At 70.0% G+C, this 57671-nt stretch carries 45 protein-coding genes (2 of these 45 only partly in view); 23 read left to right on the top strand and 22 right to left on the bottom strand.

The features are described 5' to 3' along the window. Together KBX08_RS01180 and KBX08_RS01175 are read left to right on the top strand one after the other, a co-directional pair. Positions 1–567, top strand: the 3' portion of a protein-coding gene (locus KBX08_RS01180) for an ABC transporter permease subunit (RefSeq protein ID WP_210780634.1). It extends 222 nt beyond the left edge of the window; only the last 567 of its 789 coding nucleotides appear in the window; its start codon lies off the left edge, out of view; it ends in the stop codon at positions 565–567. 60 nt (positions 568–627) lie between these two features. After that, on the top strand, positions 628–1677 hold the full coding sequence (locus KBX08_RS01175) for a CdaR family transcriptional regulator (RefSeq protein ID WP_210780633.1): 1050 nt from the start codon (positions 628–630) through the stop codon (positions 1675–1677). 15 nt (positions 1678–1692) lie between these two features. Here KBX08_RS01175 and nhaA read toward each other — a convergent pair whose 3' ends face one another. The 5 genes from nhaA to KBX08_RS01150 all read right to left on the bottom strand — a co-directional run bounded on the left by nhaA (position 1693) and on the right by KBX08_RS01150 (position 5136). After that, the gene (nhaA, locus tag KBX08_RS01170; protein ID WP_210780632.1) at positions 1693–3012 is read right to left on the bottom strand and encodes a Na+/H+ antiporter NhaA; all 1320 of its coding nucleotides are present in this window, start codon (positions 3010–3012) and stop codon (positions 1693–1695) included. 132 nt (positions 3013–3144) lie between these two features. Next, positions 3145–3444, bottom strand: a complete 300-nt coding sequence (locus KBX08_RS01165) for a BON domain-containing protein (protein WP_210780631.1) — start codon at positions 3442–3444, stop codon at positions 3145–3147. A 169-nt stretch (positions 3445–3613) separates the two neighbouring features. Continuing rightward, the gene (locus tag KBX08_RS01160) at positions 3614–3889 is read right to left on the bottom strand and encodes a GlsB/YeaQ/YmgE family stress response membrane protein (protein WP_210780630.1); all 276 of its coding nucleotides are present in this window, start codon (positions 3887–3889) and stop codon (positions 3614–3616) included. Between the two features lie 66 nt (positions 3890–3955). Next, positions 3956–4567 carry an STAS domain-containing protein gene (locus KBX08_RS01155; RefSeq protein ID WP_210780629.1) on the bottom strand — a complete coding sequence of 204 codons (612 nt, stop codon included), beginning with the start codon at positions 4565–4567 and terminating at the stop codon, positions 3956–3958. 152 nt (positions 4568–4719) lie between these two features. Next, positions 4720–5136: an STAS domain-containing protein gene (locus KBX08_RS01150; RefSeq protein WP_210780628.1), complete on the bottom strand. Its 417-nt coding sequence runs from the start codon at positions 5134–5136 to the stop codon at positions 4720–4722. Positions 5137–5290: 154 nt separating this feature from the next. On the opposite strand from KBX08_RS01150, the gene KBX08_RS01145 reads away from it, so the two are divergent. Genes KBX08_RS01145 through KBX08_RS01135 form a run of 3 tightly spaced genes read left to right on the top strand, consistent with a single transcriptional unit; the run spans position 5291 to position 7892 of the window. Further along, positions 5291–5980 (top strand): response regulator transcription factor, encoded by a 690-nt coding sequence (locus KBX08_RS01145; RefSeq protein WP_210780627.1) that lies wholly within the window; start codon positions 5291–5293, stop codon positions 5978–5980. Further along, on the top strand, positions 5977–7332 hold the full coding sequence (locus tag KBX08_RS01140; RefSeq protein ID WP_210780626.1) for a cell wall metabolism sensor histidine kinase WalK: 1356 nt from the start codon (positions 5977–5979) through the stop codon (positions 7330–7332). The genes KBX08_RS01145 and KBX08_RS01140 overlap by 4 nt, the downstream gene beginning before the upstream one ends. Beyond that, positions 7329–7892 carry a GerMN domain-containing protein gene (locus tag KBX08_RS01135; protein ID WP_210780625.1) on the top strand — a complete coding sequence of 188 codons (564 nt, stop codon included), beginning with the start codon at positions 7329–7331 and terminating at the stop codon, positions 7890–7892. The genes KBX08_RS01140 and KBX08_RS01135 overlap by 4 nt, the downstream gene beginning before the upstream one ends. 240 nt (positions 7893–8132) lie before the next feature. Here the strand turns inward: KBX08_RS01135 and KBX08_RS01130 are convergent, their stop codons facing one another. The 3 genes from KBX08_RS01130 to KBX08_RS01120 form a co-directional block, all read right to left on the bottom strand. Further along, the gene (locus KBX08_RS01130; RefSeq protein ID WP_210780624.1) at positions 8133–9317 is read right to left on the bottom strand and encodes a low temperature requirement protein A; all 1185 of its coding nucleotides are present in this window, start codon (positions 9315–9317) and stop codon (positions 8133–8135) included. Positions 9318–9706: 389 nt separating this feature from the next. After that, positions 9707–15073, bottom strand: coding sequence for a hypothetical protein (locus KBX08_RS01125; RefSeq protein ID WP_210780623.1), 5367 nt, complete (start codon positions 15071–15073; stop codon positions 9707–9709). A gap of 285 nt (positions 15074–15358) precedes the next feature. Continuing rightward, positions 15359–16123, bottom strand: a complete 765-nt coding sequence (locus KBX08_RS01120; protein WP_210780622.1) for a hypothetical protein — start codon at positions 16121–16123, stop codon at positions 15359–15361. Positions 16124–16515: 392 nt separating this feature from the next. On the opposite strand from KBX08_RS01120, the gene KBX08_RS01115 reads away from it, so the two are divergent. From KBX08_RS01115 to KBX08_RS01100, 4 genes are all read left to right on the top strand, one after another. Beyond that, entirely contained in the window at positions 16516–17091 is a 576-nt protein-coding gene (locus KBX08_RS01115; protein ID WP_210780713.1) for a carboxymuconolactone decarboxylase family protein, read from the top strand. Positions 17092–17182: 91 nt separating this feature from the next. After that, the gene (locus KBX08_RS01110) at positions 17183–18346 is read left to right on the top strand and encodes a M20/M25/M40 family metallo-hydrolase (protein WP_210780621.1); all 1164 of its coding nucleotides are present in this window, start codon (positions 17183–17185) and stop codon (positions 18344–18346) included. Between the two features lie 48 nt (positions 18347–18394). Next, positions 18395–19546, top strand: coding sequence for a glutamate--cysteine ligase (locus tag KBX08_RS01105; RefSeq protein WP_210780620.1), 1152 nt, complete (start codon positions 18395–18397; stop codon positions 19544–19546). A 146-nt stretch (positions 19547–19692) separates the two neighbouring features. Continuing rightward, positions 19693–20307, top strand: a complete 615-nt coding sequence (locus KBX08_RS01100) for a nitroreductase family protein (protein WP_238684297.1) — start codon at positions 19693–19695, stop codon at positions 20305–20307. On the opposite strand, the gene KBX08_RS01095 is transcribed toward KBX08_RS01100, so the two are convergent. Next, positions 20291–21835, bottom strand: coding sequence for an NAD(P)-binding domain-containing protein (locus KBX08_RS01095; protein WP_210780619.1), 1545 nt, complete (start codon positions 21833–21835; stop codon positions 20291–20293). The genes KBX08_RS01100 and KBX08_RS01095 overlap by 17 nt on opposite strands. Before the next feature lie 215 nt (positions 21836–22050). On the opposite strand from KBX08_RS01095, the gene KBX08_RS01090 reads away from it, so the two are divergent. The 3 genes from KBX08_RS01090 to KBX08_RS01080 are packed head-to-tail and all read left to right on the top strand — an operon-like array spanning position 22051 to position 24711. After that, complete coding sequence (locus tag KBX08_RS01090; protein WP_210780618.1) at positions 22051–22821, top strand: FkbM family methyltransferase; 771 nt, start codon at positions 22051–22053, stop codon at positions 22819–22821. A 22-nt stretch (positions 22822–22843) separates the two neighbouring features. Beyond that, positions 22844–24091 carry a cytochrome P450 gene (locus KBX08_RS01085; RefSeq protein WP_210780617.1) on the top strand — a complete coding sequence of 416 codons (1248 nt, stop codon included), beginning with the start codon at positions 22844–22846 and terminating at the stop codon, positions 24089–24091. Next, a complete protein-coding gene (locus KBX08_RS01080) occupies positions 24079–24711 on the top strand; it encodes a dihydrofolate reductase family protein (RefSeq protein WP_210780616.1) in 633 nt (210 codons plus the stop codon). Before KBX08_RS01085 ends, KBX08_RS01080 begins: the two co-directional genes overlap by 13 nt. Here KBX08_RS01080 and KBX08_RS01075 read toward each other — a convergent pair. Next, a complete protein-coding gene (locus tag KBX08_RS01075; RefSeq protein WP_238688382.1) occupies positions 24695–25951 on the bottom strand; it encodes an RNA polymerase sigma factor in 1257 nt (418 codons plus the stop codon). The two genes, KBX08_RS01080 and KBX08_RS01075, sit on opposite strands and share 17 nt — an antisense overlap. 174 nt (positions 25952–26125) lie before the next feature. Between KBX08_RS01075 and KBX08_RS01070 the strand changes: the two genes are divergently transcribed. Both KBX08_RS01070 and KBX08_RS01065 read left to right on the top strand, forming a co-directional pair. After that, positions 26126–27508, top strand: a complete 1383-nt coding sequence (locus KBX08_RS01070; RefSeq protein ID WP_210780614.1) for an FAD-binding oxidoreductase — start codon at positions 26126–26128, stop codon at positions 27506–27508. Positions 27509–27700: 192 nt separating this feature from the next. Further along, positions 27701–28471: a DUF2306 domain-containing protein gene (locus KBX08_RS01065; RefSeq protein ID WP_210780613.1), complete on the top strand. Its 771-nt coding sequence runs from the start codon at positions 27701–27703 to the stop codon at positions 28469–28471. Positions 28472–28628: 157 nt separating this feature from the next. Here KBX08_RS01065 and KBX08_RS01060 read toward each other — a convergent pair whose 3' ends face one another. From KBX08_RS01060 to KBX08_RS01050, 3 genes are read right to left on the bottom strand one after another with little or no spacing between them, the layout of a single operon-like run. Beyond that, on the bottom strand, positions 28629–29873 hold the full coding sequence (locus tag KBX08_RS01060; protein ID WP_210780612.1) for an acyl-CoA dehydrogenase family protein: 1245 nt from the start codon (positions 29871–29873) through the stop codon (positions 28629–28631). Next, the gene (locus tag KBX08_RS01055; RefSeq protein ID WP_210780611.1) at positions 29870–30700 is read right to left on the bottom strand and encodes a cyclopropane-fatty-acyl-phospholipid synthase family protein; all 831 of its coding nucleotides are present in this window, start codon (positions 30698–30700) and stop codon (positions 29870–29872) included. The genes KBX08_RS01060 and KBX08_RS01055 overlap by 4 nt, the downstream gene beginning before the upstream one ends. A gap of 33 nt (positions 30701–30733) precedes the next feature. Further along, a complete protein-coding gene (locus KBX08_RS01050; protein ID WP_210780610.1) occupies positions 30734–32296 on the bottom strand; it encodes a class I SAM-dependent methyltransferase in 1563 nt (520 codons plus the stop codon). A gap of 396 nt (positions 32297–32692) precedes the next feature. Between KBX08_RS01050 and KBX08_RS01045 the strand changes: the two genes are divergently transcribed. From KBX08_RS01045 to KBX08_RS01015, 7 genes are all read left to right on the top strand, one after another. Further along, positions 32693–34066 carry an acyltransferase gene (locus tag KBX08_RS01045; RefSeq protein ID WP_210780609.1) on the top strand — a complete coding sequence of 458 codons (1374 nt, stop codon included), beginning with the start codon at positions 32693–32695 and terminating at the stop codon, positions 34064–34066. Beyond that, a complete protein-coding gene (locus KBX08_RS01040; protein ID WP_210780608.1) occupies positions 34063–35937 on the top strand; it encodes a hypothetical protein in 1875 nt (624 codons plus the stop codon). The genes KBX08_RS01045 and KBX08_RS01040 overlap by 4 nt, the downstream gene beginning before the upstream one ends. 160 nt (positions 35938–36097) lie before the next feature. Then, positions 36098–39916, top strand: a complete 3819-nt coding sequence (locus tag KBX08_RS01035; protein ID WP_238688446.1) for a type I polyketide synthase — start codon at positions 36098–36100, stop codon at positions 39914–39916. Between the two features lie 54 nt (positions 39917–39970). Then, positions 39971–40951, top strand: a complete 981-nt coding sequence (locus tag KBX08_RS01030) for a methyltransferase (protein WP_210780606.1) — start codon at positions 39971–39973, stop codon at positions 40949–40951. Positions 40952–40966: 15 nt separating this feature from the next. Next, a complete protein-coding gene (locus KBX08_RS01025) occupies positions 40967–42673 on the top strand; it encodes an AMP-binding protein (RefSeq protein ID WP_210780605.1) in 1707 nt (568 codons plus the stop codon). A 178-nt stretch (positions 42674–42851) separates the two neighbouring features. After that, complete coding sequence (locus KBX08_RS01020; RefSeq protein WP_210780604.1) at positions 42852–43967, top strand: serine hydrolase domain-containing protein; 1116 nt, start codon at positions 42852–42854, stop codon at positions 43965–43967. A gap of 140 nt (positions 43968–44107) precedes the next feature. Next, a complete protein-coding gene (locus tag KBX08_RS01015) occupies positions 44108–44464 on the top strand; it encodes a YciI family protein (protein WP_210780711.1) in 357 nt (118 codons plus the stop codon). Between the two features lie 63 nt (positions 44465–44527). Here KBX08_RS01015 and KBX08_RS01010 read toward each other — a convergent pair whose 3' ends face one another. The 4 genes from KBX08_RS01010 to KBX08_RS00995 are packed head-to-tail and all read right to left on the bottom strand — an operon-like array spanning position 44528 to position 49861. Further along, complete coding sequence (locus KBX08_RS01010) at positions 44528–45688, bottom strand: epoxide hydrolase family protein (protein WP_210780603.1); 1161 nt, start codon at positions 45686–45688, stop codon at positions 44528–44530. Between the two features lie 4 nt (positions 45689–45692). After that, positions 45693–47078, bottom strand: a complete 1386-nt coding sequence (locus KBX08_RS01005) for an NAD(P)/FAD-dependent oxidoreductase (protein ID WP_247668661.1) — start codon at positions 47076–47078, stop codon at positions 45693–45695. Between the two features lie 14 nt (positions 47079–47092). Further along, on the bottom strand, positions 47093–48469 hold the full coding sequence (locus KBX08_RS01000) for a condensation domain-containing protein (RefSeq protein ID WP_210780602.1): 1377 nt from the start codon (positions 48467–48469) through the stop codon (positions 47093–47095). A gap of 30 nt (positions 48470–48499) precedes the next feature. Next, positions 48500–49861, bottom strand: a complete 1362-nt coding sequence (locus KBX08_RS00995; RefSeq protein WP_238688388.1) for an extracellular solute-binding protein — start codon at positions 49859–49861, stop codon at positions 48500–48502. A 266-nt stretch (positions 49862–50127) separates the two neighbouring features. Here KBX08_RS00995 and KBX08_RS00990 point away from each other — a divergent pair, with 266 nt between their 5' ends. Then, positions 50128–51759 carry an MFS transporter gene (locus KBX08_RS00990; protein ID WP_210780600.1) on the top strand — a complete coding sequence of 544 codons (1632 nt, stop codon included), beginning with the start codon at positions 50128–50130 and terminating at the stop codon, positions 51757–51759. Between the two features lie 70 nt (positions 51760–51829). Here KBX08_RS00990 and KBX08_RS00985 read toward each other — a convergent pair whose 3' ends face one another. The 5 genes from KBX08_RS00985 to KBX08_RS00965 all read right to left on the bottom strand — a co-directional run bounded on the left by KBX08_RS00985 (position 51830) and on the right by KBX08_RS00965 (position 57376). Then, entirely contained in the window at positions 51830–53176 is a 1347-nt protein-coding gene (locus KBX08_RS00985; protein ID WP_210780599.1) for an FAD-binding oxidoreductase, read from the bottom strand. A 27-nt stretch (positions 53177–53203) separates the two neighbouring features. Next, positions 53204–54694, bottom strand: coding sequence for an FAD-dependent oxidoreductase (locus tag KBX08_RS00980; RefSeq protein WP_210780598.1), 1491 nt, complete (start codon positions 54692–54694; stop codon positions 53204–53206). 142 nt (positions 54695–54836) lie between these two features. Further along, positions 54837–55709, bottom strand: a complete 873-nt coding sequence (locus KBX08_RS00975) for a phytanoyl-CoA dioxygenase family protein (protein WP_210780597.1) — start codon at positions 55707–55709, stop codon at positions 54837–54839. A 7-nt stretch (positions 55710–55716) separates the two neighbouring features. Next, on the bottom strand, positions 55717–55986 hold the full coding sequence (locus tag KBX08_RS00970) for a phosphopantetheine-binding protein (RefSeq protein ID WP_210780596.1): 270 nt from the start codon (positions 55984–55986) through the stop codon (positions 55717–55719). 208 nt (positions 55987–56194) lie between these two features. After that, a complete protein-coding gene (locus KBX08_RS00965) occupies positions 56195–57376 on the bottom strand; it encodes an acyl-CoA dehydrogenase family protein (protein WP_210780595.1) in 1182 nt (393 codons plus the stop codon). Between the two features lie 236 nt (positions 57377–57612). Here KBX08_RS00965 and KBX08_RS00960 point away from each other — a divergent pair, with 236 nt between their 5' ends. Continuing rightward, positions 57613–57671, top strand: the 5' portion of a protein-coding gene (locus tag KBX08_RS00960) for an epoxide hydrolase family protein (protein WP_210780594.1). The gene runs 1096 nt beyond the window's last position; only the first 59 of its 1155 coding nucleotides appear in the window; it begins with the start codon at positions 57613–57615; its stop codon lies beyond the right edge, outside the window.

Genomic DNA, 57671 nt, shown 5'->3' with positions numbered 1-57671 from the left:
AGCCTGGTCGGCCCACTGCTGGTCCTGATGTGCGCCATCACGCTGACCGCCCGCACGATCGCTCGGCCGGAGGAGGACGGTGGCATGGAGCTGATGCTGGCCAACCCGGTCTCGCGAGCCACTTTCGCCTGGCAACGGGTGGCCGCCGCGGGCAGCGCGCTCACCGGGATCGCCGCCATCCCGGGGATACTGCTGATGATCATTGTTCCCTGGATCGGCATGGACATCCCCCTGTCCAACGTCGCCGCCGCGTCCGCCGGCCTGGTCGCCCTGGTGTGGACGTTCGCCGGCATCGCCTTCCTCGTCGGCGCCACCACCGGAAAACGCGCTGCCGTCCTCGCGACCACCGGCGGCCTTGCCGTGGCCACCTACATGGCCAACGCCATCGGCGGCATGCTCGACGGGTGGCACTGGGTGCGCTGGCTCTCACCGTTTCACTACTTCATCGGCACGGACCCGCTGCACACCGGCTGGCACCCGGCCGAGCTGCTCACCCTCGTGCTCCTCGGTGCGGCAACCACGACCGCCGGAGTCCTCGTGTTCGACCGCCGCGACATCGGTGTGTAAACCTGAGGCTGGTGGCCGGCGTTCACCGGCGGCCACCAGCACGCCGACAAGGAACAGCCCATGAGCGACGACAACTGGCTGGCAGGCGACTGCCAGGATCTGCTGTGCCTCCCGGCCAGTGCCCGACGTCAGGCAGCGGTCAACCTGGGTGCCCGCGCAGCGGATGAGGGGCTGACGCTGCGCGAGCTTGTTACCGGCCTGCTGGATGCCACCACTGCCCACTGGAGCGCCACCCCGGTCGCGCCGACGGACACCGCCGTCGCAGTGCATTCCCGCGCCGAGACGCTCCTGGACGCCGCCCGTGTCCTGCTCACCGACGCCGTGGACGGGTATAACCGGCAGAACCGCGCCGAGCTGGATCGCCACGACGACGAACGTGCCGCGTTCGTCAACGACCTGCTCACCGGCCGCGCCGACCCGGGCGGTCTGGCCGAGCGCGCACACCGATACGGCATCCGCCTGTCGGCCACCCACACCGTCCTCATCGCCCGTGCGGCCGGCCTGACTCCCCGCATTACCCACCGCGTCGACGCCGCGCTGGCCTCCAGGTTCGGCGAAGGCAACACCCTCACCACCCTTCGCGACGGCGACGTGGTCTGCATCAGCGCCGGCGGACTACGCGGCATCGCGGCCGAACTCGCCCACCTGCTCCTCACCGAACTCGGTGCGGGCAACTGGCAGATTGCCGTCGGTCGCACCCAACCCGGGATCCAGGGCCTGGCCACGTCCCTCGACGAGGCCCGCCACACCCTCGACTACGCCGTCAGGCTCGGCTTCACCACGCCCGTCCTCAATGCCGCCGACCTGCTGGTGTTCCCCGTGCTGCTGCGTGACCGCGACGCCATCATCGACCTGGTGACCACGGTCCTCGGGCCACTGACGACGGCGCGCGGCGGTGCCGAGCCGTACCTGGAGACCCTGACCGTGCTCTTCGACAACCAGGGCAACCACACCGCGACCGCTCGGCAGATGCACCTGTCCGTCCGGGCGATCACCTATCGACTCGACCGCATCCGGGATCTGACCGGCTACCACCCCGGCGAGCCGACCCAACGCTTCACCCTGCAAACAGCCGTACTCGGCGCTCGACTGCTCGGCTGGCCGCCATAGCCCAGGAGCGCCAGATCAGGACGGCGTCGTCCTGGTCGGCTGCTCCTCGTAGACGTCTGGCACCCCGTCGGCGTCGCTGTCACGCTCCTCCAAGGCGCAGACTCCCTGGTAATGCCGGTTACGAGCGCGTAGAACGACGGTTGCCAGCAGCGCTGACAGCAGGGACCCGAGCAGAACACCGATCTTGGAGTGGTCGTCGCGTTCGGTGCCGGCGCCGAACGCCAGCTCGCCGATCAGCAGCGACACGGTGAAACCGACCCCGGCCAGCAGCGCCAACCCCACCATGTCCCACCAGGCGAGCCCTTCCGCGAGCCGGGCCCGGGTGAACCGCTGCACGAGCCAGGTGGCACCGAGAACGCCGGCCGCCTTACCCACCACCAACCCCACCATCACGCCCAGGGCGACCGAGTCGGTCAGGGTTGCGCCGAGGCCGCCCGCCCCGGCTACCGAGACTCCGGCGGCGAAGAACGCGAACACCGGTACCGCGACCCCGGCGGACAGGGGCCGGATGCGGTGTTCGAAGTGCTCCGCCAGGCCAGGGCCAGGTCCCGGCTTGCGGCGTAGCACCGGCACGGTGAAGGCCAGCGCGACCCCGGCGACGGTGGCGTGCACCCCGGAGGCGTGCACCAGCGCCCACGTCGTGGCGGCCAGCGGCAGCAGCAGCCACCAGGACCTCACCCGGCGCTGAACAAGTAGAGCGAACAGCGCCATCGGGGCCAGCGCGAGCAGCAGCGGCCCGAAGTGCAGGGAGCTGGTGTAGAAGACCGCGATGATCACAATGGCCAGCAGGTCGTCGACCACCGCGAGGGTGAGCAGGAACGTGCGCATCGCCGAGGGCAGGCTGGTGTTGATCACGCCGAGCACGGCGAGGGCGAACGCGATGTCCGTGGCGGTCGGGATGGCCCATCCGGTCAACGCCCCGTTGCCGGCCCCGACGTTGAACGCCACGTAGATCAGCGCCGGCAGCGTCATTCCGCCGAGTGCGGCGGCGACGGGCAGCATCGCCCGGCGGGGCTCGCGTAGATCACCGGCGACGAACTCGCGCTTGAGTTCCAGCCCGGCGACGAAGAAGAAGATCGCTAGCAGGCCATCGGCGGCCCACTGCGCCAATGAGAGGTCCAGATGCAGCGTCTCGGGGCCAACGGTGACGTCGGCGAGTGAGCGGTACCCGTCGGACCAGGGAGAGTTCGCCCAGGCGAGAGCAAGCACGGCGGCGACCAGCAGCAGCACCCCACCGACCGTTTCGGTCCGGAGAATGTCTCCGATCCGGCGTACCTCAGGCCAACTCCTGCGGCTGAGCAGGAGTGGCGTGTGGTTCGCCGGTGGGCGGCTCATCGTGGTCCTCCGGTGGGGTCGGTGACGAAGTCGCCGACCAGTCTTCCCGGCACACCGGCTACTACGGTAGCCAAACGACGACCGTCAGCCTGTCACCGCCCCTGAGAACGGGAGCGTGTCATCCTGCCGGAGTCACCGGTGGCTACGCCGCGGGCCGCTGAGCCGCAGTGTGTTGCAGATGTCGAAGATGCCCGGCACGTCGTAGGCGAGGTCCGCCGCGACCTGCCGCGCGTTCGCGTCACTCACCACGCCGGCGAGGATGACGACTCGGTTCTGCACGGCGACGGTGATCTGCTGGCGCCGCGTGGTCCAGTCGATGCTCAACCGCTGTGCGACCAGCGCCTCCAGTCTCCGGTCCTCGTGGTCCGGCTCGGGCTGGCGCGAGGTGTCGGCGAACCAGTTCTCATCGGGCAACGGCCATGGCATGTACATGGTCAGCTCCTTCAGTGTGACGAGGCCGGGCGGGATAGCGGACGGCGAGCCAGTGACGTCCTCAGGCCGGTCAGGAACCCGATCGGATGGGACTCATGAACGTGAGCGGAAACCGGCCTGACCGCGCTTGGGGCCGGCCTTCTGGTGCTGGTGCTGCGTCGTCTCCGGTTCAGGCGGAATCGGATGGGTCGGGCCTGGCGGTGGCCACGACGAGTACGACGCCGATGCCGGCGAGGCCGGCCTGGACGACCAGTGTCATGAGGTTGAGGGTGCTGGTATCGACACCCGCGAGACGGGCGACGATGCTGCCCGCCAGCGCGGCGACTACCCCGACGGACACGGTCAGCCAGATCGGGGTCTCCTGGCGTCCTGGGACGACGAGCCTGCCGAGCAGGCCGACAGCGACGCCGACGAGGAGCGTGGTGACGAGACCAACGATGCTCATGGGCTCCCTCGGATCTCCTTCAAGTACGAGTGCTACGACAACTGAGGGCCGGTTCTCGAGATTCGATCAATAACGCGTGGCGGCGGTGGCGGTTGGCCGTTCCGACACCGACCCGTTGGACAGTTGGGCGAGGGCGTCTTCGCGGCTGTCGAAAATGGGGAAGGCTCCGTCCAGGCGCATCGTGTGCAGGACGGTGCGGATGAACCGCGACGGCGCGGCCAGACAGAGTGTGGCCCCACGATCTCGGGCTTCGCGGTGGGCGCGGACGAGGTGACCGAGGCCGGTGGAGTCGATGAGGTGTACTCGGCTCAGGTCGACCACGACGTGCCCGCCCATGTCGGCTGCGTGCCGCAGGGCGGTGCGCAGGGTGTCCCCGGTGTCGAGATCGACGTCACCGCCGGCGGCGACAACGGTCACGTCGTCGAGGTGGTCGATGCCGAGGATCCCGCCAGGACCGTGGTCGCCGCACGACGCGTTGCCGCCACCAGGGAGCGGCAGGAGGCTGCAGTGTGGGCAGCGGTGCGGGCCGGTAGCGAAGGGGGAACCGCTCCATCCCTGTTCGGACACCAGGGTCCAGACGACCTCGGCATCGGGGAGCACACACGCGGTGGCCGTGACGGTGTCGCCGCAGGTGTCGCAGATCAGGGTCATCAGGTGGTCGTCCGGGACAACGGTCATTCTGCTGGTCCTTCCTGGGGCCATGTCCACCGATGGGGTGGGACACGGCGATCGTGCAGAGCTGATGCGGAGGCCCGGCTCTCGAGCGCGACGTTTCCTGCGCTGACAGCCGTTGCGCCCGATGGTGGGCAGGGAAGCCCGCTGGGCGGTCGTCAGTGAGCGACTTTTACCGAGGCGCGACCATGAGCGACCAGCGTCGGCTGGGTGCGGGTGGGTGCCTGCATGCCCGGCGGGGTGCCGGGCAGCGACGATGGGGCGGTGTCGACGACCGGCAGGATCTGGTCCAGGCGGGCGGCGTGCAGGATGCGCCGGATGCGCGGGTTCGGATCGCGGACGGTGAGGACCGCGTCGGCACGGGCCAACCGCCGGTGCACATCGAGCAGGAGGCCGATGGCAGCGGCGTCGATGTGCCGGCACCCAGACAGGTCGACCACCACCTGTGCGGGATGCAGGGCGAGCAGGCGGTCGAACACGGCTCCGGTCGCCGGCAGGCAGGCGAGGTTGAACTCGGTGACGCGCACCTCGACCAGCGGCAGCGTGCATGGCGTAGTTGCCAGTGGCCCTGTCACAGGCACACCCCTCTCCCTCGCGGATCCGGTCGCCTGTCACCCTGCCGGGCGGGTTTGGCGGCCACCACGCGGATCTGTGACAGTTCCGTGACAAATCAGCCAACCGGCCGCCACGGTTGGCCTCCGAGCCGGTCGGCTGGGGATGATGCCGGGTATGACGGCCGTACTGGTGATCGAGGACGACGACCGCATCCGATTGGCGTTGTTGCTCGCACTGGAGGACGAGGGTTACGACGCGGTGGGCGCGGCCACGGCCGAGGAGGGGCTGCGCGCTCAGCGCCGCGACCCCGCCGACTACGTGCTGGTCGACCTGATGCTGCCCGGTCTCGACGGCTTCGAATGCATTCGGCAGCTGCGCCGTGACGACGATGTCCCGATCGTGGTGGTCAGCGCCCGCGACGACACCCACGACATTGTCGCCGCCCTGGAGGCCGGCGCCGACGACTACGTCGTCAAGCCGGTGGCGATCAAGGAACTGACCGCTCGGCTGCGCGCCCTGCGTCGCCGGGCCCGTAGCGGCGTCGCGGGGCACACGCCGGAGCCGGTGCCAGTGCTCGTGGTCGGCGAGCTGGAGATAAGCCCTGACGGGGGAGAGGTGCGCAGAGCCGGCCAACCCGTACCGGTCACCCGTACCGAGTTCCGGCTGCTCTGTGAGCTGGCCGAGCACACCGGTCGGGTGCTGTCCCGCCAGCAACTGCTCGAACGAGTATGGGGGTACGACAGCGGCGACGAACGGCTCGTCGACGTGCACGTCGGCCGTCTGCGGCAGAAGATCGAATCAGACCCGGCGAACCCCCGGTACCTGGTCACCCTGCGGGGCCTGGGCTACAAGCTGCAACGATGAGACGCCTCGGACTGCGTACCCGGGTGACAGCCGCGTTTGCCGTCGGCGCGCTCCTGCTCTCGGCGTCGATGGCCCTGATCTCCTACGAGTTGACCCGCCGGTCCCTGCTCGACGAGCGGGAACGCACCGCCCTGCGCGCGGCCTACTTCGACGCTACGGTCGTCCGCGCCGGCCTCGACACCGACACCCCCGATGTGGTGGAGGTGCTTCGTTCGCTGGACACGGGCGGGAGTCGGCGGCCGGTGCTGCATCTGGACGGCGAGTGGTATGCCCGTACCGCCGACCCCAGCACCACCGCTGCCATCCCGGTTGAGCTGCGTCGGGTCGTCGCGGCCGGCGAGCCCGCGGTGCAGCGGGTACGCGTCGACGGCCAATCCGTCCTGGTCGTCGGGGTGCCCCTGTCCTCGTCCGCGACGTACTTCGAGGTCAACTCGCTCCGGGAACTGGAACAGACGTTCCAGGTCCTGGCGCTCGCGCTGACCACCGTCGCGATCATGGTCGCCGGCTCCGGCGCGGCCCTCGGCTGGTACGCCACCCGACACGGGCTGCGGCCGCTGACGGCTGTGGCCGACGCAGCCGAGAAGATCGCCGCCGGTGACTTCACCGCCCGCCTCGACCCCGCCACCGACCCCGACCTCACCCGCCTCTCCTCCTCGTTCAACCAGATGGTCGACCAGTTGGTCCGCCGCATCGAACGGGACCGGCGCTTCGCCGCCGACGTCAGCCACGAACTGCGTTCCCCGTTGCAGACTCTCGCCGCGGCGGCCAGCGTCCTGGCCCGCCGTCGGGAACACCAGGACGAACGAACCGCCATCGCGGCCGGGCTCGTCGCCGACGAGATCGACCGTTTCCAGCGGCTCGTCAATGACCTGATCGACCTGGCCCGCAGTGACCAGCCCGCCCACCGGGGCCCCGTGGACGTCGTAGGGCTGGCCCGCGATGCCTGCCGCGCCCTCGACCTGCCCACGACGCTCGTCCATCTCGCACCCGACGTACCGGCGACGTGGCTGGTCGAGCGGCGCCGGGTCGCGCAGGTCCTGGCGAACCTGCTCGACAACGCGGTGACCTACGGAGGCGCTCCCGCAGGCGTCCGGCTGGGCCGCGACGGTAGCGCCGGCATCATCGAGGTCGAGGACGACGGACCCGGCGTGCCCGTCGAGGACCGCGAGGCGATCTTCGACCGTTTCGTCCGGGGGCGAGCAGCTCACACCCGCGGCATCGGCGACGGCACAGGGCTCGGACTCGCGCTGGTCGCGCAGCACGCCGCAGCACACGCCGGACACGTCACCGTCGGTGACCGGCCCGGCGGAGGCGCCTGCTTCCGTGTCACCCTGCCGGAGAGCTTGCCATGAACCATCGTCATCTCGCTGTGATGGCGCTTGCCGCACTGCTGACAAGCTGCAGCATCCCCACCGACGATGCCCCTCGCGTAGTGCAGGCACCACAAGGGCCATTTCAGAGTTCCGCGCCCGCCGACACCAGCGCACCAGTTGGCCCTGCCGCCGAAACACTCTGCTTTGTCCGCGACAACCGCATCATCTCTTTCGTCCGGCGCGTCGAGCGGCCACCAACGATCGAGGACCAACTGCGGCATCTGCTGGCCGGGCCCACCGCCGCCGAACGCGCTACCGACTTGACCAGCGCGCTGCCGGGAGCGGTCAACGCCGCCGGTGTCACAGTGACCGGTACCCAGGCCCGCGTTGGGGTCGACGAACCCGGCGACGACGCCGGCCGCAGCGACGAGGTCCTCGCCTTCGGGCAAATCGTTTGTACCCTCACCAGCCGTGACGACGTCACCACCGTCACGTTTGCCCGCGAGGGCCGACCTCTGAGGGTGCCGCGCGCAGACGGTTCTCTGTCCGACCAGCCCCTCACTCGCGCCGATTTCGCACCACTGATCACCCCCCGTTGACCTTCATCTCTACTGCGCCTGGATTCGCGAACACTTCTCATCAGTCCACTTCGGCAGTTGGCTACTCTCGGCCGGCGCCGTCATCCTGCTGCCTCTGCTCGCCGAGCTGCTGATGCTGCCCCTGGGCTCTGTCTTCGCAGGTTCACCACCGACGGAGTGGCGCGGCGATGGTGACGGTTGTGTGGTCTGAGGTCCCGGTCTTGTCGTAGCGGGTTGCGGCGCTGCTTCAGTCGGACGGCGTCATTCGCGCACCACGGGGCCCTCGTCCACGTGACCCGGGTCGTCACGTATTTCGCCCACCGTCACGCGTTCCCCGATCAGCGGGTGACGGTGCATGATCATCCCTTCGAGCACGCTCACTCCGGCAACCACCGCGAACAGGGTCGTCAGGGCGGCCAGGGCCGGCACCAGGGGTGCTAGCGGCATCAGAACCAGGCAGAGCACACTCGCGCCGATCCGTCGTCGCGCGATTTGTCGGTGGATTCGCCAGTGGGTGTAGGCGAAGGTGCCGAGGAAGAGCGCGGCGCCACCGAAGAGCACAGTCCCCTCGCCGGCACGAAGCGGCTCGAGGGGTTCCGTCACTACCTCGGACAGGCCAACGGCAACCGTGATGATCGCGAAACTGAATAGCAGGTGCCCGTAGACCATCACGGAGCGGCGGATATCTGCCTGCTGCTCGCTCCGGTCCACCGCGAGCCGGAAGGCCCGGACACCGTAGATGAAGTACGCCCACCAGAGTGCGCAGACCAGCGAGTAGGAGAGGCAGATGGCGGCCACCCGGGCGAGGGTCAGCGACTCGTCCACGGCCACCATTCCGACCTGGATCACCGACTCGCCGAGCACGAGGATGATCAGAAGTCCGTAACGGTGGGTGTAATGCAGTGGCCGGACCCTGACCTTATCCAGCGTCCGTCGACTGATCGTGGTACCGATCAAATCGACGAGGACCGCGATCGACCAGAGCACTATTCGCGTCGTACCGTGCAGCAGGCCACCCGCCAGTTGCAGCGGACCGGCCACCAGCCCCGACCCGTAGGGGCGAAAGACCGGGGACCGCCAGCCACCTGGGGTGCGCAAGGCCAGCGCCGCCAGCAGTACCCGCATCGCCAGGTAAACACCGACGAACAGCAGGCCCCGATCCCCAAAGGCACCGGGAACCGTCAGAGCCAGCAGCAGACTGCCGAGCCCGAGGGCGAAAACGCCAGCCCGATCCAGCGCGTTGCCGACATCGCGTTGGTCGGTATAGATCGTGGTGCCAGCCCACGCCCAATAGATGGTCACGAACAGGAGCAGGACCCGGCCGATCCCCGCCCAACTGTGGTCCTCGTGCAGCATGTGGGAGAACTGGGTGAGCGCGAACACGAAGGCCAGGTCGAAGAAGAGTTCTTCCCAGATAACCCCCTTCTCGGGAGGTGAGGTCGGCATTCGACCACGATATCGACGATCAAGCCGGGAAGATCCGGCTTCACTACAAGCGCCAGGGCCTCAACCCTGGGACCGATTCGTCAACTCACGTTAAAGGCGACGCAAACGGGCCCTAGCCCTGAGAGGTTCGGACCTGTGAGGCCATCATCTGGCAGCGTTTCCTACCGCCCGGGGTGGTGACCAGGCTGAGGGACCACCGGCGCGCGGTGATCGGGCGCGGCGGCGATCAGTGGGGTGGACGCCGCTCCTCAGTCGATGTCGATCGTGCGGACGTCGGTATATCTCTTTCGCGAACGTCTATCTCAACGGCGCTATACGCCGCACGGCGGTAGCCCGGGCCGGCCGCCGTCACGGATCGGCAAGGCCAGCGTGCGCGGACGGGCGACCGGTCATCGCTGACGGCCGATGCTGTCGATCCTGCTGCGCAGCGCACCGATGATCGCCGCGTGAACCGGGTGCATCGCCTCCTGCTCGTCCACCGACAGCAGGTTCCCGGCTGCCGCCCGACGTAATGCCGTGGCGAGTGGCGCCCCGTTCGGCTTCGTCGCCAATTCGCCCAGGATCGGTTCGCATGCCGTTCGTTCCCGCAGCTTGCCGGTGTAGGCGGCCGCCACCGCGGCGATCGCCGTCTCGTGGTCCGCGACGACCTGGTCCAGGCTGAACAGCTCGGCTACCGGGATCCGGTACGCGGCTCGCACCGCATCGGCGACCGCCGCCGCGGCCCGGCTCGGAGTGCCGATTACCTGGGTGACGAGTTCCCTGAACCGTACGCCGGGCACCTCCTCCACGACGGCGACGATGCTATCCAGGGTGGGAACGGCCCGGGTGCCGTCCGGCTGGTACAGGTGCGGTGCCACGTGCCGGACTGTCAAGGCGGCGGAGGCTTCCTGACCGTCCAGGCTGCAGACGACCGCCGAAGCGAGCAGATGCGACGCCTTGGCGGTCGGCGTCCTGGCTGGTCCGTCACCACTCGCGAAGTAGTAGTGCTCGACAGCGATCAGTGGAAGGCTGTCCATCCCTTTGTACGCGTCGGCCAGCGCCTGCCGACGCCACGGCGCCTCCGGTGCCAGCGTTGTCGCGGCCCGATCCAATGCCACGTCGAACCGCGCCCGAGTCTCCGCGTCCAGGTTGTCCGAGAGCACCGCTCGTATCTCGTCGTACATCTCTCCGATCTCGGCGATGCGTCGAAGAGGGCTCAGCAGCGTGACCCGGTCAAGCTTGTGCAGGGCGAGCTCGACCCGACCCACGCCGCGCAACTGCATGTTCGCCGCGAGATCGTCGTGAAATCCGACTGCCAACTCCCAGTCCCGCAGTGCGACTGCGGCAAGCAAGCCAAGAGTCAGCAGCTGGTCTCGCACCGTCGACGGGTTCACCGGGTCGGTGCGGCTGGGCAGGTTCGGCTCGCCCCGCAACTCACTGCGTAGCGGTGCCAGCTCCGCGAGGACCTCCTCCCAACGACACAGGTCGTTGAGGAGCTGCAACCGCCGCCCGAGATCGAATCGCTGGCTCCACGACCCGAATCCGGCCCGCCGGCGATGCGCGATGGCCTGATCGGCGTACGGCAGCGCCTCGGTGAATTGCTTCCGGACGCGCAGCAGGCCGCTGAGCTCCGCCGCCCGCAGACCCGCCCGTACGTGATCGTCAGCGTCCACCGCGGCGCGGTAGTCCACCTCGGTAAGGGCCAACCGATCCTCATCCGGGCGGGCCCGCACATTGTCCCGCCACCGAATCGTCTCCAGCACTCGGCGGACGACGGCGGCATCGGCCGGATGAAGCTCGGCGAACAGGGCAGCATCGTCGCGCTCGCCGCCGACCACCTGACGGATCGCCGTGGCTAGCCCGCCAGCGTCAGTTCCCTGCTTTATCGGCTGCAGGATCGCGGTGAGCTGCCGGTTCGCCCGCGCATCTCCCGTCGCCGCCATGGCGATCATCGGCATCAGACCCTCCCAGCGCAGCAGGTTGCCGGTCAGGTCGAAGCCCTGCTCCTCGGCGGCGCGCCGGACGTCACCGAGCAGCCCGTCGAAATGTTCCTCGGCCCGGCTACGACACTGCTCCGACGCCTCGGCCCCGCGAAAGACGCGGTCCCGTTCCGCCGGATCGGCGGCGAGCAGCGCGTGGACCACCTGTAGGAAGCGCACGCCGTCGACGCGTTCGACCCGGGCCGCCAGCGCCGCGAGGTCCGCCGGTAGCCGGCTCTGCCCGTACGTGTGCAGATCGGCGGCGACCGGGTGCAGGAACGCGGTCACCAGGGCCGACCCGGTGATCCGGGTCAACAGCGCGGCGGCCAGGTGGTGGCCGAGCTGTCCGGCCGGATCGGTGCCGAGTTTCCCGAGATGGTTGCCGAGCATCTGGTGTCCAGCGGCCAGGTCGGCGGCGAGCGGATGCCGGTAGCCCAGCCGCAGCGCGGTCTGTTCCAGGGCCACCGCCTCGGTCAGGTTGCCCTGCTTCGCGGCGAGCAGGGCCCGGGCGCCGATCGCCCGGGACAGGTTCAGCTCGGCGCCATGCTCGTCGAAGACCCGCTGGCAGTACGTCAGCACCTTCTGTGCCTCGTCGAAGCGACCAAGTTGGATCAGTGCGTGAGCGTCGTTGAACCAGAAGAACGCGACCTCCGCCTCGGCCGCACCGCGTCGTTGAACGCTGTCGAGCAGAAGCTGGTTGTGGTCGAGCGCGACCTGCCACAGCTCCAGGGTGAGAGCGGCGCTCACCGCGAGGCTGCGGGCCGCTTGCCGAACGAGCCACGCCACCTCGCCTTCCGGCGGCCCGTCGGGGGCGGTCGGCTCGGTCGACATGGTCCGCAGCTCGTCGAGGAGTTTGGTCACCTCGGTCAGTGCGTGCCCGGCCTGGCCGCTCTCGTGCATCACGTGCAGCCGCGTCACCCGGGCTCCGGCCCGTCTCCATGGGCCCGCGCGCTCAACCAACTGCTCATGTCGCTCGGCCAGCTCCAACGCTTCGGTGAGGCGTCCCTGCTGGTGCAACTGGTTGGTCAAGGCGCCGGCGGCGACCGCTGCCACCTCCTCATCAGGTGCGGACAATGCCTGCCGCAACAGCCGTTCCGCCTCGACCGGGTCCAGGGGTTGCAGCGCCATAGCGACGACCAGGTCCGCTCCGGGAATGGCGGGATCCAGGGCAGCGGCGTAGGAGAGGGCGATCCGCGCGGTCCGCGGACTGGTGTCGCGGACCAGCGCCGCGCCGAGGCATCCGGCCGCGCGCGCGAAGCTTGACTGCCGGAGCAGGTACGGCACCGCCGCGAGAAACGCGCCGACCACCACCGAGGTGCTTTCCCGGTCGCCGCGCTCTTCCTGCGTCCGGGCGACCTGCTGCCAGGCGTTGGCGAGAACGAGGTCCACCGCGCTGGCGACCTGCGCCGACGTGTCGGCCCGCACCGTTGCGGCGACGGTCGGGTGCAGCTCGTACCGGATCACGTCGGTGCCGCCCGCCAGGTCGGCACCGGGCGGCACCGACGTGCCGGCGAGGGTCCGCCGCTGCGTCAACGCGGCAGCGACGAGCACCGACAACATCGCGTCGCTCGGTGGGGCCTCGCCCGGCCGCCCGGCTGCCCCCCACAGATCGGCCCAGGCCACGCGGAGGGTGCCGGGGAGACGGTGTGCCGGCTCGATGGCCGCGAGCATCTGCAGCATCAGCAACGCCGCCGGATCGAGCCGCCACGTCGTTTCACGGGTCCAGCCCGTCAACGTCTCGCCGAGCCACTGCGCGCCGCCGGCCGGCTGGCTGGTCACCTGGAGCAGTCGGGCCAGCTCCGCCGGCTCGACCGCCGCGGCGTCGGCCAGCTCCAGCAGCCTTGGATGACCCTGCGCGGCGGCCAGCGCGGCAGTCACCAGCGACCGGTCCAGCCGGTACGTCAGATCGTCTGTCGCCGCCGCGGCGTCTGGAGCGGCTGAGCTGGCAGGGTCGTCGATGTGTAGCAGCCGCCGAAGGTTGGGCAGTTGCCGGACCAGGGCCCCCGCCTCGGTGTCGGACAGCGGTTCGACGGTTATCTGGCGTACCCCGGCACCGGCGGGTGCGGCCGGCGGGATCCGGCTGGTAACCAGCAGCCGGGTCGGTCCCGGGCGGGCGGCGAGCATGGTGAGTAGGTCCGACCAACGTCGATCACGCCAGCGCCCGTCCGCATCCAGGAGCGACTCGGCATTGTCCAGCACGAGCAGGGTCCGGTGCCGGTCGCACCGGTCGAGCAGTTCGGCGGCAACCGTTACCCACCCGTTTCGATCGTCGGCCGCAACGAGGGGGGCGGCGATGTCGTTGCCGACACCACAATCGACGGCTTCGACGAAGGCAACCACCGTGTCCTGCTGGTCGACGTCCCGCTCGGGAGCGGACCAGAACACCACCCGGTCGAAATCGGCCCGATGCCGGTGCGCGAGTTCCACCACGCAGGCCGTCTTGCCCACCGCCGCCATCCCGGTCAGGACGATGACCGGAATGCCGCCGTCCGGTCGCAGCCCGGCCCCCGCGACCGTCATCACCTGCTCCCGCCCGACGAACCGGTCCGGCGCCGCGGGCGTGGAACCAGCCGACGATGGCCTCGACGGTGAGGTGGACCCCGTCAGCGGGTCGGCGGCGAACGGCTCTGCACTCGCCCGCGCGGTCGGCAGGTCCGCTCTGACCACGGTGACCTCGTCCGAACCGATCAGCACCGGCGCTGCCAGCGACAGCGCCGGCCGGGCCGCAGACACGCCCGCCGCGGCGACCTCTCGGATCGCCTGTGCCGCTGCCGTGCCGACATCCAATCCGTCGTTGATAAGGCCGGTGTAGAAGGTGATGGCCAAGTCGCCGGCGACATCGTCGGTCACCGGGTAGCGCATGGCCATGACTGTGCAACCCAGCTCACGTGCCAGCCGCACCCCCAGACTGGCCGGCGCGGCGGCGATTTCCGTCACCTGAGTTGCGGGCTCGTCGAGATCCACCCAGCGCGGTGGCGCGGCCGCTGACTCGCACGCCGAGACGAACACCAGCCGCAGCCGGCCACTGCCCGGGCGGAGTAAGTCCACCAGGGACGTGGCGTCGATCTCGTCCGGTGTTCCGCCCGGACCTTCCAGCAGCAACCTGCTCTGCCGACCGTGACCGGACAGGTGCAGCACGTCGGGGCCACCGTCGCGTTCCATCCGGTCGGCGAGCACCTCGCGGGTCACGCCCCACTGAACGATCTCCACATCGACCGTGCGGTTCAGCCGGCGGATCAGGCTGGTCAGCTGCTGCCGCTCCGAGCGCAACCGCAACGCGGTCGTCCCGGTCGGCAGGCTGAACACCGCCAGAAGCCGGAGACCGGTAGCCGTTGGCGTCTTCGCGGGGGTGCTGTCGGCGGTGACCGTGAAGGACACCTGCACCCTTTCGCTCCTCGCCAGTGGGATGCCGTCCAGGTGAGCCAGTTCCAAGGGGAGCGCGGTCAGAAACGTCGCCTCAGCCACCCTGATCCGCAGGCGCACCGGGGCGTGTCCGCCGAGCTCCGCCATGATCGCCGGCCCAAGGACCTCCAGCGCGATGAACCCGCCGAGTCGCGTCACAACCTCGGCTGCACTTGCCACCCGCCGGTCCGGTTCCGCGCGCCAGCTCAGGTAGGCGTGCAGGTCGGTTAGGGCTGCAACCTCCCAGCGCCGCCGGTCGAGCGTGACGGCGTGTTCGGCGAGCTGCCGGCCGGTGCCCGGGTCGACCAGCACCCATCGCCAGTGCAGCGGATCAAGCACATCGACAGCGCACAGGTCCAACCGTCGTACCGACGTCTGCCGGGCGGTGCCAACCATGGCCTCATCCCATCGCTGAAAGGGAGGTTGTCGGGTGAACGGTGTACCTCCACACTGGCACGGTGACCGAAGAGGAACCCACCCGTGACTGGCCACCGGAACAGCCCAGTCGGTGTCCCATCTGTCAGGTCCCGCCGGAGGCCAGACACCTTGACACCTGCCGGTTCACCGGCATCTGGCAGGGAGGAACCGAGCGAGGTAGGTAACGCGGTGGCACCCGGATGACCTGCTGTGACGCCGCCTCGGCGCAATCGGCGGTGATCCACCGGATATCGCCGGGTCGGGTCAGCCAGCCAGCTGTGGTGTCGGATCTCCGTCAGCGGCCCGACCGCCGCCAGGCGGATCCGCCGGCCCGGGACGCGGATGCTCGGTAAGGTCCGGCTCCTGCGGAGGGACCGGGGGATCCGGCGGGGCGATCCAGCGGACCATCTGGTTGAGCCAGCGCACCGGGCGGCGGCGATCCGCATCCGCGGCCCACCACCGTGCCCACCAACGAGGACGACGCCAGGCGATCAGGATCGCAACGGTCTCCACCACGCAACCCCACCCGAGTACGGCGATAGCGGCCCACCGCGTACCGGTCAGGTGCTGTGGATCGGCCGGCACCAGGAGGACTGCCGCGCCACTCAGCAGAAACAGCACCCCCAGGTTGTAGTGGCGGCGGGCCCGGCCGATCCAAAACCGCCACGCGGCCTGGTGACGTCGCAACTCCCACTGGACGACACGACGCCGCTGCAGATCTGCGGCGTCCGGATACCAGGCGAGAGCTTCGCTCGGTGTCACCGAATAGCCACGAGCGCGGGCGTGTGACTGGACCGCCCGCAACAGCAGGATGAGCGCCGCTCCGAACAGCAGCAGGGACAGGCTCGGCCACCTCAGGGCATTCTCGATCTGCAGCACCAGGCCGAGCAGCGTGACCGCTGCCGCCGCCAGCAGAGGTGCCGCTATCCCGCCCAACCCGTCAGCAGCCTGGTAGACGCCGTAGGGATTCGGAGGAGCCGCTTCGTAGCTGGCGGTATCCGTACGTGGTCCCTGGGGCTCGGTCGCCATCGGATCATCGTGCCAGCCGGCCGCCACAGGAGGACGAGCGGTGAGCTCGTCGACCACCGCCAACGTGGCGCTCCCACCTCACGTCCGCTGAGATCGACTGCAGCGCGGCACCGTCTGCGTTTCAGGCTGGTGGTCCAGCCGCGAAGTGGCGCTGCATTCGGCGTCTGGCGTGCGCGCTGCTCCTGGCTCTCCCGCAGCAGCCATGAGGCGTCCTCCGCGGGAACGCGCGCTCGTCAGTGGAACAGAGCACGATTGAAGAAGCGCGCCCGGCGGACGGAATGAGATCGTGGCGGCGCGACGCGGCGGCGGCGCCATCCGGGGCGCCGGCAGTCGTCTTCGGCACGAGCGCCGCCCGACCGGCCCACGACTCACGGCTGAGAGGCATGACCACCATGGCGCACATCGATCTGGGGATCGACGAGAAGCAGCTTCCCGGCATATCCGGTCCGATGCGGTACCGCCCGGAGACAGCGAAGCCGCTCAACGATCTGGCCGAGGTGCTGCTGCGCGCCCCTCACTCGCTCCCGGCCGGCGAGCGCGAGCTGATCGCGGCGTACGTCTCCGGGCGCAACGAGTGCACCTTCTGCTGCGCGTCGCACTCGGCGTTCGCCGCGGCACAGCTCGACGAGGGCATGACCCTCGTCGACCAGGTGCGCGCCGACCTCGACAGCGCCCCGATCTCGGCCAAACTGCGGGCGCTGCTGCGCATCGCCGGCGCGGTGCAGATCAGCGGCCGACACGTCACCACGGAGTTGGTCGCCAACGCCCGCGCGGAGGGCGCCAGCGACCTGGAGATCCACGACACCGTCCTGATCGCCGCGGCGTTCTGCATGTTCAACCGGTACGTCGACGGGCTCGGCACCTTCGCGCCCGAGGGGCAGGACGCCTACGCCGAGTCCACACGTCGGATCGTCGAGTTCGGCTACGGATCGGCCGTCCCGCAGCCGGCGGGTGAACCGGCTGCCTGAGCACGAACAAGGGTGACCACAGCCCGATCCCCCTGCGATGGTCGACGGACACGCCTGGCCAGGCCCGTCACCCGTGAGGTTGGAGGGATCGATGGACCATCCACGCCGTCTGCTCGACGCCGCGACGCAGCTCAAAGCAGACATGGTCGACCGGCTGGGCACGCTCGTCGCGTCCGAGTCGGCACCGGGCTCGCTGCCCCATCTCGAGTCCTGTGCCGACCTGCTCACCCGATGGGGTGAGGAAGCTCTCGGCCGGCCCGCCCGGCGGGTCGTGATCGACGGCCTGCCGCACCTGCTGTGGCCGGCCGCCAGCCAGCGGGTGCTGCTCCTCGGCCACTTCGACACGGTCTTCCCGGTGGGCACGATCCGGTCCCGGCCCTTCACCGTCCGCAACGGCGTCGCGACCGGACCCGGCGTGTGCGACATGAAGGGTGGCATCGTGCAGATGTTCACGGCACTGCGCCTGGTCGAGGACACCTCGGCGGTCGGCGTGCTGCTCACCTGCGACGAGGAGTCCGGGTCCGTCACGTCACGGCCACTGATCGAGCGTGAGGCGCGGCGCTCGGGTGCGGTTCTCGTCTGCGAGGCGGCCACTCCGGACGGGCACGTGAAGGTGGCCAGGAAGGGCGGCTCGGTGTACCGCCTCACGGTCCGGGGTCGCGCCGCCCACGCAGGCGTCGAACCACGACGCGGGGTCAACGCCACGGTCGAGGTCGCCCACCAGGTCCTCACGCTGGGTGCGCTCGGCGCGGCGGACAGCGGTGGCACCTCGGTCACGCCGACCCTGCTCTCCGCCGGCACCACGACGAACACGGTGCCCGAACGCGCCAGCCTGGCCGTCGACGTCCGGGCCTGGACCAGGGACGAACTCGAACGTGTGGATCACGCCATCCGCGGGCTGGTGCCGTTCCTGCCCGAGGCGACGCTGGCCGTGCAGGGCGGGATCAACCGCTACCCGATGTCGCCCGAGCTGGCGCGGCCGCTCCTGGAACTGGCCCAGTCGACCGCCCGCCAGCTTGGCATCCCGGACCTCGTCGGTGCGCACGCCGCCGGCGCGTCCGACGGCAACTTCACCGCCGCGCTGGGCGTACCGACCCTCGACGGCCTGGGCGCGGTCGGCGGCGGAGCACACGCTGCCGACGAGTACGTCTGTGTCGACCGGATGCCGGAGCGCACTGCGCTTCTGGCCGGACTCGTCGACGTGCTGTCCACCATGGAGCGCTTCGGACCGCAACCCATCGACGACATCCCATAGTCTGGCTCAGCGCCGGCGAACGACCGGCAGCGAGGGGTCGGCGTCGGTATGACTACGGGACAGCGCTCGGGATCGTCCATTCCCCTGCTCGGAGTCGAGGAGGAGTTCCTCGTCGTCGACGTCGACCGGGGTGAGGTCGTGCCGGAGGCGGCCACGGTCGTCGACCGCGCGCGTCCGGCCCTCGGCACCCGGGTGGGTGGCGAGATCACCAAGCTTCAGGTCGAGACCCGCACCGACCCGTGCCGGAGCCTGGACGCACTGAGCGCGCAGCTCGTCGAAGGTCGAGCCGTCGTCCAGGCCGCAGCGTTGTCGGCAGGTCTGCGGGTGATCGCGAGCGGCTCGCCGGTACTCGGCAGTGCCGTGCCGCCGCCCATCACCGAAGGGCCGCGCCAGGATCGCGGCACCGCCACCTTCCGTGGGTTGCACGACGAGCTGGCGATCTGCGCCGTCCACGTTCACGTGGAGGAGCCCGACCGGGACCGCGCCGTGCTGATCGGCAACCACCTGCGCCAGCACCTGCCGGTGTTTCTCGCCCTCACCGCCAACTCGCCCTACTGGTCCGAGCGCGACACCGGATACGCGAGTTGGCGCAGCGTCACATGGGGGCGGTGGCCGGTGGCCGGCGCGCCTCCGTTGCTGAGGTCCGCGCAGCAGTACGACGACCACGTGGACATGCTGCTGGAGGTGGGCGCACTGGTCGACCGGGGCACCATCTTCTGGGATCTCCGCCTGTCGACGAACCACCCGACCCTCGAGGTGCGGGTGGCCGACGTGCCCGTCACCGCCGCCGAGTCCGCGGCACTGGCCGCCCTGGTGCGGGCGCTGGTGGTCGTCGCCGGTGAGGCCGTCGACCGGGGCGACGAGGGACCGGAACTTGTCCCCGAGCTGATGCGGCTCGCGTACTGGCGTGCCGCCCGCGACGGGATGGGCGGGCACGGCGTCGACGTCGTCACCGGCCGGCTGCTGCCCGCCGCGGCGCTCGCCGGTCGGCTGGTCGAGCTCGCCCGGCCGGCGCTGCACGAGGCGGGCGACTGCGAGCGGGTCGAGGACTGGCTGACACACCTCGCCACGAACGGCGACGGAGCGACCCGCCAGCGGGCGGCCGCGGCACTGCGCGGCCGCCTGACCGACGTGGTCGATGAGATCGCCAACCGGACCGCCCCGAACGTGCCTTCTCCTGAAGACAGCACGAAGGCGTAACACCGAACCGCCGACCTCGGAAATGCTGGGGGAACCGGACGCCGCGGCCGGCTGGCCCTGCCACGGCACCCGGCACACCTGATCAGTGGAGGCCACAGGTGACCGAGGCAGACCTGCAATCCAGGGTTCCGATCCAGCACAGCCGTATGAGGCCGGCGGACATGGTGCGCGAGGCGGAGGCGTTCGCGGAACGGATGGCGCGGCGCCGTTCCGTGCGAGAGTTCGCCACCGACCCCGTCCCCGACGGGGTGATCGAGGCCGCGATCCGGGCCGCTTCGACCGCACCCAGTGGTGCCAATGTCCAGCCGTGGCGGTTCGTCGTCCTGACCGACCCGGCCCGCAAGCGCCGGTTGCGCGAGGCGGCAGAGGCCGAGGAACGTGCGTTCTACGATCGCCGCGCCTCCCCGGAGTGGCTGGATGCGATTGCCGGGCTCGGCACCGACTGGCGGAAGCCGTTCCTGGAGACCGCACCGGCCGTCATCGTCGTGTTCGAGATACACCAGGGGCCGCACAGCCCGAAGCCGTACTACGTCAAGGAGTCCGTGGGCATCGCCGTCGGTCTGCTGATCACCGCTCTGCACCACTGCGGCCTGGTCACACTGACCCACACGCCCAGCCCGATGCGATTCCTCAACGAGGTGTGTGAGCGGCCGCCGGAGGAGCGCCCGTACGTCGTCATGCCGGTCGGGTATCCCACGCCGGACGCTCACGTCCCGGACCTGACCCGCAAGCCCCTCGACGAGGTCATGATCCGCTGGTGAGGTCTCTGGTCAGGAACTCGACCAACGGCTCGACGTGCCGGTCCGGGCGCCGCCACTCGGCCAGTAGATCCTCCAGCAGGTGCTGCTCGGCGAGCAGTTCCGCTCCTCGGTACCGCCGGATCACCGGGTGGATGAAGGCGCTTTCCCGCGCCCGGTCGGGGGTCGGGTGCCGATCGATGGCGAAGACGTCACCGTAGTCGTCGCGGCCCCACCGTAGTGCGAGCGTGTACCACTGGGTGGCGGACGCGAAACGCTCCACGGCGTAGTCCTCGGGCAGGTCCTCGTAGTGGTGGAAGTCGCCCGTGGCGTCGTCGCGCACGAACACGTCGCAGAGGTATTCGAACTGGGTCCACAGCGCCGAGGACCAGTTCACCCGGTCGAGCATCAGCTTGGCCAGCGACGCGGCGTCCGCAGCCGTCGTCGTGTACGACAACGGCACGTCGTCGTACCGCTCCCGCAGGATCCGCGTCAGGGTGCGGAGGTTGTACCGGAAGCCGTCGATGAACGGCGACGACGCGTGCTTGACGTCCCGGGCCTGGGCGATCGTGCCGGCGAAGTAGAGGTCGTCGATGTTGCTCGACTGCCAGTCGGGACGTAGGCCGGGCATGCGGCCGTCCCGCACCATGTCGGGACGGGACGTCTCGTCGAACACGGTGGTGTCCATCCGGAAGCCGGTGCACCGCACCACCGTGTGGTAGTCGAGCACGGCGGTCTCACCCTCGGCGTGGGTGTACGTGATCGACACCTGGAAGCGCCCGTCGACGGGCCGGATCTCGTCGATCGTGCAGTCGAGCACCGAGTGCAGTGTCTTGAACTGGTAGCTGTCGAGGATCGCGCCGTACTGGCCACGGACGTCGCCGGGGTGTTTGGTGTTCCACGCGAGCCGCAGGGGTTGCCGGCTGGCGAGGTGCACCATCGAGGCCCGGCCGAGGATGGCCGACGCGGTCTCGAAGGCCGAGTTGCCCTTCCCGATGATCAGAACCCGCTGGTCCTCGTACGCCGTGGGGTCGACGACCATGTCCTCGTACCCGATGGCATGTTCGATGCCCTTGATGGCTGGCACGAACGGCTGGCCCCAACCCGTCGCGACGACCAGGCAGCGAGCCCGGAGCTCATCCTGGCCGGTGCGTACGGTGAAACCGTCGCCCGTCCGCGTGATCTGCTCGACCGTCGTGCCGTACCGGACGTTGAGCTGGTGGACCCGTTGGAACTCCGCGAGGTAGCGCACCAGGTCGTCGGCTGCGGGCAGGTACTCCTCGCTGAAGTTCGGAAACAGCAGCTCCGGGGAGTCGTTGAGCAGGGAGTTCCAGTCCCAGCGCAGGCGGATCTCGGGGTCGGTGCTGTCGGTGTGCACCTTGTTCAGCGAGATGAGCCGGCGATGCCGGGGGAACCGCCGGAAGAACCCGCCCGGTTCGGCACCACTTTCGAGCGTCAGGTAATCGGCACCGTGCTGCTGGAGGTAGTAGCTCAGTTGAAGCCCGGCGGGCCCCGCCCCGACGATGACGTACCTGTGCTCGTTGCCGACCATCCTGTGACCCTTCGACGCAGTGATGAGTCCATCGACCATGGAATGGATAGCGGGACGTGTCAATGCTTGACGGCGGTCTGACCCGTTGACGGAGTTTCATGGTCCGACTGGCCACCTGACGCTTCGCGGCGCGGCCTGCGCAACCGGGAAGGTGACCGCGGCGGTGGTCAGCACCCATTCTCAGGTGGTGTCCCCGACCAGCGCGAGGAGTTGATATGGGCCTGATCCGGCGTCGACTGCCCAACGGGCAGGATGTCACCCAGGTCGACGCCGCCGAGGCGGCGTTGCTCTACCGCGAGATCTTCGTCGAGGAGTCCTACCGTCGTCCCGGTGGCGCTCGGCCGACACCCGGTGTCATCTTCGACATCGGCGCCAACATCGGGTTGGCCTCGATGTTCTTCAAGTCCCGTTACCCGGCCGCGTTCATCGTGGCGGCCGAGCCCGGCCCGGACACCTACCGCGCGCTGGAGGAGAACTTCGCGCGGCACGTTCCGGACGGGCTGGCCCGCAACGTCGCGATCACCGCGGCGGACGGGCACGCCCGGTTCGGTTACTACCCGAAGGCCCCCGCGGAGTCCGGGCTGTACACCGAGCAGGACCTCGAGACCGCCCTCGCCAGGAAACTGCTCATCGAGGGCGGTGTCCCGGTACGCGATGCGGAGCACCTGGCCACGTCCCGGCACCAGCTGTCCTATGTGGAATGCGAGACGATGACGTTCTCCCGGCTGTTGCGCGACTCCGGCGCCGAACGGGCGGACCTCGTGAAGATCGACGTCGAGAAGGCCGAGGCCGACGTGATCGCCGGCATCGCCGACGACGACTGGGCGAAGATCGGCGAGCTGGTTGTCGAGGTGCACGACATCGACGGCCGCCTCGGGGACATCGAGGCGTTGCTGCGCCAGCGGGGTTTCGACGTCACCGACACCCAGGAGCGTCGACTCGCCGACACCGACCTGCACCTGACCTTCGCCGTCCGCGCGGTCTGAGAAACCCGTCGAGGAGTCAGCCATGGACAACGGATCACCCGTCAGGCTCGACCTGAGTGGCGCCGACATCCACGCCGAGTCGGCCCGTATCCGCGCGCACGGGCCGGTGGCCCGGATCATGCTGCCGGGTGGGGTGCCGGCCTGGTCGGTCACCGGCTACGACGCGGCGAAGGAGATCCTCGCCGACGACCGGTTCTCCAAGGACCCGCGTCAGCACTGGATCGCGTACGCAAACGGCGAGATCGGGCCCGACTTCCCGCTGATCGCCTGGGCCCGAATGGAGAACCTCACCAGCTCGGACGGGCCCGAACACGCCCGCCAGCGGCGGCTGATCCGTACGGCGTTCACGCCGCGTCGGGTGCAGACCATGCGGCCGGCGATCGAACGGCTGGCCGTTGACCTGCTCGACGACCTCGCCATGCACCCGCCCACGGAGATCGTCGACCTGAAGGCGGGGTTCGGGCACCCGCTGGCGGCTCACGTGATCGGCGAGTTGATCGGTCTGCCGGTCGCCGAGCGGGTGGGCATCGTCGGCGGTGGCGGCGGCTACGCCACCGCCAGCGCGAAGATCACCCCGCAGGAGGCCGCCGCCGCCTTCGCCCGGCTGCGGGCACAGATGCACGACCTGATCGACCGCAAGCGCCGGGAACCCGCCGACGACCTGACCAGCGACCTGATCGCCGCCCGCGACGAGGGCGAACGCCTCGACGACGACGAGATAGTCAGCACCCTGCTTCTGCTGCTCAACACCGGCACGGAGCCCGCGATGAATCTGCTGGTCAACGCCGTCCGGGCGATGCTGAACGCGCCGGAGCAACTGCGCCGGGTCCGCTCGGGCGACGCCGGCTGGGCCGACGTCATCGAGGAGACGCTGCGGGTGGACGCGCCGGTCGCGCACCTGCCGTTCCGGTTCGCGGTCGAGGACGTCGAGATCGCCGGCGTACGCATCGGCAAGGGCGAACCGATCCTGATGCACTTTGCCGGGGCGGGCCGCGACCCGGCGGTGCACGGACCTGAGGCGGCCCGGTTCGACGCGGGCCGCGCCGACAAGCGGCACCTGTCGTTCGGCCACGGCATCCACCGGTGCCTCGGGGCCGCGCTGGCCCGGCTGGAGGTGGAGATCGGTCTGGACACCCTGTTCCGGCGCTTCCCGGGGCTGCGCCTCGCGGTGCCCGACGCCGAGTTGACCTCCCAGGGGACGTTCGCCATGAACGCGCCCGCCTGGCTGCCCGTGCTCCTGGGAATGGAGAGTCCCCGATGGCGCGAGTGACCGCCGACATCTCGGTGTCGATGGACGGTTTCGTGACCGGCCCTGATGACAGTCGCCTCCTGCCGATGGGCGTGGACGGCCACCGTCTGCACCAGTGGATCTACGACCTGGCCACCTGGCGGGCCCGGGTCGGCCGCGACGGGGGCCGGGCCAACCGGGACGCGGAGATCCTCGACGAGGGGTTCACGTCCGTCGGGGCCCACGTGATCGGCCGGCGGATGTACGACCACGGGGAGAAGCCGTGGGGCGACGAGCCGCCGTTCGGGCTCCCGGTGTTCGTGGTCACCCACGAGCCCCGACCGGTTCTGGAGCTGGCCGGCGGCACCCGCTTCGAGTTCGTACCCGACGGTGTCGAGAGTGCCGTCAGCCGCGCGCTGGCCGCTGCGGGCGGCCGCGACGTGTCGGTGCTCGGGGGTGCCAGCGTGATCCGTCAGTGCCTGCGCGCCGGCCTGCTCGACGAGTTGGTGCTGCACGTGGTCCCGGTGCTGATGGGCGACGGGGTGCGGCTGTTCGACCGCAACCACGACGGCCAGGTGGAGCTGCCGATCAGCCGGGTCGAGCAGCCCGACCAGGTCGTGCACCTGTGGCTGGCCCCGCCGGCGGTCAGCGCGGGTCGCTGAGCCGGGCCGCGCGCGACTCCAGGTAGCGGCGTTCGGGCAGGCTCGTGGTGCGCTGCGCCGCCCGCAGGTAGCGCACCCGGGCCCCGCTCCGGTCGCCGGCCATTTCCAGCAGGTGGGCGCGTACCGCGTCGAGCCGGTGGTTGGCGATGCGGTCGTCGAGGCCGTCGAGCAGGCGCAGCCCGACCTCCGGACCCTTGGCCATGGCGGTCGCGGCCGCCCGGTTGAGCGTCACCATCGGGTTCGGATCGAGCTGTTCCAGCAGCTCGTAGAGCGCGGCGATCTGCGGCCAGTCGGTGTCGTCGACGGTCGCCGCCTCGGCGTGCAGCGCGGCGATCGCCGCCTGGATCTGGTAGGACTCCACCGGCCCGTCGCTCAGGCTGCGGGTGACCAGCGCGATGCCCTCGCGGATCGACTCCCGGTGCCAGAGTCGCCGGTCCTGCTCGGCGATCGGTACCAGCGTGCCGTCCGGGCGGGAACGGGCGTCGCGCCGGGCGTCGGTCAGCAGCATGAGCGCGAGCAGCCCGGCGACCTCACCGTCGTCGGGCAGCAGCCGGTGCACCTCGCGGGTCAGCCGGATCGCCTCCCTGGTCAGCTCGCCGCGCTGCAGGTCCGGGCCGGAGGTGGCGGTGTAACCCTCGTTGAAGATCAGGTAGAGCACGTGCAGCACCACCCGCAGGCGCTCGCGTCGCTCGGCCGGCGGTGGCATCCGGAACCGGGTGCCGGTCGACCGGATCCGCTGCTTGGCCCGGCTGATCCGCTGCACCATCGTCGACTCGGGCACCATGAACGCCGCGGCGATCTGGCTGGTGGTCAGGCCGCCGACCGCGCGGAGCGTCAGCGCGATCTGTGACGGCGCGGACAGCGCGGGATGGCAGCACATGAACAGCAGCATCAGCGTGTCGTCGTGCTGGTAGGGCAGGTCGTCGACGGAGGCGGAGACCGCCTCGTCGGCGCGGCCCATCACCGCGACGATCACCTCGCGATTGCGCCGGGCCTGGTCACTGCGCCACTGATCAGCCAACCGGCGGGTGGCGACGGTGCGCAGCCAACCGCGGGGATTGTCCGGCAACTTCTGGTCCGTCCAGCGTAGCGCCGCCTCCAGCAGGGCTTCCTGCACCGCGTCCTCGCACGCCTCGAACTTGCCGTAGCGACGGTAGAGCGCGCCCAGGACCTGCGGCGCGAGCTGGCGCAGCAGACTTTCGACCTCCGAGCGGGAGGCCACGTTACCCTCATCAGCCACGGTGCCGGGGTTCCTCCAGTGCCCTGGGCGGCGAACCCGTGGGCGAAGCGTGTGGACGAGAACGTTGCTGATTACCGGCGGCAATGTCGAAAAACGAGGTACGGCTCCGACTTCACTGCGAAAGGGTACGCGGCCCTGGTGGGACCGCACCGCCATAACCAGGAGGTATCTTCCATGCAGGACGAGATCGTGGCGCCGACCGACACGGCTACCGCCGTGGCCGCGCAGCTGCGTGCGGGCGTCGTCGGCGAGGTGATCGAGCCGAGCGACCCCGGTTACGACCAGGCCCGCACGATTTTCCAGGGTGGCGTCGATCGGCGACCCGCCGTGATCGTCAAGGCGGTCAACGCCGCCGACGTTGCGCATGTCGTCTCGGTGGCCAGCGGGTCGGAGTTGCCGCTCGCGGTTCGCAGTGGCGGCCACAGCCTCTACGGCGTCTGGGACGACGCGATCGTCCTGGACCTCTCGAACATGAACGCGTTGGAGATCGACGCCGACAGTCGTACCGCCTGGGCGGAGCCCGGTGTGCTCGCCGGCGCATACACCGAGGCGGCCGCCGAGCACGGCCTGGTCACCGGTTTCGGCGACACCGCCTCGGTCGGCCTGGGCGGCCTGACCGTCGGCGGTGGCATCGGCTATCTGGTCCGCGCGCACGGGTTGACCATCGACAACCTGATCGGCGCCGACGTGGTGACCGCGGACGGCCGGCACCTCACTGTCGACGCCGACAACCACCCCGACCTGTTCTGGGCGATTCGTGGCGGCGGCGGCAACTTCGGTGTCGTCACGAAGTTCCGCTACCGGCTGCACTCCGTGCCGACGGTGCTCGGCGGCCTGCTGGTGCTGCCGGCGACGCCGGAGGTCGTGGCGGAATACCTGCGCATCTCGCTGGAGGCGCCCGACGAGCTGTCGAGCATCATCAACATCATGCCGGCGCCCCCGATGCCCGGCGTGCCCGAGGAGGCGGTCGGTCAGCTGGTGATCCTCGCGATCATCGTCTACGCCGGTGACCCGGAGGAGGGCGCGAAGGTCCTGGCGCCGATCCGTGAGCTGGGTGTGCTGGTCGACATGGTCCAGCCGATGCCCTTCAGTGGCATCTACCAGCCGGAGGACCCGAACTACCACCCGCTGACGTTCAGCCGGACCAACTTCGTCGACGAGGTCGACGTGGCCACGGCCGGTCGGATCCTGGAGACGCTGCAGACCTCGTCGGCGAGCATGCCCGTCGCCCAGCTGCGTCCGCTCGGTGGGGCGATGGCCCGGGTGCCGTCCGACGCGACCGCGTTCGCGCACCGCGACCGTAAGATCATGTTCACGGCGGCTGTCGTGTTCGAGAAGCCGGAGGAGGCCGCCGAGCACCGCGCCTGGGTCGACGAGTTCGCCAAGGTCGTTCAGCAGCCGGGTGGCGGCAGCTACGTCAACTTCCTCTACGACGATGCCGCCGAGCGCATCCACGAGGCCTACCCCGACGCCACGTACGCGCGGCTGGTGGAGCTGAAGCGCACGTACGACCCGAATAACCTGTTCAAGCTCAACGGCAACATCTCGCCCTCCTGAGCAACCCACACGAGCGGTCGTGCATACCGCATCCTCGGAGATGACGACCGATTTCGACGGGTGCCAGAGTCGTAGGCGATTAACGGGTGGAAGATTCGCCGGCGTTCCCCGCCCCCTCGGGGAGCGCCGGCGATCCCGTGAATCAGGCGATCCGCCAACCCCTTGACGACCTACGACCCGAGGGACCCCTCCATGACGCAGAACGCGGAGAAAGCCACCATTCGGGTGGGCCGGTCGCCGACGCACGAGGCGACCGAACCATCACCATCGGTCCCACCGTCGGCCCCGTCGTCGTCGATCTGGCGTCAGCCCTACCTGTGGCTCGTCGTCCTCGCCGGCGCCGTCGTCTTCAACCTGCTGTACGCGTTCCCGCGCTACTTCAGCACGGACTCGGCCAACAGCCGCAGCATCCTCGACCCCGGCGTCCCGGTGCACTACAGCCTGGTCGTCGCGCACGTGATCACCGGGAACATCGCGATGATCACGGTGTTCCTCCAGTTCTGGGGCTGGCTGCGCCGCAACCACCCGAAGGTCCACCGGATCAGCGGCCGCGTCTACATCTTCGGCGGGGCTCTCCCGTCGGCCGCCCTGGGCGTGTTCACCCTGATCCCGCTGCGTGCCGACCACCAGGGCAGCATCGGCATCGTCACGATGGGCGTGGCCTGGCTCGCCACGACCATCACCGGTCTGGTGATGGTCCGCAAGGGACGCTACGCCGAGCACCGCCGCTGGATGGCGTACAGCTTCGCGCTGGCGTTGGGCACCACCTGGGGCCGCATCCTGGTCGGCATGTTCACCATCTGGCCCACGATGCCGTTGGCCATCAGCGTGATCGTCGAACTCGCCAACTGGCTCGGCTGGGTCCTCAACCTGGTGGTCGCACACTGGATCATCGAACGGATGGCCAAGCGCCGGCACACGCCGGACGGCACCGAGGTCGTCACGTACCCCGCTCCCGCCTGAGGGGCCCGGCACCCACCCACGACGAGAGCCGCCCCCCGACCCCCGGGGCGGCTCTCGTCGTGTCCGGCGGGCCCGTTCCGGCGGCTGGTGGTCGACGATGGCGGCAACGACGAATGGCCGGACGCGTCCGGCCATTCGTCGTTCGTCGGTGGGGAGGTCAGGCGGTGAGCCGACCGAAGTGCGCCTGGGTGTAGACGCGGGGGAGAGCCGTCGTCAGGAGTACCGCGAAGCCCGCGTGGCTGTGACAGGTGGACAGGTCACGCCAGACTCGCTCCAGGCGCCCGTCGCCGGTGACCGAGCTGGTCCCGGCCGTGGGCTGGATGACGGCCTCGACGCCGCGCCAGGCCAGTTCCGCCGCCTCGCGGCAGATCATCGCGATCCGCAGGTCCTCCTCCAGGGTGAAGGCGGCCGGTTCGCGGGTGGTCAGGTCGTGCCACTGGCGGATCGCGCTCAACGTGATCGCCTCGGCGGCCGAGATCATGGCCGTGGCCTGACCGAACCACCGTTGGTAGTCCGGATCGTCGACGCGCAGGGTGATCGGTGGCGTCGAGGTCTTGCGGGTGGAGAGGACCTCGCCGTACGCCTCCAGCGCGCCCTGCGCGATCCCGACCCCGAGTGTGGCGCCTTCCAGACACATCGAGCTCATCGGCGCCCCGCCGTACTGCGGGTGGGCGTGCAGCGCGCTCCCACTGGTCCCGGACGTCACCGAGACCTCGCCCAGGTGGGTGTGCTCGAGGCCGAAGTGGTCCGGGATCTCGGCCCGGTCGAAGCGGACGCTGTGCGAGCCGCTGCCCTTGAGCCCCAGTTGCCCGCCCCAGTCGTCGAGACGGGTCCAGGTGCCCCGCGGTGCGATGAACAGCAGCGGATGGGGTGGTTCGCCGTCGTCGCCGGCGACCATGGCGTGGCCGATGAAGTGGGTGGCGTAGGGGATGCCGGAGCAGTAGTTCCACGTGCCGTCGATGATCCAGCCACCGTCGGGGGAGCGGGTGGCGGTCCCGCCGGGGGCGATCACCGCCGGTGCGATGAAGTCACCGCCCCGGAACAACTCGTCCTGCGCCTTCTCCTCGAACAGCATCGCCGTCACCAGCGAGTGGGCCGCGCCGAGGCAGAACATCCAGGCGGTCGACGGGCAGCCTCGGGCCAGGATCATCACCACCCGCAGGAACGTCTCGAACTCGAACTCGTACCCGCCGTAGCGCCGGGGCACTGTGATCCGGTAGAAGCCCGCGTCCCGGAACATCTCGTGGACGTCCTCACCGTAGAACGTCCGACGCTCCACCTCGGACTGCCGGGCCAGTAGTTGGGGAACCATCGCCTCGGCACGGGCGATCAGGTCGGCCGGCGTGAGATCCGGCTCGGGCACCGGGGGGAATCCTGGATCGGTCAACGCGGGCCTCCTCATCCGAGTGGCCGTCCGGCGGTGATGACGGCGTAGCCGACCTTGCCCGCCCCGGCCTCGAAGTAGTAACCGAGCGCCTTGCCCAGCTCGTCGACCGCCTCGGCGCCGAACTTCTCGGTGAGGTGGGTGCGCTGGCTCTCCGCCTCGGCCACGTACTTCGGTCCCTTGCCGAAGACCCGCGGCCCGCACTGCAGGTACTCGTGGAACTCGAACCCGGCGACGGTCAACGCTTCGACCCACTCCGCTGTCGACTTGAGGAACTGCGCGTTGAACGTCGCCGCGAACTCGGCCGCCTCCTCGATCCCCATGCTGCTCTCACGGGTCGTCTCGGTCAGCGTCAGCCGGCCCCCGGGCCGCAGGACGCGAAACAGACCGCGTAGCACCCGGTCCAGGTCGGTGGCGTACAGCAGGGTTTCCATCGCGACGATCGCGTCGAACGACGCGTCGGGGAAGTCGAGCGTGTTCCAGTCGCCGTGCTGGAAGGTGACCGAGTCACCGAGGTTCGCCGCGACGGCGCGCTTGGTCGCCTCCTCGACCTGCACCGTGCTGATGTTGATGCCGACCACTGTGACGCCGTAGTCGCTCGCCAATTCGAGCGCGGGCGTGCCCAGGCCACAGCCGATGTCGAGGACCCGTTGGCCGGGACGCAGGCCGAGGGATTCGCCGACCCGGCGGGTGATCCGCTGTGACGCCTCCCGCATGGACGCCTCGTCCACCGCGTCGTACCAGTACGCGAGATGAACCTGCCCGTCGTTGAACGCGTTGGACATCGGCGTCGACTCGTCGTACATCGTCGCGATGTCGATCGGCGCGGTTGTGGTGTTCTCCATCCCTCTCCCACTTTCCATGTCGGCCGCCGACCGTCAGGACGGGCGGCGTTCGGCGGTGACGAAGACGAACGTGCCCGGGTACGACTCGGCGATGATGGTCAGGCCGGCGTCGTCGAGCCACTGCTTGATCTCGTCGATCTCGAAGAGCACGAACCCGTCCGGGCGGGCGGGGAAGTGGTGCGACCGCTGGTAGTAGCGGTAAACCGGTGAGTCGTCCCAGCGGAACGTCATGAGCGTGAGGGTGCCGCCGGGGCGCAGGCAGCGGCCGATCTCGGCGATCGCCCGACCGGCGTCGGGCACCGCCTGCAACGCGTTCCAGAAGTTGACAGCGTCGAGACTGGCGTCGGGGAACGGCAGGTCGAGCGCGTCGCCGCGGACGGCCGGCACCTCGGTCAACCTGCTGCGCAGGTCGTAGAGCATCGCCTCGTTCAGGTCCAGTGCGAGGACCCGCTCGCTGCCGACCGCCTCGCAGACGACGGCGGTCCAGCGGCCCGCGGCGGCGGCCAGGTCGAGCACGGTGCCGCCCCGATGCCAGAGGTGGGCGGCGATGTACTCGTCCTCGTCGGTCGGCGTGACCTCCCCGGACCAGTTGCGGCCCATGATGCGCAGGAAGTTCGGACGCATGCCCTGCTCGTAGTGAAAGCCGATGCCGGCGAGCACCGCCGCGTTCTGCAGCACGTCGGCCTCGGCGTCGTCACTGGAGTCGCTCTTGCCGGCGCCGGGGCGCAGCCGCTGGGACAGGTCGAGCACGCCGTGGGTTATCCCGTAGGCGGCGTCGCACTGCCCGCACCGCGCGACAGTGGTGTCGAAGGTCAGCGACCCCCGGCAGGCCGGGCATTTCAGCACCTCGCGGTGCCGTTCGAAGGCGGCCGGGTCGAGGTCGCGGGGGTTGGTGTCCACGACCAGGTTGTGCGGGCTCGGGTCGACGGCCGCTGCGGGCTTTCCGTTGCCCTGCGCCCACAGCGCCTTGGCCCCCATCGTGGCCAGCACCGAGCGGGTGTCGCCGTCCCAGGTCGTCCGGATCTGGGTGGGGGTCAGGGCGCGGATCCACCGCCTGTCGAACTCGCGCTCCGCCTCGCTGATGTTCCACTCGGCCGGCGACGGCCAGGCCCGCCCGATGTTCGGGTCAGCCTCGTCGAGCGTGTCGAGGGCGCGCTCCAGCCGGGTGCGGTCGGGGGCGTCTAGCCCGAGGTGCCGGGTTGCGTCGAGGATCCGCGCCCGGTCGGTGGGAAAGTGCGCCAGGAGGTAGAGCAGCGCGAGGGTGAGCGGCGCGTCGGGCTCGGTGGCGCCGCGGGCCGCGTCGAGGTAGCCGTCGATGCCCTCGCGCACCGCCGTCGTCACCGGCCCGTCCGTCGCCGGGTGCTCAGCCTCGGCGAGCAGCCCGAGCAGCACCAGCAGGTAGCCCCGCCGGTCGGCGTCGACGCTGTCCAGTGCGCCGATCAGTTCCGGTACGGCCGACACCGCCGCGGGCCGGGCCGCGCCGTCGGTCCAGAGTGCGTCGACCAGGTCGTGGAAGGCGTCGTCGATCCGGTGGGGAGCTGCGTCTCGGTACGAGCCGAGCAGCTCGTTGAAGGTGATTTCCGCGGTTTCGGTCATGTGCCCGTCCCGTCTCGGCCGTGTCCAGGTCAGCGGCAAGGCGCGTACGCGCCGGCTGCCCGACAGGTTGCCACCCGGCGCGGGGCCGAAGCACCTCTGACGTTGCGCTGCACACGCCCAGCGGCGATCCGTCGTCCACTTCGGACAGGTTGCTGGGAATCCAGCAATCTGGAAGATGCAGCCGCGGATGATCGCCTGAAAAATAACTGCCTGAACTTTCCGCTCTCGAACGACTCACGACCTCATGCCCGGCGGCGTCCGGGCATGGAGGCGTTCGATCATCTCCACCCACCGTCCGGTCAGGGGGGGCGGGCCGGTGGGCGATCTTCGGCTGCGCCGCGGATGGCCCACGCAACACGTAGGGCGTTTGTCAGGCAATCGTGAGGGGAGCGTGTAATGACAGCGACCGAGGCGACGCACTCCGACGCCGAAATCGGCACACAGCACAAGCGGCGGTACGCGCGATACGACGGCCTCCGCGGCATCTGCGCGATCTTCGTGGTGATCTACCACATCGGCTACCAGTCCGGCATCAGCGAGTTGCCCGGCCACGAGGGTGTTCCCATCCTGGGAAGCCTCGTGCCGGCGTTCCGGATCTTCCTTCCGCCGTTCTTCGTCCTGTCCGGCCTGCTGCTCTACCGGCCGTTCGCGCGCGCCATCATCGCGGGCACCCCCCGCCCCGCGGCCGGCCCGTTCATCGTGGGCCGGGCGCTGCGCCTGCTGCCCGCCTTCTACCTGCTCACGCTCGTGGTCATGTTCACCCTCAACCTCTCCGCCGTCGACGGCGCGTGGGAGGTCATCAAGCCGTTCATCCTGCTGCACTACTGGTTCACGCCGGAGATGGCACAGTGGTGGCCGGGCATGGAGCACACCTGGACCGTGCCGGTCGAGATGTCGTACTACCTTGCCCTGCCGATCCTGGCCTGGCTGATCAACCGAAGCGCCCGCCGGGGCGCCGACCCGGCCGCGCGGGCCCGCCGCATCATCGTGCCGTTCGTGCTCATGACCGTGATCGGCACCGCCTGGACGGTCTTCTGCTACCTGCCGTCGCAGGCCGAGCACACCTACTACTTCGTCTTCTGGCCGCTGGGCTACGCCGGGTTCTTCGCCGCCGGCATGGCACTCGCGACGCTCTCCGCGTACCGGGACGTGACAGGCGTGGTGCCGACCCTGCACCGCGCGGTCGCCAAGCACCCGATGCTGTGGTGGCTGGGCGCTCTCGCGGCACTGCTGCTCTACATCCCCAAGCCGTTCGCCCCGCAGGTCGTGGTCGGCACCTGGCCCGCGATGGCTCAGCACCTGGTGGAGTACGTCCTGTTCTTCGCCTTCGGCCTGCTCGCGGTCGTCCCACTGACAGTGCCCGAGGTGCGCTCACGGTTCATGGACGCCGTGCTCACCAACCCGCCGATCCGCTACATCGGCCGCCTCTCGTACGGCGTCTACCTGTGGAACGTCCCGGTCATGTACTACTACTTCCAGTACGGGACGATCTTCGGCAACCAACCGCTCGGGCTCAACGACGCCCGACCCACGCTGCCCTTCGGCGAGCTGGTCGGCTTCGTCCTCTACGTGATCGTCGGCACGGCGCTCTTCACGCTGGTCAGCTACTACGTGGTCGAGCGTCCGGCCCTGCGCCTGCGGCACGTCTTCAACGCTCCGATCTCCGCACTGGAACTGGGGTACGCCACGGCGCCCGCCGACGACGCCCGTTCCGCCGACCGGGCCGAGCCGCAGGACGTCAGCGCGACGCAAAGGAGCACCAAACGATGAACCGACTGATCTCACGGCTCGGTGCGGGCGGTGTCGCCCTGTGCACCGTCCTGGCCCTCGGCGTACCGGGGCCTGGGCGGGCCGCGCCCGCGCGGTCGACCCCGGCGCCCTCGCCCGCACGCACCGGCACTGTCACGTTGGTGACCGGCGACAAGGTGGCGCTCGACCGGGAGCGCGTCGTCGCCATCACCCCGGCGCCCGGGCGCGTGGGCACCCCGTTCCGGCAGTACCGGCAGGACGGCGAGTTGTACGTCGTGCCCGCCGACCAGCTCGCGCGGGTCGCGTCGGGGCGGCTCGACGAGCGACTCTTCGCCGTGTCGGCGCTGGCCCGGTCCGGGGTCTCCGACGCCCGCGCCGCCGATCTGCCGCGCCGCGCCGTGAAGCGCCAGGCGGTCGCCACGGATGGTGTCACGCTCACGTTCACCTTCCTGGACCGGCGGGGCATCCCGACGGCCGACTACTTCGTCAGCCTCTTCGACACGGTTTCGCGGCAGGAATACAGCGGCTACCACGAGTCCGGTACCACCACCGTGACCGTTCCCGCCGGCCACTACTACCTGGAGGCGGGCGTCAGCGGTGCCAGCACCACCGACGTGGTGCCGTTCGACTTCTTCGTGGAGCCGGACATCGCGGCGACCGGAGACCTGGCGCTGACCTTCGACGCCCGCGACGCGAAACCGCTCACGTTCGGCCTGGACCGGCGCGGCGCCACCGGCATCCTCGACGTGATGCCCAGCCGCCAGACCGGCGCCGCGGCGGCCGGCTCCACTGTGCACGGCCCACAGGATGAGATCCGCGTCCGCCCGTCACGGACGGCCGCCGCCGGCCAGTTCACCTTCACCGTCGCCGCGCACCTGGGCAAACCGGACGGTAACGGTGGTTTCCTCGGCTCGCCGTACCAGTACCACCTGCAGTGGAGCGAGGACGGCACGGTACCGGCGAACCTGCACCGCGTGTTCCACGACGCCGATCTGGCCAAGGTGCGAAACGTCATCGCCGCGCAGGTGCCCGGCGCTGTCAACCGCAAGCTCTATTCGGCGTACGTGCAGCCACCGGCGACCATCACCGAATTCACCTCACCCGGCGCGGCGTTCTTCGAGGACGTGTACGAACTGGATGCGGACAACAACCTCAATTGGCAGATCGCCGACCTGCCCCGACAAGCCGGCATCGCCGGCAGCACCCGTACCGAGAAGTGGAACGTCGGGCCATTCGGGCCGGCCTTCGCCACCAGCCCGGTGCTGCCCGTGGTGTGGTGTGGCCGTTTCGGCGACCAGATGAACTTCGAAATTCCGCACTTTTCCGACCAGAATCCCGACCACTTCGGATTTTCTGGCACCCTGGCCGAGGAAATGCGGATGTTCCGCAACGGGCAGCCGCTGATTTCCCAGGACTCCGAGTTCGGAATCTTCACGGTGCCACCGGGGACCGCCACCTACCGCCTGGAGACCCGGTCCACCCGGGACACCTCGCCGTTCTCGACCGAGGTGCGGGGCGCCTGGACGTTCCGGTCCGGGCACGTCGCGGGCGGCCCGGCCAACGAGGCGGCGCTACCCATGGCGGCGCTGCGTTTCGCGCCCGCGCTCGATCAGCAGAACCGGGCGGCAGCCGGTCAGCGGTTCAAGATCCCGTTGTACCTGCAGGCGCAGCAGGGTGCTGTCCTCGGTGAGTGGGGCAACGTGACACTCGACGCGTCGTACGACGATGGCGCGACCTGGCAGTCGGCGCCCGTGGTGAAGACCGCCGCCGGCTTCACCGCGACGGTCACGCATCCGGCGACGACCGGATTCGTGTCGCTGCGGGCCAGCGCCACCGACAGCCTCGGCAACAAGACGGAACTCACGATTATCCACGCGTACCTCCTGAAGTAAAGGGCCGAAAAACCGCACCTTCGGAGTGCAGCCCGCACTCTCGAAGATGGCGCGTCTCCCATCGGCTGTGACGATGAAGTGCGGTCCCGGGAATCTCCTCATCCGGTCGATTCCCGGGACCACCCGATTCGGTCGGACCCGAAAGGGGTGAGTGGTGGGTATGAGTTCCGTCGACATCGACCGCAATGAACCGATTGCGATCGTCGGGATGGGTCTGCGTTTTCCCGGCGGCATCAACTCTCCGCAGACGTACTGGGATTTCCTCGTCGCCGAGCGCAATGCGTTGCGCGAGGCGCCGCAGGAACGGTGGGACGGCTACGCAGCGATCAGCCCGGCGCACGCCGCGGCGACCCGGCGGGCCCTGAAGTACGGCAGCTACCTCGACGACGTGGCGGGCTTCGACGCCGAGTTCTTCGGGGTTTCCCCGCGCGAGTCCGAGCTGATCGACCCGCAGCAGCGCATCACCCTGGAGGTGGCCTGGGAGGCGCTGGAGCACGCCGGCATCCTGCCGCAGTCGCTCGCCGGCAGTGACACCTCCGTGTTCATGGGTGTCTGCACCGATGACTACGGCCGCCGCATGCTGGAGGACCTACCCCGGCTGGAGGCGTGGATGGGCATCGGCTCGTCCATGTGCGGTGTGGCGAACCGGCTGTCGTACGTGCTGGACCTGCGCGGCCCGAGCGTCGCTGTCGACACGGCCTGCTCAGCCTCGCTGGTCGCCATTCACCAGGCATGCCAGGCGCTCCGGCTCGGCGAGACGGACCTGGCGTTGGCCGGCGGCGTGATGTTGGTGGCCAGTCCGGCGTACCTGCTGGTGCTCGAGGCTGCCGGCGCGCTCGCGCCGGACGGCCGGTCCAAGGCGTTCGACGCGTCCGCCGACGGCTACGGCCGAGGCGAGGGCTGCGGGGTCCTCGCCCTGAAGCGGCTGTCGCAGGCGCGGCGCGACGGGGACCGGATCCACGCGTTGATCCGAGGCAGCGCGGTCTGCCAGGACGGGCGCACGAACGGCATCATGGCGCCGAGTCAGGAAGCGCAGGAGGAGTTGGTGCGCCGGGCCTGCCGGGCTGCCGGTGTGTCGCCCGCCTCGCTTGACTACGTGGAGGCGCACGGCACGGGCACCGGGCTGGGTGATCTCGTGGAGATCGGCGCCCTGTCCGCGGTTGCCGGGGCCGACCGTTCACCGGAGGCTCCGCTGCTGGTCGGCTCGGTCAAGACCAACATCGGGCACCTGGAGGCCGCCTCCGGTGTCGCCGGACTGATCAAGATGGTGCTGTCGATGCAGCACGGCGCGATCCCGGCCACGCTGTCCGCCACAGTGCCGAACACCGAGATTCCCTGGGAGACCTCCGGCCTGTCAGTGGTCGACAGGCTGACGCCGTGGCCGGACAACGACGGCCCCCGGCGGTCCGGCACCGGCAACTACGGCTACGGCGGCACGATCGCCCACGTCATCCTCGAGGAGGCTCCGCAGGAGCCGAGCGCCGTTGCGCAGCCGAGCGTCCCGACGAGTGTCGACGAGAGCGAGCGGGTCTATCCGCTCTCCAGCGCGACCCTCGCCGGCGTCGCCGCGAACGCGGGCGCGCTGGCCGACTGGGTGGAGCGTTCCGACGCGGACCTCGCCGACATCGGTCACACGCTGGCCCACCGCCGGCAGCCGCTCAACGCCCGCGCCGCGGTCGTCGCCGCGGACCGCGCCGAACTCGTCAACCGACTCCGCAAGCTCGCCACGGGCACGGCCGCCGCGGGCGTGGCCACCGGTACGGTCGCGCGCGGCGCCGCCGCCGACGCGGTCTGGGTGTTCTCCGGGCACGGGGCGCAATGGGTCGGGATGGGCCGGGAACTGCTCGACAGTGAGCCGGCGATGGCCGAGACGATGGCTGAGCTGGGGCCGGTGTTCCGCGCCGAGCTGGGCTTCGATCCCCACGAAGCCCTGCTGGAGGACGACTTCACCGAGGTCGGCCGGGTGCAGGCGATGACCTTCGCGATCCAGGTAGGTCTCACGCGGATCTGGCAGAGCTACGGCCTGCGTCCGGCGGCGATCGTCGGGCACTCGATCGGCGAGATCGCGGCCGCGGTCGCGGCCGGCATGCTCGACCTTCCGCAGGCGGCACACCTGGTCTGTCGCCGGTCCCGGCTGCTGCGTCGGGTCGCCGGCCAGGGCGGCATGGCGATGGTCAACCTGCCGTTCGACAAGGTCACGGCCCGGCTGGCCGACGTCCCCGGGGTCGCGGCGGCGGTCGCGGCGTCCCCCACGTCGACCGTGATCAGTGGCCCGTCCGCACTTGTCGAGGAGATCGCCGACCGCTGGCGGAGCGAGAACCTGGTCGTCCGGCGGGTCAACTCCGACGTCGCCTTCCACAGCCCGCAGATGGACGGGTTGGTCGACGACCTGCGAGCCGACCTCGCCGACCTGGTCAGCCGGCCGGCCACCGTGCCGGTGTACACCACCGCCCTGACCGAGGTGCGCTCCACGGCGGAGCGGTCGGCCGACTACTGGGTGACCAACCTACGCAACCCGGTGCGCTTCGAGCAGGCGATCCGCGCCGCGGTCGACGACGGGCACCGCGTCTTCCTGGAGATCTCCGCACACCCGATCGTGCAGCACTCCGTCATCGACATCCTCGCCGTGGTCGGCGTCGAGGACGGCGTCATCGCGCACAGCCTGCGCCGGGAACGCCCGCAGCGACCGACCCTGCTGGAGAACCTCGGCACCCTGCACTGCGCGGGCGTGCCGGTTGACTGGGCGAGCCTGCAACCCGGTGGTGACCTCGTCGACGCCCCGACCAACGAGTGGCAGCACCGTCGATACTGGATCGACAGCGCCCGGCCCGCGGCGGCCAACCTCGAGCACGACGTCGAGACCCACACCCTGCTCGGGGCCCGTACCGCCGTGCAGGGCACCACGCCCGTGCTGATGTGGCGGACGTTCCTCGACGACACGAACCGGCCGTACCCCGGCGGGCACGCGGTGCTGGGCACCGAGGTGATCCCTGCGGCGGCGACACTCAACACACTGTTCCAGGCGGCCGAGAACGCGCCGCTGCGCGACGTCGCGCTGCGGGTGCCGATCGGCGTGATGGTGCCCCACGAGATCCAGGTCGTCCGGCAGGACGGCACCGTGCGGCTCAGTTCCCGGCTCACCACTCAGCAGGACGACAAGTCCTGGCTCACCCACGCCAGCGCCGAGATCGCCGACGCGGCGCCGACGGCCGAGCGGGTCGACCCGGAGACGCTGCGCGCCGCTCACCCGGAGACGCTGGACCCCTCCTGTGTCTGGGACCGGCTCGCCGCGATCGGGGTGGTCGGTATCGGCTGGCCGTGGGAGGTCGAAGCCGTACGCCGACACCCGTCCGGGATGCTGGCGACGGTCGTCGCGGACCCCACCGGCGGTCAGTCAGAGCGGACCTGGGCCTCGCTCACCGATGCCGCGCTCTCGGTGGCGCCGGTCATCTTCCCCGGCGACCCGCTGTTGCGGATGCCGGGCTGGCTGACCGAGGCCACGCTGGTGTTGCCGCCGCCCCCGAAGGCGTTGATCGCGGTACGGCTGATCGCCGGGTCCGACGACGAGGTGGAGGTCGACGTCGAGGTGCGGACCCTCGACGGGGACCTGGCCGCCCGGTTCACCGGCGTCCGGTTCGGGGCGGTGCGCAAGGAGGTGCTCATCGATCTCGGTCCCGAGGAGGAGCAGACCGCCGAGGAACAGGTCTGGCAGACGCTGTCCGGTCCGGAGTTGCGCGACTTCGTGCTCGCCGCGGTCCGCGAGGTGGCCGCCGGTGAGGTACGCCTGCCGTTGGAGGACCTCGACGTGCACCGGCCGCTGGCGGAGCTGGGCGCGGACTCGCTGATGACGGTGGCTATCCAGCTGCGGTTGGAGCGGCGGTTCCGCACGCCGGTCCCGTCGACGCTGCTGTGGAACCGACCGACAGTGGCGGCGGTCGCCGAGTACCTGACCGACGAACTGACCGCCGACGTCAAGTAGCAGCCACAGAGGGGAACGACCACCGTGCCCGAGCCTGATCCGCACACCAGGATGATGGCGATCCTGCATGCGCCGCTGATCACGCAGATGGTGGTCGCCGTCGCCGAGCTGGGCATCGCCGACCAGCTCGCCGACGGGCCCCAGCCGGTCGAGGCACTGGCCGCGAAGGTCGACGCCCGTCCGGAGGCCCTGCACCGGATTCTGCGGGCGCTGGCCGGCGTCGGTGTGGTCGCGCAACCTGCGCCGGGCGTCTACGGTCCGACGCCGTTGCTCGACACCCTCCGCACGGACGCACCGGGCTCGCTCGACGCGTGGGCCCGGTTGTGGGGGCTGCCCGAGCGTCAGGCAGCCCTCACGGCCCTCACGCTCGGCCTGCGCGACGAACGTCCACCGTTCGAACAGATCTACGGCCTGTCCTGGTGGGCCCACCTCGAACGGCGACCCGAGCAGGCGGCGGTCTTCCGCGACGCGATGGGTGATCTTTCCCGCCAACTCCACGCCCAGGCGGTCGCCGCGTACGACTTCTCCGGTGTGCGCCGGATCTGTGACGTCGGCGGTGGCACCGGCAGTCTGGTGGCCACTCTGCTGAGGTCGTACCCGACGCTGACCGCGGTGCTCCTGGACCGGCCGGCGGTGGTCGCGCACGCCGACGCGGTGCTCGACGCGGCCGGTGTCGCCGACCGGGTGACCGTCGAGAGCGGGGACTTCTTCACCGCGGTGCCCGGCGGCGCCGACGCGTACCTCCTGTCGATGATCCTGCACGACTGGACCGACGAGCAGGTCGTCACCGTGTTGACAAACGTGCGCCGGGTGATCGACCCGAACGGCCGCTTGTTCGTCGTCGACGCCGTCATCCCGGAGGACGACCAGCCGCACGACGGCAAGCTGCGCGACATCATCATGCTCGCGCTGCATCCGGGGCGCGAGCGCACCGAGCGCGAGTTCGGGGCGGTGTTCGACCGCGCCGGATTCCGGCTCGCCGAAACACGCGAGGTCTCGGCCTCGACCGGTCTGCTCGTCGCCGTCCCCGTGTAGCGCTCAGGAGAACCGATGACCACAGAGCAGGACAACAGACTGCCGCCGTCCGACGCGCGTCAGCGGTGGGACACCGTGCCGTACCCGGCTGCCGCCGCGGACAGGTATCGCGCCGAGGGTCTGTGGCAGCCACGCACGATTCCGGCGGCGCTGCGGGAGACCGTACGCGCCCACCCGGACCGCGTCGCGGTCGTCACGCCGGGCGTTCGGTGGACGTACGCCGACCTCGACCGGCACTCCGACGTGATCGCCGCGGGTCTGCTGGATGCCGGGTTACATCCGGGCGAGTCGGTGATCCTGCAGATCACCAACAGCGCTCTCGCGGTGGCCACCTGGTACGGCCTGCTCAAGGCCGGCCTGATCCCGGTGTGCACGCTGGCGATCCACCGGCGCCACGAGATCGAGGAGATCGCGCGGCAGACCCGCGCCTCGGCCCACCTGGTGCAGGCCGATCTGCGCGGCTTCGACCTGGTGGCGTTCGCCGACGAGATCCGCCGGTTGGTGCCGAGCATCCGTCTGCTGGCCACCATCGGGGGCCGTCCCGGCGCGTCCGGTCAGGAACGGATCGAGGATCTCGTCGACCGCCCACTGTCCGACGCGCAGGCGGCCCGGCTGGCGCAGATCGACGCGAACACCGACCTCGACGCGCCCGCCGTCTTCCAGCTCTCCGGTGGCACCACCGGCGTACCCAAGGTGATCCCCCGGCTGCACCCGGAATACTGGTACAACGCGGTCGCCACCGCCCGCTGGTGGGGTTTCACCCCGCAGGATCGGCTCGGTTTCGGCCTGCCCCTGGTGCACAACGCCGGCGCCACCAACGCGTTGCACGCCGCGCACTCGGTGGGCGCCGCGCTGCTGCTCGCCACACCCGTCGCCGATGATCTGCTGGCCCTGATGGACGACGAGCGGGCCACCTGGTTCATGAGCCCGCCGGGCCTGATGAACGAGTACCTGCGGCATCCACGGTTCGACGGCGCCTTCGCCAGTGTCCACAGTTGCGTGCTGACCGCGGCGAAGGTGCCCCGGGAGCTGTTCGACGCGATCGAGGCGCGCGGGGTGCACGTCACCCAGGCGTTCGGGATGACCGAGGGGTTGTTCCTGTTCACGCCACGCGACGCGTCGCCGCACCTGCGCGCCTCAACTGTGGGCGTGCCGATCAGTCCGCTGGACGAGGTGGTCGTGCTGGAGCCCGGCACGCTGCGGCCGACGCCACCGGGGGAAATCGGTGAGCTGTGCGCGCGCGGTCCGTACACAGTGCCCGGCTATCTCGGCGTGCCGGTCGGCACCGACTCGGCGTTCACGCCCGACGGGTTCTACCGCAGCGGCGATCTGGTCCGCGCGCACCACCTGGACGGTCTGGTCGCCTACTCGATCGAGGGCCGGGTCAAGGACCTGATCAACCGGGGCGGCGAGAAGGTCAACGCCGAGGAGGTGGAGCGGATCCTGCTCGGTCACGAGTTGGTGGTCGACGCGGCGTTGGTGGCGATGCCGGACGAGCGGCTGGGGGAGCGCGCCTGCGCCTACCTGGTGTGTCGCCCGGACGGACCGCTGCCGACGCTCGACGACGTCCGGCACTACCTGGAGGAGTTCGGCCTGGCCCGGTTCAAGTGGCCGGAGCGGATCGAGTTCGTGGACGCGTTGCCGCGTACCCCGATCGGCAAGATCTCCAAGCAGTGGCTCCGCGAGGACATCGTGCGTCGCCTGGGTGGCCCGCGCACCTGAGACCCCCGCAACACCCGAAGGCCGGCCGTACGTCAGTACGGCCGGCCTTCGTTGTCGTGTTTCCGGAGAGTCGGATCTGAGTAGAAAGTGGCTTTGATGGCAAAATGCCGGGAGTGGCTCCGACCTACAGGTGAGGGGCACGCTTCGAGTGCCATGACGACCGGGTAGGAGGCAGACGATGAGCGATCTTCAGAAGCAGGTGCAGGTGCTGGTCGACGGGCTGGTGGACGACGGTGTCGAGGACGGCGTGCAGGTCGCCGTCTATCGCAACGGTGACCTGGTGGTCAACGTGGTGGCAGGGGTCGCGGACACGGCTGCCGGCCAACCTGTTCGGCCCGACACCCTCTTCTACTCGGCGTCGACGGGTAAGGCGGCGGCCTCCACCGTGGCGCACGCGCTGGTGGACGACGGTGTGTTCGACTACGACACCCGGGTCGCCGACCTCTGGCCGGAGTTCGCCGCGCACGGCAAGGGCGAGGTGCGGATCCGGCACGTACTGACACACTCGGCCGGTGTGCCGGCGGTCCCCGCGGACACCACGATCGAGCAGCTCACCGACTGGAACGGCATGTGTCAGCTCATCGCCGACATGGAGCCCTGGTGGGCGCCCGGCGAGCGGGTCGGCTACCACGCCGCCACCTTCGGCTACCTGATCGGCGAGGTCGTCCGCCGGGCCACCGGCAAACCGATCTCGACAGTGCTCGCCGAACGCGTCGCCGGGCCCATCGGGATGGCCGACGAGTTGTTCTTCGGGGTGCCGCAGGAGCAGCTCGGCCGGGTGGCCCGACTGACCGACGACCCGGGGGGCAAAGCCGCGTTCGCCTCGATGCCACCGGATTTTCCGCTGTTCAAGGCCGTTCCGCCGGCGATCGTGCCGAACGCGGACTTCGGCAACAGGGTGGACGTGCTGACCTCGGACATGCCGTTCGCCGGCACGATGAGCGCCCGGGCGATCGCGAAGATGTACGCGGCACTCACCGGTGAGGTGGACGGCGTACGGCTGATCTCCCCGGAACGGCTGCGCGAGGCCACCACGCTGGCCACCGCCGGCCTCGACGACGAGATGACCGGCGGCACCTCGACCTGGGCGCTCGGCTACTGCCTGGGCTGGCCGGGCACCTCCGACCCGTCGGACCGACCGACGGTCTTCGGCATGGTGGGCATCGGCGGCAGCGCCGCGTTCGCCGACCGGGCGACCGGAGTCACCGTCGCGGTGACCAAGAACCGGTTCAACCCGATCGAGATGAACATCGTGCAGCGGGTCACCGAACTCGCCGACGAGGCGTTCGTCTGAGCCCTCCGGACACCGGCCCGCTCGCGGGAAAAGTGGGAAAGACCGTGGATCGATGACACATTTGGCGGCGCGGCTCCGACTGCACTATGAAGGATGCCGATCCGGCACAGCCTCTGCGAAGGAGTTCTTCCGTGAAGTACATGCTGTTGATCCACGCGAACCCCGCAACTGTCACGGGACGGTCCGAAGCCGAGACCATGAAGGTCTACGCCGAGATCGACGCCATCACCAAGGAGCTGTCCGAGTCCGGTGAGCTGATCGGCGGCGAGGTCCTGGCCGACGTGTCGCAGTCGAAGGTCGTCCGCGTCACCGGCGGCGTCCCGGTGACCACCGACGGCCCGTTCGTCGAGGCCAAGGAGCACCTGGCCGGCTACCTGATCGTCGAGACCGACAGCGAGCAGCGCGCGATCGACATCGCGGCCCGGTGGCCGGACGCCAGTGAGGGCGGCGCCATGGAGGTTCGGCCCATCATGGACATCGGCGGAACCGAGATGTGAGGTGGGACTGCGGGCCGGGCCACCCCGCTGTGGCCCGGCCCGCGCCCTCGCCGACGCCGCTGGTCAGTTGGGCAGCCCACGGACGAACGTCCGCAGGTCGGTGACCAGGAGAGCCGGCTGCTCAAGGGCGGGGAAGTGACCGCCCCGGTCGTACTCCGACCAGTGCGCGAGCGTCGGCAGGATGCCCTCCGCGAAGCGCCGCACCGGTCGTACCGCGTCCTCCGGGAACGCCGCCACGCCGACCGGCATGGCCAGCGGCCACGGGCCACCCCAGGTCCGCGCGAAGTCGGCGTCGCGGTGCGTCGACTCGAAGTAGAGCTGCGCGCTCGATCCCGCGGTCGCCGTCAACCAGAAGATCGTGACCGTGGTGAGGATGTGCTCGCGGCTGATCGCGTCCTCCGGTGCCTTGTCGGCGGCGGACCACTCCTTGAACTTCTCCACGATCCAGGCGAGCTGCCCGACCGGGGAGTCGGTGAGCCCGTAGGAGAGCGTCTGCGGTCGCGTCGACTGGATCTTCTGCCAGCCCATGCCGTCCTGCTGGAAATCCAGCGCGAAGCCCAGTTTCGCCTGGTCGGCGGGGCTGAGTTCGGCGAACTCGGTGAAGTCCGGCGGTGGGAACGTCACGCACATGTTGAGGTGCACCCCGCGTACGTGCTCCGGGTCGGCCAGACCCACGCGCAGCGAGATCGGTGAGCCCCAGTCGCCGCCCTGGGCCACGTACCTGTCGTAGCCGAGGTCCGCCATCAGCCTGGTCCACGCCCGGGCGACGCGCTCGGTGTCCCAGCCGGCCTGCCGGGTCGGCCCGGAGAAGCCGTATCCCGGGATGGTGGGGACGACGACGTGGAACGCGTCGGCCGCGTCACCACCGTGAGCGGCCGGGTCGACCAGCGCGTCGATGATGTCGACGAACTCGAAGCCGGTGCTCGGCCAGCCGTGCGTGAGCAGCAGCGGCGTGGCGCCCGGCACCTGCGAGCGGACATGCAGGAAGTGCACCTGGGCGCCGTCGATCTCGGTGACGAACTGCGGTATCTCGTTGAGCCGACGCTGGGTGGCGGCCCAGTCGTAACCGGAGTGCCAGTACTCGGCCAGCTCCCGCAGGTAGCCGACCGGCACGCCACGGCTCCACCCCACGTCGGGGATCTCGTCCGGCCACCGGGTCGCGGCGATCCGTCGGCGCAGGTCGTCGATGTCGGACGGTGGAACGTCGATCTGGTACGGGCGCATCGTCCTACCTCTCGGGTTGTGGCCGGCTGACCGGGGCAGCCGCCAGGGTCGGCGCCGGCGGCGGTACGGGCCGACCGGCCTTGCGCAGCACACGGACGATCCGGTCGGGGCGGAGCAGGCTGGTCGGCGGGTCGATCAGCCCGGCCACCCGGATGAAGCCGTTGGTCAGTTCCGCGTCGTGTACTGCGGCCCGCTGGTACCGGGCGACATACGCGTTGATCGTGCGGACCTTCGCGGTGCGACGACCCTGAACTCCCGCGTAACCGAGGTCGGCGCTGGCCGAGAAGTCCCACGGTGAGTCGATCTCGGCGGCGATTCGACGGAAGAACTCCCGCCAGTGCGGGATCGCGCCCTGGCGCAGAAGGCCGCCGAGTACCACCGACTCCACAGCGGCCACGGTCATGCCCTGGGCGTAGATCGGGTTGAAGCTGCACACCGCGTCGCCGAGCACCAGGAACCGATCCGGGAACCGGGTCAGGTGCTCGTAGCGGCGTCGGACGCTCGCCGGGTAGCGGAACTGCACGGGGTCGTCGAGCGGCTCGCAGTCGGCGAGCACTTTGGCGATCTCGGGCACCGGCACCGAGCGGACGAACTCTGCGAAACCCTCCGGATCGGTGGGCGGATGGTCGCCGAGAATGCCGGTCAGCGACAGCTCCAGCCGGTTGTCGTCGCCGGGCAGGCGGTAGAAGAAGGCGCCGCGTGGCTGCGCCGGCGTGGCCGCCGGGATGATCGCCAGATCGCTGCCGAACGGGTCGTACGGTGCCTGGTAGTGCCGCGTCGTGTAGGCGAGGTCGATCTTCACCTTGTCTTCGGTGGGCCGCGCGTACCCCAGCTCCGCCAACCAGGCCGGCGTGCGCGAGCCCCGGCCGGTGGCGTCGATGACCAGGTCGGCGTCGAGCACCTCGGGAGTGCTGCCGGGTGTCTGCGCCTGGATCCGCGCGCCGGTCACTGTCGCGCCGTCCGCGGTGACCGCCAGCCCGAGGACGTCGCGCTGCTGCAGGAACCGGACGTTGGGAATGGCCTGCACCCGCTTGCGCAGGTGGTACTCGAGCACGGGTCGGGTGGCGGGCACCGAGAGCAGCCCGGAGGTCGACGGCTTGAGCCGCTGCCCACCGAAGATCCACTGGATGTCGCCGTTGAAGTCACCGGGCTTGACGCCGGCGTTGACCAGGTCGGCCATCAGGCCGGGGAACTGCCGTTCGAAGATCTGCTGGCCCTTCGCGACCAGTCCGTGCGCGTGCCGACCGTGCGGGACTCCCCGCCGGTACGTCGGGTTGTCCACGACCTCGTCGCGGTCGACGAGCACCACGTCGTCGAACGACTCGGCTAGTTCCTTCGCCGCGAGGAGCGCCCCGAGGCTGGCGCCGAGCACGACCACACGGTCGCCCACCTTCCGGCCCGTTGTCACCGTTCTCCCCCGATCGTGGTCAGTGCCGCGTCCGGCCGGGTCAGCAGCTCGCGCAGCAGGTGCAGGTAACGGTCGACGAGGTCGTCGATCGTCTTCTGATCGAACAGGTGGGCGCTGAACCCGATCGCGCCGACGATGTCGTCGGACGGGCCGAGATGCAGCGACCAGAGGATGCCGTCGGGCATGTCGGAACCGACCGGCTGGGAGATGACCCGCCGCCACACCGCCGAGTACTCCAGGTCGCCCACCCGCTCGCGCTCCATCACGAACGGCGGCTGGATGACCTGGAAGAGGCAGGGCACGACGCCGGGCCCGACCGACGCCATCAGCTCGGGCGCCTCCTGCAGGACGTGCAGCAGCGGCACCTCGTGGGAGTACGCGCCGAGGCAGGTGGCGCGGGTCCGGGTGACCACGTCGCGGAAGGTGGTGGCGTCGGACAGGTCGGTCCGTAGCGGAACGAAGTTGAAGAACGAGCCGACCGTCTCCTGGAACCGACCGTGCCCGCGTCCGGGAGTGAACGTCGGCACGGTCAGGTCGGTGCTGCCGGTCCAGCGGCTCGCCAGCACGTAGAAGGCGGCCAACAGCACCATGAACGGTGAGGTGTGCGTGTCGGCCGCGAGGGCCGTGGTCGCCGACCGGAGTTCGGCGTCGGTGACGAAGCGGTGCCAGGTGGTGGTCGGCACGGTGTCGGCCGCCAACTCCCGGTCCGCCGCGGTCACCATGATCCGCCCGCCGGCCAGCTTGTCCCGCCAGTACTCACGGGCCGCCGCCAGCGGTGGAGCGTCCGCCTCGTCGTGCTGGGCGGCGATGTACTCGCGGTACTGCGGGGCCGTGCCCGCGGTGGGTGTCTCCCCGGCGGCCCGCTGGGCGTACGAGCGAGCCAGGTCACGCAGGATGATCTGCATCGACCAGGCGTCGGCCGCCGAGTGATGCGTGGTGAGGACCAGCACCGAGTCCGTCTCGTCGAAGCGCCCCAGCGTGGCCCGCAGCAGGGGCAGGTCGTGCACGTCGAGCGTGCCGGCCTCGATCTCGTTGATCAGCTCCTCGGCGCGGCGCTCGCGGTCGGCGGGGTCGACCCCGGGCAGGTCGCGGACGTCCACCTTCGGCGAGGTCACCGGCAACACCCGCTGCCCGTGCTCGCCGCCGCGCAGTACCGACGTACGGAGGGCCTCGTGCTGCCCGATCACGTCCGCCAGCGCCAGATCGAGAATGTCCACATCTATCCGGCCGTGCACTCGCCAACCGTCGGCGATCAGGTAGTGCGGCCCGAACGGGCCGGTGGTCTCGCCCGTGTCGAACAGCAGGAGGAACTCCTGCTGCAGGGAGAGCGGGAGATCAGCGGTCGCCGGGGGTGGTTGCTGCGAGATGGTCATGAGCGCTCCTCACGGGGGGGTTGGGCGGAGTCAGTCCACGACGAACTGACGCGGCCCGGGCGGACCCGCCCGCAGGCCGAGGCAGTCGGCGTTGTAGTCGTCGAGCAGATGCTGGGCCTGCTCGGACGCGCGGGCGAAGCGGCCCGACGGGTCCGCGTCGTGCAGCAGGATGTCTTCCATCGCGTGCGTCATCAGGCCCTGGATGCGGGGAAACTCGCCGAGTACGGCTCCCCGCGCGGCAGGTGAGCCGTCGGTCGCCAGCAGCTGCTCGATGGCGACCCTCTGATGTGGCCGCTCGTCGAACCAGCCGTCGCCGGCCAGCAGGTCGATGGCCGTCGTGGTGACCGGGATGAACCAGGTCGCCTTGTGCCGCTCCGCGACGGCCCGTGGGTTGAGCAGGTGTTGCAGGAACGCGAGCGCGCCGTCCCGGACCGCCGGCTGCACGCTGTCGGTGAGCCAGATCGCGTCACCGCCGACGATGTTGCCCGCGTAGCGGACCTCGCCGTTGTGCGGCATCCGGCCGACCTCGACGGTGAAGCCGTGGTCGCGGCCGGCCTGGATCAGCCACTCCGCCTCGACCGAGGAGCTGAGGACGAACGCCACCCGCTGCTCGGCGAACGCGGCGAAGTTCTCCTGCCAGGCCCGGCCGGTGTTCTCGCCGTACGCCTGCCCGCCGGTGTAGTGGTAGTGACCGTCGCGGTACAGACCGCGCCACCACTGCGCGAAGGCCACCATCTCCGGCACGGCGAGGTCGACCTTCTCGGCGCGACCGTCGCGGCCGTTGGCGTGGTCGGCGAGCAGGCCACCCTGCTGGGCGACCGCCTGCTGGAAGATCCAGCCGTGGTTGGGCCAGGTGATCGCCGGCCCGCCGGTGTGCGCGCTGACCGCCTTGCAGGCGGCCGTCACCTCGGCCCAGGTGGTCGGCAGCGCGGTCACTCCCGCCGCCGCGAGCAACGTGGTGTTGGCGTACAGCAGGGTGGTCGAGACCAGCGGGGGAGCCGCGAGCAGCAGGCCGTCCGCCGAGTAGTACCCCCGTGCCGGGGCCACGATGTCGTCGGTGACCACCGGCTCGCCGAGCACCGTGGTGCGGTCGGCGAGCGTCGTCGCGACCGGCCGGAACAGCGGTGCGCCGTGGACGTCGCGCATGTCCCGGGCCAGTTGCGTGGAGGTGTGGAAGTACTGCACGAGGGCCGGGGCGGCACCGCGTCTGGCCGCGGCGTCCACATCGGCGGGCAACGTCTTGTAGCTCGACTCGCGAACCCGGATCCGGTAGCCGGGGTGGGCGTCGTGGAAGCTCGCGGCCAGGGCCCGGATCCCGCCCACGTAGTCGGGCACGGCCGGGTAGCTGGGCAGCCAGATGTCGATGCTGATGGGCTCGGCGTCCGTCCTCACGCAACAGTCCTCCGGCATCTCGATGGGGGTCGCCCAAAGGTTGCCCGCCGATGCGGGGAGCGGTCATCTCCGCGAGTGCTACGCCGCGCGGCGGGCGGCGACTGCGCACGACGGAAGTCGTCCCGAGCACCCGTTCGCGGCAGAACGTGGGTACGCCGGAAAGACATGTCGAAAACCGCGCGTCGGCTTCGACATGGCGGTAGAGGGGCCTCGGGGCGTCGAAGACCGCCGTCGCAGGCTCATGAGGCCGAGAAGGGATCGACACGATGGATAACTCCACGTCGGCGCCAGCGAACGACCTGGCGGGACGTAAGGAATGGATCGGGCTGGCGGTGCTGGCACTGCCGGCGATGCTGGTGGCGATGGATATCGGAGCGCTGTTCCTGGCGCTGCCGCATCTCAGCGCGGACCTCGGCGTCACCAGCGTGGAGCAGCTGTGGATCATCGACATCTACGGTTTCCTGCTGGCCGGCTTCCTGCTCACCATGGGCACCCTCGGTGACCGGGTCGGGCGCCGTCGACTGCTCATGATCGGCGCGGTCGCGTTCACGGTGGCCTCGGTGCTCGCCGCGTACGCCAACAGCGGCACCACCCTGATCATCGCGCGGGCCCTGCTGGGCATCGCCGGCGCGACCTTGTCGCCGTCGACGCTGGCGCTGATCACCAACATGTTCCGCAACGAGAAGCAGCGGGGCGTGGCGATCTCGATCTGGGCTTCCGCGCTCTTCGGTGGCACCGCGATCGGGCCGGTCGTCGGCGGCGTGATGGTCGAGCACTTCTGGTGGGGCTCGGTGTTCCTGCTCGGTGTCCCGTTCATGATCGTGCTGCTGGCCACCGGGTTCGTGCTGCTGCCCGAGTACCGCGACCCCAGCGCGGGCAAGTTCGACCTGTTCAGCGTGGTGCTGTCGCTCGGTGCGATCCTGCCGGTGGTGTACGGCGTCAAGGAGTTCGCCGCGAGTGACTCGGACAACCCGGCCGTCGCGGGCGGCGCGATCCTGCTCGGCCTGGTGGTCGGCTGGATCTTCATCCGCCGCCAGTCCCGGCTGGAGCACCCGTTGATCGATCTCGCGATGTTCCGGAACGCCGCCTTCAGCGGCACCCTCGTCACGATGATGTTCGCCTCGGCCGCGCTCGCCGGCATCAGCCTGATGAGCACGCAGTACATCCAGAGCGTCGAGGGCCTTTCGCCTGGCGCGTCCGGCCTCTGGCAGGCGCCCACCGGTCTGGGCATCGCGATCGGCAGCATGGCCACGCCGATGCTGATGAAGTCGCTCAAGCCGGCCACCGCGATCATGATCGGGCTCGGCATCTCCCTGGTGGCGATGCTGGTGCTGACCCAGGCCGGCAGCTCCGGGTGGCTGATCGCGATCGTCGTCGCGGTCGCGCTCGTCGCGCTCGGCACCGGTCCGCTGTTCACCCAGGGCACCGGCATGGTGGTCAGCTCCGTAGCCCCGGAGAAGGCCGGCTCGGCCGCTTCGCTCTCCGAGACCAGCAACGTGTTCGGGTCGACGCTGGGCCTCGCGCTGTTGGGCAGCGTCGGTGCCGCCGTCTACCGCGACCGGATGGCCGACGCGCCGTTGACCGACGTACCCCCGGAGGTTGCCGACGTGTCCCGGGAGAACGTCGCCGCGGCGACCGCCGCAGCCGACTCGCTGCCGGGCAACCTGGCCACCGCCCTCCGCGACGTCGCCGGCGAGGCGTTCACCACGGCGACGAACGTGGTGGCCGGCGTCGAGGCGTTGCTGGTCATCGCCCTGATCGTGCTGGTGGCGGTGACGCTGCGGAACAAGCCCGCCCCGCAGACGCCCGGGTCCGACCCGACGGCGTCGTCAGCGCCTGCCTCGTCGCCCGCGTCCGCGTCGTCGTCGGAGACCGTGCCCACCACCGGTGCCGTCTAGGCCGGACACCCCGATACGCCAACGGCGGCCGCCCATCCCCCCGGGCGACCGCCGTTGGTCCGTCCGCCGCCTAGCGCAGCATCGTCGTACCGGGGCTGGCGTCGAGGCGGAACAGGCCGGTGGGATCGACGCGGGTGCGGACGCGGTCCGCCCGGTCGATCTGCTCCGGGTCGAGGTGCCGTTGCGGCTGCTGCCAGCTCTCCACGAACGTGGGCGCGGTGCGGCCGGTGTCCCAGGGCGCCAGCGCCGCCCGGACGACAGCGCAGTGCTTCTCGATCGTCGCGGTGGCCTCGGGGCCGTCGGGGATCGCGTTGCCCAGATACGAGTAGCGGGCGTCGTAGTGGTCGAGCGCCCCACCCCGAGGGTCCGGCACTGCCAACGCCCCACCGAGCTGGCGCAGCTCCGCCGTGATCAGCGGCGATCCCGAGCCGGTCGCCGCCAGGAACGCGGCCGACGCCCGCTCGTCGAGGTCCGCGAGCAGCAGATGGTCGCCGACGATCGGCACCGGCTCGTCCGGCCCGAGCTGAGCGCGGACCACCTCGGCCGGCGTACACGGCAGCCACGACTCGACCACCGGGGCGGCCACCGCGCGCAGCTCGTCCAACAGCTCGGTCAGCCCGCTCGGCGCGTCGTCGGCTCGCACCTCGGTCGCCGCCACCCCGATCATCGTTCCGCTCCTCAGCTCGACCGGCACCATGGGTACGTCGGGCAGGTTGAGCACCTGGAACGCGCTGGTGACCTCCCACGGCGCGGTAGCGGCCCAGCGGGTCCACCGCCTCAGCAGCTCCGCCGCGTGCACCACCGGCCAGTACGCCGAACCGGTGACCACCGGCCGGGCCGGGAACAGCCGTATCTCGACCGCGACCACCACCCCGAACCCACCGCCGCCGCCCCGCAGGGCCCAGAACAGCTCCGGATCGTGGTCGGCGTCGACGCGGTGCAGCTCACCGTCGGCGGTGACCAGGTCGACGGCCGTCACACTGTTGGCCGCGAGCCCGACCAGCCGCCCGTAGACACTGACGCCGCCGCGCAGCAGGTAGCCGACCGCGCCGACGTCGGCCGACGAGCCGTGCGGCGCGGCCAGTTGGTACGGTGCCGCCGCGTCGACGACGGCGCCCCAGCGGGTGCCGGCGGGAATCAGCGCGGTCCGGCGCGCCGGGTCGATCTGCACCGCACCGTCCATCTCGGTACGCACCAGCACCGACCCGCTCATCTCCCGCGCCGCCGCGGCGCCGTGGCCGGTGCTGTGCACCCGCACCGGCATGCACGTCGTCCGGGCGTACGTGAGCACGTCCCGCAGCTCGGTAAGGGTGCGCACGGTGCGCGCGGCGGCCGGTCGGGGTGCTCCGTGCAGGTTGAACACCGTCGTGGCGTGCTCGTAGGCCGGATCGTGGGGGAAGTACACCTCGCCTGCCATCGTGGCTCCCTGGGTGGTGTGGACCGCTCAATCGGGCAGCCGCACCGACAGACCGTGCCGGAAGATGTCCCGGGGGTCGTAGCGGCGCTTGACCCGCTGGAGGCGGGGATAGTTGTCCTTGAAGTAGAGGGTGTGCCAGGGCACGCCGGAGGTGTTCCACTCCGGATCGGCCAGGTCGACGTCGGGGTAGCTGATGTAGGAGCCGTCACTGACGTCGCCGGACACCGGGACGCCGCCGCTCTCGGCGTAGACGTCCCGGTAGAACGCGCGGACCCAGGCGGTGTTGACGGCGTCGTCGTCGGGTGACTGCCAGGCGCCCGCGCTGTACGACGCCTTCACCACGCTGTCCCGCTGTGCCGCGGCGGTGGCGTCCGACGGCACCGCGTTGACCTGTCCGCCGAACGCGGTGAGCACGATGCCGGCAGCCGGGTTGGCGTACTCCGGGTCGGCCAGGTAGCGGAAGATCGTGGCCAGTTGCTTGTCGGTGTAGCCCCGGCGTAGATAGCCGGCCTTGTTCTTGTAGCGCCCCTTCGGGTCGCTGGGCCAGCTGTATGAGGGCATCCAGCTCGCCATCCAGTCGACCACGTTCCGGTCGACGGACCGGGGGGTCAACCCGGTGCCGTCCCCGATCGCCGCGAGCTGGTCGTCGAGCATCCGGGCGGCACCCTCGACCGCGTCGTCGATAACAGCGGTGAGCGCCACGATGCCGGCCGAGCGGTGCATGACGATGAGGTTGCTCCACAGCTGGGTCTCCGGTGCGTCGACGGCGCTGTGCCGCTCCAGCCAGCCGCAGTAGTTCGCGATCAGTCGGGTCAGTGCGTCCTCGGTCATCCCGTCCCACGACCACAGCACGTCGCAGCGGCGGATCCGGCGGGGCGCCGTGGGCAGCAGACGCGACGGGTCGTCGGAGTCGACTCCCGGGCTGCGCAGCCAGAACCGGGTGACCACGCCGAAGCTGCCGCCGCCGCCGCCCGCGGTCGCCCACCACAGCTCGTGGTGCGGGTCGTCGGGCTCCCGGGTGGCGACCACCACGTCGACGGTGCCCGACTCGTCGACGACGACCACCTCCACCGCGTACAGGTGGTCGACGACCAGTCCGTCGCGGCGGGACAGGTGACCGTAGCCGCCGCCGGTGATGTGGCCGCCGACGCCGACCTCGAAGCAGGTGCCGCCGGGGATCGTGACGCCCCAGGTGTCGTAAAGGATCGGGTAGAGCGCCCCGAGAGTGATGCCGGCCTCGACCATGATTGCCCGCCGGTGCGCGTCGTAGGACACCGCGCTCATCGGCGCGAGGTCGATCAGCATCTGGATCTCGGGATTGGCGAAGAAGTCCTCGAAGCAGTGGCCGCCGCTGCGCACCGCCACCCGCCGCCCCGAGTCGACGGCCTCCCGCACGGCGGCGGCGACCTCGGCGGTGGTGCGGACCTGACGGACGTAATCGGGGCGGCCGGTGAAGCGGTGGTTGTATCCCTCGACGAGTGCGGCGTAGCGCGGGTCGTCGGGCAGGATGTCGGTCATGTGGGTGGGTCCCTCCGCTGGGCGACGACCATCAGACCCTCACATCCGCCGGCCGGTGGACGCATCTCTGATCGTGCGAACAGGACGGCCGCCCCACCGACAGCGGGCGGGGCGGCCGCTTCGTCCACCACGTCGGACATGCTCAGGTCCGTGCGGGGCTCTCGAGCACCGCCGGGTCGGCGTCCGGGTCGGTGAGCAGGATGTGGGGGTCCTCCATCTCGTACCAGCCCACGCCAGGCGGGCAACGGTCGTAGCCGAGCAGGCGCTGGACCTCCTCGGGGAGCGTGAGGACGACGTCGCGCGGCACCGCCAGGAACTGGTTCTCCTCCTGCCGCAGGTTGCCGAGGTCGTAGGAGACGGTGAGGCTGGTCCGCGACTCGGTGGAGACGTTGCCGCCGCCACCGTGGTAGACGCCGCCCAGCCAGAGCAGCGCCGACCCGGCGGGCATCGCGGCCGGGATCGCCTCGTTGTAGCGCGGGGCACGCTCGTCGTCCCAGTGATGGCTGCCCGGGATCACGAGGGTGGCGCCGTTCTCCTGGGTGAACTCGCTCAGCGCGAGCATCAACTGCACCCGCGTCGTCGGGCCCGGGTGTCGACGCAGGTGCAGCGAGTCGTCGCGGTGCAGCGGCTGACGGCCCTGCCCCGGGTCGATCTGGATGGCCTGGGTCGCGCTGATCTGGATGTTGGGCGTCATCTCGATGCGGGCCTGACCGACCCACATGTGCACCGGCTTCTCCATGATCTGCCGCGCCGCGCCCAGATACAGCGGGTGCAGGAAGATCGGGGTCAGGTGGCTGGTACGCCGGAACAGCGACGAGACCCGTCGGGTCAGGTGACCGTCGTACCCGCTCTTGCTGTAGCGCGTGCCGTCGAGCAGGGGGCCCAGGTCTTCCCAGAGGCCGTCGAGCGTGGTCTGGTCGACGAAGTTCTCGATGATGATGCAGCCGTCGCGCTCCAGCACGGTGACCACGTCGTCGAGGGGGGCATCGGACGTCACCCGGACGAACTCCACCATGGTCGGACTACCTTCCTCGGGCTTCGGCCTTCGCGACGATGTCGCGCGTGAAAGTGGCCAGGTCGGGGTCTTCGAAGAGGTCACCAAGGTCCATCTGGACGCCGATCTCCTCCTGTACGCGGGCGACGATCCGCACGGCGGAGATGGACTGCCCATTCAGCTCGAAGAACGTTCCGTCGGTCTGGTCGGCGGGTACGTTGAGAACGTCCCGCCAGATGGATTCGACCTGCTTTTCGATATCGGTGACGGTCAGCGTGCCAGGTGGGTCGATCGGCATGGGAATCCTCCCGAGATAAGAGCTGATGGTTGCCGCACGGGTCGGCCGGCGAATTCGGCGACCCCCACCGCATATGATGTCGGTGATATCGCCGAATGTGTTCTTCGCTATTGCGCTCTCGTCGGGCTCATTCGAATAGCCCAGACAAACGGACGGCCGGGCCCGGAGCGATTGCCGCATCCGGACCCGGCCGCGCTGTGCGCCCCTGTTACAGGTACTGCGTGTTCGGCCCCATTCCGCACAGAATCCGGCCGTACAGTTCGAGGTTGGTGTTGGGGTGCATGATCGCGTGCAGGTTCAGCGTCTGGACGTCGCGCTGGATCCGCTGGATCGGCACATGCTGGTAGACCGAGGATCCTCCGCTCGCCGTGCGGAGCACGTCGACGGCGTCCTTGGCCGCCTGGCAGGCGGCGCCGAGGTCGAGGCGTGCCTTGGCGCGTTCCTCGAGCGTCCACTCCTCGCCCGACTTGCCCTTGCGGTCCACCCGGTCGGCGGCCCGGTACTCGTGGAACTCTGCCTGGTCGATCTTGATTTCGGCCTCGGCGACCTGGAGGTGGGTCAGCGGCGCCTGGCTCTGGTCGGGATAGTCGGTATAGGTGATCTTTCGGCCGGGGAGCCGCTCGAAGAACGCCTCCTTGGCGGCGCGGGCCAGGCCCAGCGCGGTCGCGCCGACGGTCGCGCAGGCCACCGGCATGAAGGGGCCACCCCACATCGTGGTGTTCGGGTCCTGCTGCAGCGGGTGCTGACCCATGATGATCGGGACCATCGACATGACGCGCTCCTCGGGCAGGAACACGCCGTCGGCGACCGTCGAGACGCTGCCGGAGCCGCGCAGGCCCGACGTGTGCCAGTCGTCGATGACCTGCAGGTCGGCCATCGGGATCAGGGTCATGATCGGTTCGTAGCCCCCGTCGGGGGTGGGCCGCACGGCGGCGTTGGCGTTCCACTGGCTCTGCGTCGCGCCGGTGTTGAACGACCACTTGCCGTTGAGCAGGTAGCCGCCCTCGGTCGGGACGGCCACGGCGGTCGGGCTGAGGATGCCACTGATCCGGACCGACGGGTCGGCGAAGACCTCTTCCCGCACCGAGTCCGGGAAGAGGCCGGTGATCCAGCTGCTGATGTGCCAGACCGCCACGGTCCAGGCGGCTGAGCCGTCACCACGGGCCAGTTCGGCGATGACCTCGACGACGGCGCGAGTGTCGGACTCGGAGCCGCCGAACCTCTCGGGCACCCGCATCCGCAGGATGCCCGCGTCACTCAACGCCTCCACGACCTCGTCGTGCAGTCGGCGATTGTCCTCGCTCCACTGGGCGTGCCGGGCCAGCAACGGCACCAGCTCGGCGGCCGCGCGGACGAGGTCGGCGCGGGGCGGAGCGTCGGTGATCGACATCGATCCTCCTCGAAGGGTTGGGGAGTCCGTGAATTGCGCGTCGGAACTGACGGCGGACGCCCATATGACCCTTGCACCACCGCTGCCGTCACGCATCTTCCGGAGTGCGCTGCTCCCGGCCGGGGCAAGAGCCGAACCGGAGCAATATGGAAGGTGCGCCGTTCCGGTTCAGGCAGGTGATATTGACTTCCGTCGTAGCGGACTTTGCTGCGCCCGTCGTCGAAGGGATTTCCGATATGGAACGGTTCCGGGTGGACATTCTTCAGGAGGACGTGGACGATCTCCGCCGCCGACT

Origin of the sequence: Micromonospora sp. H61 (genome assembly GCF_018070325.1) — a bacterium.
Taxonomy (GTDB): domain Bacteria; phylum Actinomycetota; class Actinomycetes; order Mycobacteriales; family Micromonosporaceae; genus Micromonospora; species Micromonospora salmantinae.
This window is presented reverse-complemented; position numbering and strand designations above follow the sequence as displayed.

Coding starts and splice junctions, on each gene's coding strand:
- KBX08_RS01175 (WP_210780633.1), top strand. CDS start 628: ATGAGCGACGACAACTGGCTGGCAGGCGACTGCCAGGATCTGCTGTGC.
- nhaA (WP_210780632.1), bottom strand. CDS start 3,012: ATGAGCCGCCCACCGGCGAACCACACGCCACTCCTGCTCAGCCGCAGG.
- KBX08_RS01165 (WP_210780631.1), bottom strand. CDS start 3,444: ATGTACATGCCATGGCCGTTGCCCGATGAGAACTGGTTCGCCGACACC.
- KBX08_RS01160 (WP_210780630.1), bottom strand. CDS start 3,889: ATGAGCATCGTTGGTCTCGTCACCACGCTCCTCGTCGGCGTCGCTGTC.
- KBX08_RS01155 (WP_210780629.1), bottom strand. CDS start 4,567: ATGACCGTTGTCCCGGACGACCACCTGATGACCCTGATCTGCGACACC.
- KBX08_RS01145 (WP_210780627.1), top strand. CDS start 5,291: ATGACGGCCGTACTGGTGATCGAGGACGACGACCGCATCCGATTGGCG.
- KBX08_RS01140 (WP_210780626.1), top strand. CDS start 5,977: ATGAGACGCCTCGGACTGCGTACCCGGGTGACAGCCGCGTTTGCCGTC.
- KBX08_RS01135 (WP_210780625.1), top strand. CDS start 7,329: ATGAACCATCGTCATCTCGCTGTGATGGCGCTTGCCGCACTGCTGACA.
- KBX08_RS01130 (WP_210780624.1), bottom strand. CDS start 9,317: ATGCCGACCTCACCTCCCGAGAAGGGGGTTATCTGGGAAGAACTCTTC.
- KBX08_RS01125 (WP_210780623.1), bottom strand. CDS start 15,073: ATGGTTGGCACCGCCCGGCAGACGTCGGTACGACGGTTGGACCTGTGC.
- KBX08_RS01120 (WP_210780622.1), bottom strand. CDS start 16,123: ATGGCGACCGAGCCCCAGGGACCACGTACGGATACCGCCAGCTACGAA.
- KBX08_RS01115 (WP_210780713.1), top strand. CDS start 16,516: ATGGCGCACATCGATCTGGGGATCGACGAGAAGCAGCTTCCCGGCATA.
- KBX08_RS01110 (WP_210780621.1), top strand. CDS start 17,183: ATGGACCATCCACGCCGTCTGCTCGACGCCGCGACGCAGCTCAAAGCA.
- KBX08_RS01105 (WP_210780620.1), top strand. CDS start 18,395: ATGACTACGGGACAGCGCTCGGGATCGTCCATTCCCCTGCTCGGAGTC.
- KBX08_RS01100 (WP_238684297.1), top strand. CDS start 19,693: ATGAGGCCGGCGGACATGGTGCGCGAGGCGGAGGCGTTCGCGGAACGG.
- KBX08_RS01095 (WP_210780619.1), bottom strand. CDS start 21,835: ATGGTCGGCAACGAGCACAGGTACGTCATCGTCGGGGCGGGGCCCGCC.
- KBX08_RS01090 (WP_210780618.1), top strand. CDS start 22,051: ATGGGCCTGATCCGGCGTCGACTGCCCAACGGGCAGGATGTCACCCAG.
- KBX08_RS01085 (WP_210780617.1), top strand. CDS start 22,844: ATGGACAACGGATCACCCGTCAGGCTCGACCTGAGTGGCGCCGACATC.
- KBX08_RS01080 (WP_210780616.1), top strand. CDS start 24,079: ATGGCGCGAGTGACCGCCGACATCTCGGTGTCGATGGACGGTTTCGTG.
- KBX08_RS01070 (WP_210780614.1), top strand. CDS start 26,126: ATGCAGGACGAGATCGTGGCGCCGACCGACACGGCTACCGCCGTGGCC.
- KBX08_RS01065 (WP_210780613.1), top strand. CDS start 27,701: ATGACGCAGAACGCGGAGAAAGCCACCATTCGGGTGGGCCGGTCGCCG.
- KBX08_RS01060 (WP_210780612.1), bottom strand. CDS start 29,873: ATGAGGAGGCCCGCGTTGACCGATCCAGGATTCCCCCCGGTGCCCGAG.
- KBX08_RS01055 (WP_210780611.1), bottom strand. CDS start 30,700: ATGGAGAACACCACAACCGCGCCGATCGACATCGCGACGATGTACGAC.
- KBX08_RS01050 (WP_210780610.1), bottom strand. CDS start 32,296: ATGACCGAAACCGCGGAAATCACCTTCAACGAGCTGCTCGGCTCGTAC.
- KBX08_RS01045 (WP_210780609.1), top strand. CDS start 32,693: ATGACAGCGACCGAGGCGACGCACTCCGACGCCGAAATCGGCACACAG.
- KBX08_RS01040 (WP_210780608.1), top strand. CDS start 34,063: ATGAACCGACTGATCTCACGGCTCGGTGCGGGCGGTGTCGCCCTGTGC.
- KBX08_RS01035 (WP_238688446.1), top strand. CDS start 36,098: ATGAGTTCCGTCGACATCGACCGCAATGAACCGATTGCGATCGTCGGG.
- KBX08_RS01030 (WP_210780606.1), top strand. CDS start 39,971: ATGGCGATCCTGCATGCGCCGCTGATCACGCAGATGGTGGTCGCCGTC.
- KBX08_RS01025 (WP_210780605.1), top strand. CDS start 40,967: ATGACCACAGAGCAGGACAACAGACTGCCGCCGTCCGACGCGCGTCAG.
- KBX08_RS01020 (WP_210780604.1), top strand. CDS start 42,852: ATGAGCGATCTTCAGAAGCAGGTGCAGGTGCTGGTCGACGGGCTGGTG.
- KBX08_RS01015 (WP_210780711.1), top strand. CDS start 44,108: ATGCTGTTGATCCACGCGAACCCCGCAACTGTCACGGGACGGTCCGAA.
- KBX08_RS01010 (WP_210780603.1), bottom strand. CDS start 45,688: ATGCGCCCGTACCAGATCGACGTTCCACCGTCCGACATCGACGACCTG.
- KBX08_RS01000 (WP_210780602.1), bottom strand. CDS start 48,469: ATGACCATCTCGCAGCAACCACCCCCGGCGACCGCTGATCTCCCGCTC.
- KBX08_RS00990 (WP_210780600.1), top strand. CDS start 50,128: ATGGATAACTCCACGTCGGCGCCAGCGAACGACCTGGCGGGACGTAAG.
- KBX08_RS00985 (WP_210780599.1), bottom strand. CDS start 53,176: ATGGCAGGCGAGGTGTACTTCCCCCACGATCCGGCCTACGAGCACGCC.
- KBX08_RS00980 (WP_210780598.1), bottom strand. CDS start 54,694: ATGACCGACATCCTGCCCGACGACCCGCGCTACGCCGCACTCGTCGAG.
- KBX08_RS00975 (WP_210780597.1), bottom strand. CDS start 55,709: ATGGTGGAGTTCGTCCGGGTGACGTCCGATGCCCCCCTCGACGACGTG.
- KBX08_RS00970 (WP_210780596.1), bottom strand. CDS start 55,986: ATGCCGATCGACCCACCTGGCACGCTGACCGTCACCGATATCGAAAAG.
- KBX08_RS00965 (WP_210780595.1), bottom strand. CDS start 57,376: ATGTCGATCACCGACGCTCCGCCCCGCGCCGACCTCGTCCGCGCGGCC.